49 protein-coding genes are annotated in these 55,702 nt (G+C 66.7%); 26 read left to right on the top strand and 23 right to left on the bottom strand.

Annotated elements, in window-relative coordinates; translation table 11 throughout:
* The coding region (locus E3O25_RS03345) for a DUF222 domain-containing protein (RefSeq protein ID WP_134360456.1) at nt 1-1,552 on the top strand (1,552 nt) is incomplete at its 5' end.
* A 52-nt stretch (nt 1,553-1,604) separates the two neighbouring features.
* Here the strand turns inward: E3O25_RS03345 and E3O25_RS03350 are convergent.
* Entirely contained in the window at nt 1,605-2,882 is a 1,278-nt protein-coding gene (locus E3O25_RS03350; RefSeq protein WP_092112100.1) for a uracil-xanthine permease family protein, read from the bottom strand.
* A gap of 105 nt (nt 2,883-2,987) precedes the next feature.
* Between E3O25_RS03350 and E3O25_RS03355 the strand changes: the two genes are divergently transcribed.
* Both E3O25_RS03355 and E3O25_RS03360 read left to right on the top strand, forming a co-directional pair.
* Nucleotides 2,988-4,553 carry a carboxylesterase/lipase family protein gene (locus E3O25_RS03355; protein WP_092112102.1) on the top strand — a complete coding sequence of 522 codons (1,566 nt, stop codon included), beginning with the start codon at nt 2,988-2,990 and terminating at the stop codon, nt 4,551-4,553.
* Nucleotides 4,554-4,671: 118 nt separating this feature from the next.
* Complete coding sequence (locus E3O25_RS03360; protein WP_255576059.1) at nt 4,672-6,099, top strand: NCS2 family permease; 1,428 nt, start codon at nt 4,672-4,674, stop codon at nt 6,097-6,099.
* 73 nt (nt 6,100-6,172) lie between these two features.
* Here the strand turns inward: E3O25_RS03360 and E3O25_RS03365 are convergent, their stop codons facing one another.
* Genes E3O25_RS03365 through E3O25_RS03385 form a run of 5 tightly spaced genes read right to left on the bottom strand, consistent with a single transcriptional unit; the run spans nt 6,173 to nt 11,270 of the window.
* The gene (locus tag E3O25_RS03365) at nt 6,173-6,937 is read right to left on the bottom strand and encodes a FadR/GntR family transcriptional regulator (protein WP_092112108.1); all 765 of its coding nucleotides are present in this window, start codon (nt 6,935-6,937) and stop codon (nt 6,173-6,175) included.
* Complete coding sequence (locus E3O25_RS03370) at nt 6,921-7,688, bottom strand: 3-oxoacyl-ACP reductase (RefSeq protein ID WP_304988805.1); 768 nt, start codon at nt 7,686-7,688, stop codon at nt 6,921-6,923. Before E3O25_RS03370 ends, E3O25_RS03365 begins: the two co-directional genes overlap by 17 nt.
* A gap of 42 nt (nt 7,689-7,730) precedes the next feature.
* Nucleotides 7,731-9,092 (bottom strand): aldehyde dehydrogenase, encoded by a 1,362-nt coding sequence (locus E3O25_RS03375; protein ID WP_134360458.1) that lies wholly within the window; start codon nt 9,090-9,092, stop codon nt 7,731-7,733.
* Nucleotides 9,089-9,916, bottom strand: coding sequence for a gamma-glutamyl-gamma-aminobutyrate hydrolase family protein (locus E3O25_RS03380; protein WP_198410942.1), 828 nt, complete (start codon nt 9,914-9,916; stop codon nt 9,089-9,091). The genes E3O25_RS03375 and E3O25_RS03380 overlap by 4 nt, the downstream gene beginning before the upstream one ends.
* Complete coding sequence (locus tag E3O25_RS03385) at nt 9,903-11,270, bottom strand: glutamine synthetase family protein (protein ID WP_174721704.1); 1,368 nt, start codon at nt 11,268-11,270, stop codon at nt 9,903-9,905. Before E3O25_RS03385 ends, E3O25_RS03380 begins: the two co-directional genes overlap by 14 nt.
* 265 nt (nt 11,271-11,535) lie before the next feature.
* Between E3O25_RS03385 and E3O25_RS03390 the strand changes: the two genes are divergently transcribed.
* Nucleotides 11,536-13,080 (top strand): amino acid permease, encoded by a 1,545-nt coding sequence (locus E3O25_RS03390; RefSeq protein WP_092112114.1) that lies wholly within the window; start codon nt 11,536-11,538, stop codon nt 13,078-13,080.
* A 19-nt stretch (nt 13,081-13,099) separates the two neighbouring features.
* On the opposite strand, the gene E3O25_RS03395 is transcribed toward E3O25_RS03390, so the two are convergent.
* Both E3O25_RS03395 and E3O25_RS03400 read right to left on the bottom strand, forming a co-directional pair.
* The gene (locus tag E3O25_RS03395) at nt 13,100-13,975 is read right to left on the bottom strand and encodes a fumarylacetoacetate hydrolase family protein (protein WP_092112116.1); all 876 of its coding nucleotides are present in this window, start codon (nt 13,973-13,975) and stop codon (nt 13,100-13,102) included.
* A 9-nt stretch (nt 13,976-13,984) separates the two neighbouring features.
* Nucleotides 13,985-15,568 carry a DNA-3-methyladenine glycosylase 2 gene (locus tag E3O25_RS03400; RefSeq protein WP_255576056.1) on the bottom strand — a complete coding sequence of 528 codons (1,584 nt, stop codon included), beginning with the start codon at nt 15,566-15,568 and terminating at the stop codon, nt 13,985-13,987.
* A gap of 74 nt (nt 15,569-15,642) precedes the next feature.
* Here E3O25_RS03400 and E3O25_RS03405 point away from each other — a divergent pair, with 74 nt between their 5' ends.
* The 3 genes from E3O25_RS03405 to E3O25_RS03415 all read left to right on the top strand — a co-directional run bounded on the left by E3O25_RS03405 (nt 15,643) and on the right by E3O25_RS03415 (nt 18,914).
* The gene (locus E3O25_RS03405; protein WP_134360459.1) at nt 15,643-17,034 is read left to right on the top strand and encodes an FAD-binding oxidoreductase; all 1,392 of its coding nucleotides are present in this window, start codon (nt 15,643-15,645) and stop codon (nt 17,032-17,034) included.
* Nucleotides 17,035-17,085: 51 nt separating this feature from the next.
* On the top strand, nt 17,086-18,330 hold the full coding sequence (locus E3O25_RS03410; RefSeq protein WP_134360460.1) for a PrsW family intramembrane metalloprotease: 1,245 nt from the start codon (nt 17,086-17,088) through the stop codon (nt 18,328-18,330).
* Between the two features lie 212 nt (nt 18,331-18,542).
* Nucleotides 18,543-18,914 carry an FKBP-type peptidyl-prolyl cis-trans isomerase gene (locus tag E3O25_RS03415; RefSeq protein ID WP_092112122.1) on the top strand — a complete coding sequence of 124 codons (372 nt, stop codon included), beginning with the start codon at nt 18,543-18,545 and terminating at the stop codon, nt 18,912-18,914.
* Nucleotides 18,915-19,004: 90 nt separating this feature from the next.
* On the opposite strand, the gene E3O25_RS03420 is transcribed toward E3O25_RS03415, so the two are convergent.
* Nucleotides 19,005-19,250 (bottom strand): DUF167 domain-containing protein, encoded by a 246-nt coding sequence (locus E3O25_RS03420; RefSeq protein ID WP_092112125.1) that lies wholly within the window; start codon nt 19,248-19,250, stop codon nt 19,005-19,007.
* 66 nt (nt 19,251-19,316) lie between these two features.
* Nucleotides 19,317-19,760, bottom strand: coding sequence for a pyridoxamine 5'-phosphate oxidase family protein (locus E3O25_RS03425; RefSeq protein WP_092112126.1), 444 nt, complete (start codon nt 19,758-19,760; stop codon nt 19,317-19,319).
* A 303-nt stretch (nt 19,761-20,063) separates the two neighbouring features.
* On the opposite strand from E3O25_RS03425, the gene E3O25_RS03430 reads away from it, so the two are divergent.
* Nucleotides 20,064-20,258: a hypothetical protein gene (locus tag E3O25_RS03430; protein WP_134360461.1), complete on the top strand. Its 195-nt coding sequence runs from the start codon at nt 20,064-20,066 to the stop codon at nt 20,256-20,258.
* Between the two features lie 70 nt (nt 20,259-20,328).
* Here the strand turns inward: E3O25_RS03430 and E3O25_RS03435 are convergent, their stop codons facing one another.
* Together E3O25_RS03435 and E3O25_RS03440 are read right to left on the bottom strand one after the other, a co-directional pair.
* Nucleotides 20,329-20,595, bottom strand: coding sequence for a protealysin inhibitor emfourin (locus tag E3O25_RS03435; protein ID WP_134360462.1), 267 nt, complete (start codon nt 20,593-20,595; stop codon nt 20,329-20,331).
* Nucleotides 20,596-20,604: 9 nt separating this feature from the next.
* Nucleotides 20,605-21,699, bottom strand: coding sequence for a M4 family metallopeptidase (locus E3O25_RS03440; protein WP_092112132.1), 1,095 nt, complete (start codon nt 21,697-21,699; stop codon nt 20,605-20,607).
* 71 nt (nt 21,700-21,770) lie between these two features.
* Here E3O25_RS03440 and E3O25_RS03445 point away from each other — a divergent pair, with 71 nt between their 5' ends.
* The 3 genes from E3O25_RS03445 (at nt 21,771) to E3O25_RS03455 (ending at nt 26,848) form a co-directional block, all read left to right on the top strand.
* Nucleotides 21,771-22,670: an LLM class flavin-dependent oxidoreductase gene (locus E3O25_RS03445; protein ID WP_134360463.1), complete on the top strand. Its 900-nt coding sequence runs from the start codon at nt 21,771-21,773 to the stop codon at nt 22,668-22,670.
* 50 nt (nt 22,671-22,720) lie between these two features.
* The gene (locus tag E3O25_RS03450) at nt 22,721-23,836 is read left to right on the top strand and encodes an AI-2E family transporter (RefSeq protein WP_134360464.1); all 1,116 of its coding nucleotides are present in this window, start codon (nt 22,721-22,723) and stop codon (nt 23,834-23,836) included.
* A 75-nt stretch (nt 23,837-23,911) separates the two neighbouring features.
* Nucleotides 23,912-26,848, top strand: coding sequence for an aminotransferase (locus tag E3O25_RS03455; RefSeq protein WP_134360465.1), 2,937 nt, complete (start codon nt 23,912-23,914; stop codon nt 26,846-26,848).
* Between the two features lie 32 nt (nt 26,849-26,880).
* On the opposite strand, the gene E3O25_RS03460 is transcribed toward E3O25_RS03455, so the two are convergent.
* The gene (locus tag E3O25_RS03460; RefSeq protein WP_092112141.1) at nt 26,881-27,213 is read right to left on the bottom strand and encodes a hypothetical protein; all 333 of its coding nucleotides are present in this window, start codon (nt 27,211-27,213) and stop codon (nt 26,881-26,883) included.
* 207 nt (nt 27,214-27,420) lie between these two features.
* On the opposite strand from E3O25_RS03460, the gene rpsO reads away from it, so the two are divergent.
* Together rpsO and E3O25_RS03470 are read left to right on the top strand one after the other, a co-directional pair.
* Nucleotides 27,421-27,690, top strand: coding sequence for a 30S ribosomal protein S15 (gene rpsO / locus E3O25_RS03465; RefSeq protein ID WP_092112143.1), 270 nt, complete (start codon nt 27,421-27,423; stop codon nt 27,688-27,690).
* 169 nt (nt 27,691-27,859) lie between these two features.
* On the top strand, nt 27,860-29,398 hold the full coding sequence (locus E3O25_RS03470) for an amino acid permease (RefSeq protein ID WP_092112145.1): 1,539 nt from the start codon (nt 27,860-27,862) through the stop codon (nt 29,396-29,398).
* Here the strand turns inward: E3O25_RS03470 and E3O25_RS03475 are convergent.
* On the bottom strand, nt 29,395-30,186 hold the full coding sequence (locus E3O25_RS03475) for an SGNH/GDSL hydrolase family protein (RefSeq protein ID WP_092112147.1): 792 nt from the start codon (nt 30,184-30,186) through the stop codon (nt 29,395-29,397). The genes E3O25_RS03470 and E3O25_RS03475 overlap by 4 nt on opposite strands.
* Before the next feature lie 425 nt (nt 30,187-30,611).
* On the opposite strand from E3O25_RS03475, the gene E3O25_RS03480 reads away from it, so the two are divergent.
* From E3O25_RS03480 to E3O25_RS03490, 3 genes are all read left to right on the top strand, one after another.
* Entirely contained in the window at nt 30,612-32,906 is a 2,295-nt protein-coding gene (locus tag E3O25_RS03480) for a polyribonucleotide nucleotidyltransferase (protein WP_092112149.1), read from the top strand.
* Nucleotides 32,907-33,069: 163 nt separating this feature from the next.
* Entirely contained in the window at nt 33,070-33,918 is an 849-nt protein-coding gene (locus E3O25_RS03485; RefSeq protein WP_166787777.1) for an SGNH/GDSL hydrolase family protein, read from the top strand.
* A gap of 74 nt (nt 33,919-33,992) precedes the next feature.
* A complete protein-coding gene (locus tag E3O25_RS03490; RefSeq protein WP_198410943.1) occupies nt 33,993-34,328 on the top strand; it encodes a metalloregulator ArsR/SmtB family transcription factor in 336 nt (111 codons plus the stop codon).
* A gap of 24 nt (nt 34,329-34,352) precedes the next feature.
* On the opposite strand, the gene E3O25_RS03495 is transcribed toward E3O25_RS03490, so the two are convergent.
* The 7 genes from E3O25_RS03495 to E3O25_RS03525 form a co-directional block, all read right to left on the bottom strand.
* Nucleotides 34,353-35,882 (bottom strand): NADH-quinone oxidoreductase subunit C, encoded by a 1,530-nt coding sequence (locus E3O25_RS03495; protein WP_092112153.1) that lies wholly within the window; start codon nt 35,880-35,882, stop codon nt 34,353-34,355.
* Nucleotides 35,882-37,330, bottom strand: a complete 1,449-nt coding sequence (locus tag E3O25_RS03500) for a proton-conducting transporter membrane subunit (RefSeq protein ID WP_092112155.1) — start codon at nt 37,328-37,330, stop codon at nt 35,882-35,884. Before E3O25_RS03500 ends, E3O25_RS03495 begins: the two co-directional genes overlap by 1 nt.
* Nucleotides 37,330-37,989, bottom strand: a complete 660-nt coding sequence (locus E3O25_RS03505) for a hypothetical protein (protein ID WP_092112157.1) — start codon at nt 37,987-37,989, stop codon at nt 37,330-37,332. The genes E3O25_RS03500 and E3O25_RS03505 overlap by 1 nt, the downstream gene beginning before the upstream one ends.
* Nucleotides 37,990-38,001: 12 nt before the next feature.
* A complete protein-coding gene (locus tag E3O25_RS03510; protein WP_092112159.1) occupies nt 38,002-38,955 on the bottom strand; it encodes a respiratory chain complex I subunit 1 family protein in 954 nt (317 codons plus the stop codon).
* Nucleotides 38,952-40,967, bottom strand: coding sequence for a proton-conducting transporter membrane subunit (locus E3O25_RS03515; RefSeq protein WP_092112161.1), 2,016 nt, complete (start codon nt 40,965-40,967; stop codon nt 38,952-38,954). The genes E3O25_RS03510 and E3O25_RS03515 overlap by 4 nt, the downstream gene beginning before the upstream one ends.
* Complete coding sequence (locus E3O25_RS03520) at nt 40,964-41,449, bottom strand: NADH-quinone oxidoreductase subunit B family protein (RefSeq protein WP_092112163.1); 486 nt, start codon at nt 41,447-41,449, stop codon at nt 40,964-40,966. The genes E3O25_RS03515 and E3O25_RS03520 overlap by 4 nt, the downstream gene beginning before the upstream one ends.
* Nucleotides 41,450-41,631: 182 nt before the next feature.
* Nucleotides 41,632-42,096 carry an Lrp/AsnC family transcriptional regulator gene (locus E3O25_RS03525; RefSeq protein WP_092112165.1) on the bottom strand — a complete coding sequence of 155 codons (465 nt, stop codon included), beginning with the start codon at nt 42,094-42,096 and terminating at the stop codon, nt 41,632-41,634.
* Nucleotides 42,097-42,227: 131 nt separating this feature from the next.
* Between E3O25_RS03525 and pdhA the strand changes: the two genes are divergently transcribed.
* From pdhA to E3O25_RS03545, 4 genes are all read left to right on the top strand, one after another.
* Nucleotides 42,228-43,328: a pyruvate dehydrogenase (acetyl-transferring) E1 component subunit alpha gene (pdhA, locus tag E3O25_RS03530; protein WP_134360466.1), complete on the top strand. Its 1,101-nt coding sequence runs from the start codon at nt 42,228-42,230 to the stop codon at nt 43,326-43,328.
* Entirely contained in the window at nt 43,328-44,386 is a 1,059-nt protein-coding gene (locus E3O25_RS03535) for an alpha-ketoacid dehydrogenase subunit beta (RefSeq protein ID WP_370448715.1), read from the top strand. The genes pdhA and E3O25_RS03535 overlap by 1 nt, the downstream gene beginning before the upstream one ends.
* Nucleotides 44,383-45,903, top strand: a complete 1,521-nt coding sequence (locus E3O25_RS03540; protein ID WP_134360467.1) for a dihydrolipoamide acetyltransferase family protein — start codon at nt 44,383-44,385, stop codon at nt 45,901-45,903. Before E3O25_RS03535 ends, E3O25_RS03540 begins: the two co-directional genes overlap by 4 nt.
* Nucleotides 45,904-46,303: 400 nt before the next feature.
* Nucleotides 46,304-46,966 (top strand): VOC family protein, encoded by a 663-nt coding sequence (locus E3O25_RS03545; RefSeq protein ID WP_134360468.1) that lies wholly within the window; start codon nt 46,304-46,306, stop codon nt 46,964-46,966.
* A 4-nt stretch (nt 46,967-46,970) separates the two neighbouring features.
* Here the strand turns inward: E3O25_RS03545 and E3O25_RS03550 are convergent, their stop codons facing one another.
* Complete coding sequence (locus tag E3O25_RS03550) at nt 46,971-47,870, bottom strand: LysR family transcriptional regulator ArgP (RefSeq protein ID WP_092112173.1); 900 nt, start codon at nt 47,868-47,870, stop codon at nt 46,971-46,973.
* A gap of 69 nt (nt 47,871-47,939) precedes the next feature.
* Here E3O25_RS03550 and E3O25_RS03555 point away from each other — a divergent pair, with 69 nt between their 5' ends.
* The gene (locus E3O25_RS03555) at nt 47,940-48,563 is read left to right on the top strand and encodes a LysE/ArgO family amino acid transporter (RefSeq protein ID WP_134360469.1); all 624 of its coding nucleotides are present in this window, start codon (nt 47,940-47,942) and stop codon (nt 48,561-48,563) included.
* Between the two features lies 1 nt (nt 48,564).
* On the opposite strand, the gene E3O25_RS03560 is transcribed toward E3O25_RS03555, so the two are convergent.
* Nucleotides 48,565-49,167 (bottom strand): TetR/AcrR family transcriptional regulator, encoded by a 603-nt coding sequence (locus E3O25_RS03560; RefSeq protein ID WP_092112176.1) that lies wholly within the window; start codon nt 49,165-49,167, stop codon nt 48,565-48,567.
* A gap of 79 nt (nt 49,168-49,246) precedes the next feature.
* On the opposite strand from E3O25_RS03560, the gene E3O25_RS03565 reads away from it, so the two are divergent.
* From E3O25_RS03565 to E3O25_RS03585, 5 genes are all read left to right on the top strand, one after another.
* On the top strand, nt 49,247-50,854 hold the full coding sequence (locus E3O25_RS03565) for a carboxyl transferase domain-containing protein (protein ID WP_134360470.1): 1,608 nt from the start codon (nt 49,247-49,249) through the stop codon (nt 50,852-50,854).
* A gap of 4 nt (nt 50,855-50,858) precedes the next feature.
* A complete protein-coding gene (locus tag E3O25_RS03570; protein WP_092112180.1) occupies nt 50,859-52,889 on the top strand; it encodes a biotin carboxylase N-terminal domain-containing protein in 2,031 nt (676 codons plus the stop codon).
* Nucleotides 52,886-54,052 carry an acyl-CoA dehydrogenase family protein gene (locus tag E3O25_RS03575; protein WP_092112182.1) on the top strand — a complete coding sequence of 389 codons (1,167 nt, stop codon included), beginning with the start codon at nt 52,886-52,888 and terminating at the stop codon, nt 54,050-54,052. Before E3O25_RS03570 ends, E3O25_RS03575 begins: the two co-directional genes overlap by 4 nt.
* 29 nt (nt 54,053-54,081) lie before the next feature.
* Nucleotides 54,082-54,588: a MaoC family dehydratase gene (locus E3O25_RS03580; protein ID WP_092112183.1), complete on the top strand. Its 507-nt coding sequence runs from the start codon at nt 54,082-54,084 to the stop codon at nt 54,586-54,588.
* Between the two features lie 197 nt (nt 54,589-54,785).
* On the top strand, nt 54,786-55,568 hold the full coding sequence (locus E3O25_RS03585) for a CoA ester lyase (RefSeq protein WP_092112194.1): 783 nt from the start codon (nt 54,786-54,788) through the stop codon (nt 55,566-55,568).
* Nucleotides 55,569-55,702: the final 134 nt, after the last annotated feature.

A 55,702-nucleotide genomic window follows, 5' to 3' on the forward strand; every position in this document is an offset into this window, starting at 1 on the left:
GGGGATGAATACCGAGCAGGCCTACAAACGAGCCCGCCGGCTGCGCGACGAACTCGACGCGGCGGGCATTCGCGCGCGGGAGAAGCAGGCTCGTGACGATACCACCTGGTCGCTGTGGCGGCGGGCCGATGGCATGGTGACGCTGCATGCGCTGCTGCCGCCGGAGCAGGGCGAGCTGTGGATGGCGACGTATGACGCGTTGACGAGCCCGCGCCGCGGTGGGGTGCGGTTCGTCGACCCGGAGCGGGCGAAGTGGGCGCAGAGCGTGAAGGACGACCCGCGCACCGTGGATCAGATCGCCGCGGACTCCTTCACGCAGTTGCTCAAGCTCGGCGCCGACGCTGATCCGAACACGCTGTTCGGTGGTCGTCGCCCGGTCGTGCAGGTCATCGTCACCGAACACGACCGCCCCACCACCATCCCTGCCCCGGCCGCGCCAGTCGCCACAGCGGATGCCCGCACCCCCTCACCGAGCAGCGCGACACCGACACCGACACCGACGAAACCTGCCGAGCGCACCGCGACCGGAACAGNGAAACCTGCCGAGCGCACCGCGACCGGAACAGCCGCAATCACTGGAATCACCGGAATCACCGACACCAACACCACCAGCGGAACGACGGGAACGACCGGAACGACGGGAACGACCGGGACCACCGGAACAGCCAGAATTGCTGGAACCACCGGGGGCATCGAGACCGCTGGGATTGGCGGGACCGCCGAGCACGCTGGCACCGCCGCGCAGGTCGGAACCGGTGGACGCGCTGCGCCCGGCACGGACTCCAGCGAGAACACGAACGGGAACGACAACTCCGGCGAGACGCCGAGCGACACGGTCGCAGTGCGAGCGCCAGTCCAAGCGCCGAATGACTCAGCGGATACTGGCCTTGGCGAACCCACCACGGTGCCCAACTCCCCACCTGCCACCACGCCATTCGGTTATCTTGAGGGCAACCCGGCCCCCGTCTCAGCCGAGACCATCGCCCGGCACCTCTGCGACTCCGGCTATCTCGGCATCCTGTTTGACCAGGCCGGGCAACCCCTCAACATGGGACGAGACCAACGCCTGTTCAACCGGGAACAACGCCGAGCCCTCGCCGTGCGCGACGGCGGCTGCCGCTGGCCCGACTGCGACCGACCACCCTCCTGGACCGAAGCGCACCACCTCGAAAACTGGTCTGAGCAGGGACTTTCCAACATCGACCAGGCGATTCTGCTCTGCGCCCTGCACCACCTGCTGCTCCACAACCGGGGCTGGAAAATCCTGCTCCGAGACGACGAATACTGGCTGCAACCCGCCGCCGAGATCGACCCCGAGCAGGCGCTCATCGCCCTACCGAGCAAGAACCCGCTCATGCTGCCAGCCTCACCCGATCTGTCGGCCACCGCCCGGCGCGTGCCCGGCGGCTCAGCAAGCGACAGTGCTTGGGGTAGCGTTCTGCCTGCACGATCGCAGCACGGTCTTCACGCGCTCGACCAGCGACACGCCCTCGACCAGAGACAGGGGAACGACCCGCGACCGGGCCACCCACTCGACGATTACCGCCACTAGGCGGAACAGTCCCGCTGTTCGCGCAGTTTCGGTCATTCGCTTGGTGAGCGGGTCAGGCGGTTCGGCGGACCCGCGCCAGCCAGGTCATCAGGTGGTAGATCACGATGGCGGCTACGGTTCCGAGCGCGATGCCGTTGAAGCTGAGCGCTCCGGCATTAAGCGTGAAGTCGGCGATGCCGATGATCAGCGCGGTCGCTGCCGTGAACTGGTTCACCGGCTTGGAGAAGTCGACCTTGTTGTCGAGCCAGATCTTCACGCCGATGACACCGATCAGCCCGTAGAGCGCCGTGGTGACTCCGCCGAGCACACCGTCGGGGATCGTGAAGATGATCGCACCGATCTTGGGGGAGAGACCGAGCAGGATCGCGACGATTCCCGCAACCCAGTATGCGGCCGTTGAGTAGATGCGGGTCGCCGCCATGACGCCGATGTTTTCACCGTAGGTCGTGGTACCGCTGCCGCCGCCGAAGCCGGCGAGCATGGTGGCCAGGCCGTCGGCAAGCAAAGCCCGCCCGGTCAGCCGGTTCACCTTCGCATCCGTCATCTGGGCGACCCCCTTGATGTGGCCGACGTTCTCGGCGATGAGCACGAGCACAACCGGGAGAAAAGCGGGCAGCACGCCGAAGACGGCGGCCGGGTTCTCAAACGGGTTAGCCGGCGCGGTGAAGGGCGGCAAGCCGATCCAGGCGGCTTCGGCGACCCGACTGAAATCAACTTCGCCGAAAAAGACCGCCGCGATGTAGCCGACGACCACGCCGAGAAAGATCGACAGCCGGCCGAGGATGCCGCGAAACAGCACGGTGCACAAAATCACGGCGAGGAGGGTGATGAGCGCGGTGAGCGGTGCCTTCTCGAAGTTGGCCTTGGCGACCGGAGCGAGGTTGAAGCCGATCAGTGCGACGATGGCGCCCGACACGATCGGCGGCATCAGCCGGTCGATCCAGCCGGTGCCGGTGAGTTGCACGATGACGCCGACCAGGGCGAGCAGTACCCCGACGGCGAGGATTCCGAACAGAGCGCTGCTCATTCCGGCCGAGGCCGTTGCCGCGGTGATCGGTGCGATGAAGGCGAACGACGAGCCGAGATAGCTGGGCAGTTTATTGCCGGTGATCAGCAGAAAGAGCAGTGTTCCGATGCCCGAGAACAGCAGCGTCGTGCTCGGCGGAAAATCGGTGAGCAGCGGTACCAGAAAAGTCGCACCGAACATGGCGACGACGTGCTGCGAGCCGATTCCGATGGTCAACGGCCAGTTCAAACGTTCGCCAGGACCGACGACCTCCTGCGCCCCGACCGTTTTTCCGTCGCCGTGCAGGGTCCAGGGCAGTGCCATTGTGGTTCTCGTTTCTTCAGGTGCGTGATCTGACTCGAGCGTAGTCGCCGAGCAGCGCCGCTCGCACGGCATCGCTCTGACAGCGCCGCGGAATAGACTCGCTGCATGAGTCAACTCGCTGATCCCACCACCGAGGCAGGTCTTGAGGTGCGAGTATCCACCGGTCTGCTGCGCGGGGTGCGCGAGCGCGGAGTGCTCGCCTGGCGCGGAATCCCCTACGCGGCAGCTCCGGTCGGTGACCGGCGCTTTCGTGCCCCGCAGCCGGCACCGTCCTGGCGCGGGGTACGCGATGCGAGCGAGTGGGGCCTCGTCGCCCCGCAGAGTCACAAGGGGCAGTTTCGTGGCGCTCATCCACGCATCCCACAGGGGGAGGACTGCCTCAATCTCAACGTGATCGCTCCCGACGAGCGGATGCGTCAGGGTGCGGGGCTGCAAAGCGCCCTGCGCCCCGTGATGGTGTTCATCCACGGCGGCGCATACAGCGTCGGTTCCAGCCGCGAGGTGCCGCGCCAGGGCGAGGGACTCGTTCGGCGCGGCGGCATCGTCTACGTCAGCCTCAACTACCGGCTCGGGGCTCTCGGGTACCTGGACTTTTCCCGGTATGCCACGCCGGAGCATCCGTTCGAGAGCAATCTGGGGCTGCGCGACCAGGTCGCCGCACTGCAATGGGTGCAGGGCAACATTCGCGCCTTCGGCGGAGACCCGGATGCCGTCACCCTGTTCGGTGAGTCAGCCGGCGGTAACGCGGTCACCACCCTGATGACCGTACCGAGTGCCGCCGGGCTGTTCCACGGGGCGATTGCGCAGAGCGCGCCGCCCAACGCGGTGTATCCGAGTGACCTCACCGCGCGGTGGGCTGGCGAGTTCGTGGACAGTCTGGTGGACAGCCCCGGACCGCACAGCAACGCGGATGCCGCCCGCCTGCTGCTCGCGACCGACCCGGCCAGGCTCGCCGAGGCGACGACGGCGCTCACCGTGCGCACACCAGACCAAGACCCGGGAACGATTCCCCTCTGCCCGGTCATCGACGGCGACTTTCTGCCTGAACGCCCGCTCGACGCCTTCCGGGATGGTCGGGCCGCCCGCATCCCGCTGATCATCGGCACCAACGCGCGGGAGGGCTCGCTGTTCAGCGGCCGCATCGACATTCTCGCCACGACGCCCCCGCGCATCCGCGCGATTTTCAAGAACACCAAGAAGAAGGCGAAAAAGGCGCTCAAAGCGCAGTATCCGGGAATTCCGGCGCTGCGGGCCGCGCTCGATTTCGGCGGTGACTACTCGTTCTGGTACCCGAGCGTGAAGGTCGGCGAACGCCATTCCCGCTATGCCCCGGTGTACTTCTACCGCTTCGACGCGGCGCCGCGCCTGCTGCGGCTGATGGGACTCGACGCCACCCACGGCCTCGAACTGTTTCCGTTGTTCGACCGGCTCGACGGCTGGTTCGGTCGTGGCATGACCGCGCTGGGCGGTCGTCGCGCCTTCCAGAACATCGGCGCCCGAATGCAGGACTGGTGGCTCGGCTTCGTAGCCGGCGGCGTGCCATCGGCTACGTGGCCGCGCTACGACGAAACCACCCGTGAGACGCTCATCATCGACCAAACGGACCACGTCGAAGCCGACCCGAATCGGGAACGACGTCTGGCCTGGGGACGGTTCGTGCCGCACGTGTGAGGGGTCGGTGCCGTCGTAGACTGGAACCTTGCGTTAAACGCCACGGCACCGGGAGCACACCATCAGCAGCACCGAAACACCCACTCACGCGGCCTCGCCGCAGCCGGCAGCACGTGGCCTGAAGGCCCGCGTCGACTCGTATTTCGAGATCACCAGCCGGGGCTCCACCTGGTCCCGAGAATTTCGCGGCGGCGTCGTCACCTTCGTCACGATGGCCTATATCGTCATTCTGAACCCGCTGATTCTCGGCGGCTTCAGCGCCGACCAGGCCGCCGTCGACGTGGAAGGCGGCTGGCTGCCCAATGAGCAGGTCGCCGCCGTCACCGCACTGACGGCCGGCGTCATGACGATTCTGTTCGGCGTCATCGCCCGCCTGCCCTACGGCTTCGCAGCCGGGCTCGGCATCAACTCGTTCCTCGCCGTGAGCGTCGTCGGCCAGGTGACCTGGGCTGAGGCGATGGGCCTCGTCGTCATCAACGGCCTCATCATCGTGCTCCTCGCTTCGACCGGCCTGCGCGCACTCATCTTCAACGCCATCCCGCGGCAGCTGAAAATCGCCATTACCGTCGGTATCGGCCTGTTTATCGCGTTCATCGGCCTTGTCGACTCCGGCTTCGTGCGCGCCAGCGGCGCGAACTCACCGCCGGTTCAGCTCGGTGACGCCGGCTCGATCGCTACCCTGCCGACCGCGGTCTTTGTCGTCGGGCTCATCATTATCGGCGTGCTCCTGGCTCGTAAGGTCAAGGCTGCGCTGCTGATCGGCATCGTGGCGACCACCGCCATCGCCGTGATCCTCGAGGCCATCTTCAAGGTCGGGCCCTCGTTCGGCACCAACCCGGCCGGCTGGAACCTGAACGCCCCGGTGCTGCCGACAAGCGTTGTCGCGCTGCCCGACCTCGGCCTGATCGGCCAGGTCTCCTTCGGTGCGTTCGAACGAATCGGCATGCTCGCCGCGGTGATGCTCGTCTTCACCCTGGTCTTCACCAACTTCTTCGACGCCATGGGCACCATGACCGGACTGGCCAGTGAGGCCGGCCTGGCCGATCAGGACGGCAAGTTCCCGCGGCTGAAATCGGCACTGATCGTGGAGGGCATCGGCGCCGTCGCCGGCGGGGCCACGAGCGCCTCCTCGAACACCGCGTTCATCGAATCGGGCGCCGGAATCGGTGAGGGCGCCCGCACCGGCGCGGCCAACGTGATCACCGGCATCCTCTTTCTGGCCGCCATGTTCTTTACCCCGCTGACCCAGATCGTGCCTCTCGAAGTGGCTGCCGCCGCGCTCGTGATCGTCGGAGCACTCATGGTGTCGCAGATTCGCCACCTCGACTTCACCGAATTCTCCAGCACCCTGCCCATCTTCTTGACCATCATCGTGATGCCGCTGACCTACTCGATCGCCAACGGCATCGGCGCCGGGTTCATCAGCTGGGTGCTCGTGCGCAGCCTGTCGGGCAAGGGCCGCGAGATCAGCCCGCTGCTCTGGGTTGTCGCGGCCGGGTTCGTGCTCTTCTTCGTGCGCGGCCCGGTCGAGGCGCTGCTCGGCTGAAGCCCTGATCGGTGACTAGCGCGGCGAACGGATGTCGGGGCTCACGCCCGTGAGATTGGCCCGCTCAGCCCGCCTATTCGAGAAAACCGCGCAGCAGCAGGGCGGTCCCGCTCAGGTGCTCCCGCATGGCGTCGGTTGCGGCATCCGGTCGACCGGTGAGAATTGCGATGACGATCTGTTCATGCTGCTTGTTGGAATGGGCGATGTTGGGCGCCAGCAGGGGAATGGCATCGAGCAATTCGTTGAGCCGCATGCGCACGTCGGCGAGGAGCGGCACGAGCGACGGCGAACCGGCCAACTCGCCGATATAGAGGTGCAGGCGGGAATCGACGCGGCGGTACTCATCGGCGTCGGCGGCCGCGGCCGCCTCCAGGCTCGACCAGAGCAGCTCACGTTCCGGCGGGGACAGCACGCGGCCGGCGGCGGCGCGGGCGCCGCCGACCTCGAGAATGTCCCGCAGGGTGAGCACGTCATCGATCTGGGCTGCGGTGATCGACGGGTGCGAGGCGCCGGTTGGGTTTTTCTCCGCCAGCAGCGGCGGCGCGGGCAGCACGTTGCTGACGAAGGTGCCGCCGTAGCGCCCACGCCGGGAAATCAGGTAGCCGGCCCCGGCAAGGGACGCTATCGCCTCGCGCAGCGTGTCGCGACTGACGCCCAATTGCGCAGCCAGTTCTCGTTCGGCCGGCAGCCGCTCGCCCGGCGCGATCAGACCCAGCCGCACCGTTTGCAGCAGTCGTTGCACCGTCTCTTCGAACGTGTTGGTGCCAGAAACAGGGCCCAGGAGCAGGTCACTGCTCAGGCCTGCCGTCGGCGGTCCGGCACTACTCTGGCGTGACATAGGCCGAGCTGATGCCACCATCCACCAGAAAGGTGGTGCCGGTCATGAAGGACGAGTCGTCACTGGCCAGAAAAGCAACGGCCGCCGCGAGCTCTTCGGGTTCGGCGAAACGACCGATCGGAATGTGAACCAGCCGCCGAGCTGCACGCTCGGGGTCCTTCGAGAACAGTTCCTGCAGCAGGAGCGTGTTGACCGGCCCCGGGCAGAGTGCGTTCACCCGAATGCCCTGGCGGGCGAACTGCACGCCCAGTTCCCGGCTCATCGCGAGGACTCCGCCCTTTGACGCGGTGTAGGAGATCTGGCTGGTCGCTGACCCCAGCACGGCGACGAAACTGGCGGTGTTGATGATCGATCCGCTGCCCTGACGCACCATATGGCGCAGGGCCGCGCGGCAGCACAGGTACACCGATTTGAGGTTGACGTCCTGCACTTTTTGCCAGGCGGGAAGTTCGGTCGTCTCAATGGAGTCGTCGTCGGGCGGAGAAATTCCCGCGTTGTTGAAGGCCACGTCGACCGATCCATAAGCCTCGAATGCGGTGTCGAAGAGATGATCCACCTGGTCCTGATCGGTGACATCGACCTTGACGAAGAGACCGCCGACCAGATCTGCGGCCGCCTGGCCGGCCGTGTCGTCGAGGTCACCGATGACGACGATGGCGCCCTCGGCGCTGAACCGCCTGGCGGTGGCCAGGCCGATACCACTGGCCCCGCCGGTGATGACGGCGACCTTGCCTGCCAGGCGCTGGGTCAGGTCGATGGGCGTGATACTCACAGGTTCTCCTTCAGTGTGGAACTAGTCAACCGCGATGAAAACGTTCTTGGTTTCAGTGAAGTGCAGGGGGGCATCCGGTCCCAATTCCCGCCCGAGTCCGGACTGCTTGAACCCGCCGAACGGGGTCGAGTAGCGCACCGACGAGTGCGAATTGACCGACAGGTTGCCCGACTCCACGCCGCGGGCAACGCGAATGGCCCGGCCGACGTCCCTGGTCCAGATCGAACCGGACAACCCGTAGTCGGTGTCATTGGCGAGCTTCACGGCATCGGTCTCATCGTCGAAAGGCAGCACGGTCACGATCGGGCCGAAGATCTCCTCGGTCACGCAGCGATCAAGACGGCTGGAGGGCGTGAGTACGGTCGGGGCGATCCAAAACCCCGGGCCGGTCGGAGCGCTCCCGCGGAAGGCGACCGGTGCATCCGCGGGCAGATACGCCGACACGGCAGCGTGATGCTGTCGTGAGACCAAGGGGCCCATCTCGGTGGCCGGGTCGGTCGGATCGCCGACCCGTACCGCGGCGACAGCCGGTTCGAGCAGCTCCATGAACCGATCGAACACGCTGGCCTGCACCAGGATACGACTTCGCGCGCAGCAATCCTGGCCCGCGTTCTCGAACACGCCCGACGGCGCTGCAGCGGCAGCGCGTTCCAGGTCGGCGTCGGCGAAGACGAGATTGGCGCTCTTGCCGCCCAGTTCCAGGGTCACCCGCTTGACTTGGTCGGCACAGCCGGCCATGATCTGCTTGCCGACGGCGGTCGAGCCGGTGAACACGACCTTGCGTACGTCGGGGTGCGTCACAAACCGGTTTCCCACGACTGAGCCACGCCCAGGCAGCACCTGGAAAAGTCCTTCCGGCAGACCCGCGTCGAGGGCGAGTTCTGCTAAACGGATGCTTGACAGCGGTGTCCATTCCGCCGGTTTCAAAACCACGGCGTTTCCGGCTGCGAGGGCCGGCGCGAATCCCCAGGCACCGATCGTCATCGGAAAGTTCCACGGAGTGATGACACCGACCACGCCGAGCGGCTCGTGGAAGGTGAGGTCGATACCGCCCGCGACGGGGATCTGCTGCCCGAACATGCGCTCGGGAGCTGCCGAGTAATAGTCGAGCACGTCACGCACGTGCCCCGCTTCCCAACGCGCCTGCGTGATCGGATGCCCCGAGTTGCGGACCTCGATTGCGGCCAGGTTTTCCCGGTCAGCGTCGACAACTTCTGCGAATCGCCGTAAGACGCGGGCCTTGTCAGCGGGCACCACGCTGGCCCACACCGTCTGGGCCAGCACGGCACGGGCGATCGCCTCGTCGGTTTCGTCCAGGCCCCGGTGCTCGACGGTTTCACCGATCGATTCATCGGCCGGGTTGACGACGGTGTAGCTGCTCATGCTGTTTCCTTTTCTGCCCCTGCCGGATACCGTGCCGGATGCGGTTCTGGCTTGGCCCGGTGCTGCCTGGCCGCTCGAAAGTCGCGCGCGGCGCTGATCAGTCCGGCGAAGAGGCGAAGGTCGTCGGGCGTTTGTTCCGGATGCCACTGAACGGCCATCCCGAACGGCACCGTCGTCAGCTCCACAGCCTGCACGATGCCGGCATCCGTTGCGGCTGTCACCCGCAGACCGGCGGCGACGCGGTCTATGGCCTGGTGGTGGTACACCGGCACCGCCGGCAGGAGCGTTTGGTTGCCCAGCAGTTCGCTGAGCCTCGACTCTGGTTCGACGGCAACGTCGACGACATTGAACACACCGTTGCCGGCTTGATAGGTGGTGTCGCCGACCAGGTCGGGCAGATGCTGGTGGAGACTCCCACCGAGGGCGACGTTGAGCATCTGCGCCCCCCGACAGATGCCGAGAAACGGCAGTTCGCGGGCGATAGCCTGGTGCAGCAGCACCTCTTCCCAGGCGTCTCGATCGGGTCGGGGCTCGTCGGTCTGGGGATGGGCGGCCTGCCCGTAGCGAGCCGGGTCGACGTCTTTACCGCCGGTGACGACCAGGGCGTCGAGCCCGTCGAGCACCCGGTTGGCGATGGCGGCGTTCACGGGCTGGGGCGGCAGCAGCACGGCGATGCCGCCGGCGTTGGTGATCGCGTCGAAATAGACGCGCGGCAGAATCGCGGCCGGCACATCCCAGACCCCGGTCTGGGCTTGTTCGAGATAGGTGGTCAGGCCGATCACCGGTCTGGCGTCAGAGTCACTGAAAGTCTCAGAGTCGCTCAAAGCCGCGCACCCGCTCCCAGTCGGTCACGGCGGCGTTGTAGGCGTCAACCTCGATGCGAGCGTTGTTCAGGTAATGCTCGACGACCTCGGTGCCGAACGCCTCGCGGGCGGCGACGGAACCGGCGAACAGTTCGGCCGATTCGCGCAGAGACGACGGAACTCGCGGCACGTTGCTGGTGTACGCGTTTCCCTGGTAGGCGGGTTCCAGCTCGAGTTCGTGCTCGATGCCGTACAGGCCAGCCGCGATCAAGGCTGCGACAGCCAGATATTGATTGACGTCGCCGCCGGGAACCCGGTTCTCCACCCGCAGAGCCGCGCCGTGCCCGACGACGCGCAGGGCACACGTTCGATTGTCGAGCCCCCAGGCCAGCGCTGTCGGCGCGAAACTACCCGGCACGTAACGCTTGTACAAGTTGATGTTGGGGGCGGAGAACAGGGTCAGTTCCCGCATGAGCGCAACCTGTCCGGCCAGGAACTGTCGGAAGAGCGTTGACATGCCGTGTTCAGCCTGGGCGTCGTGAAAGACCGGTTCACCTCCCGGGCCCTGCAGGCTGATGTGGATATGGCAGCTGTTGCCCTCGCGCTCGTTGAACTTGGCCATGAACGTGAGGCTCTTACCGTGCGCGTCGGCGATCTCCTTGGCGCCACTTTTGTAGACGGAATGGTTGTCACAGGTGGCCAGGGCGGTCGCATAGCGGAACCCGATCTCCTGCTGCCCGAGATTGCACTCGCCCTTCACTCCTTCGCAGTACATGCCGGCGCCGTCCATGGCAAGGCGAATATCGCGCAGCAGCGGTTCCATTCGAGTGGATGCCAACAGCGAATAATCGATGTTGTAGTCGCTCGCCGGCGTGAGGCCGTGATACCCCTTCTTCCAGGCCTCGCGGTAGCCGTCGTCGAAGACGATGAACTCGAGCTCGGTTGCACAGAACGGCTTGAGACCATGTTCGGCCAGTCGGTCCAGTTGCCGGCGCAGAATCTGACGCGGAGAGGCGAGCACTGGCTTCTCGTCGAGCCAGTGCAGGTCGGCGGTGACGAGCGCTGTTCCGGGCAGCCACGGGGCCAACCGCAGCGTGTCGAGGTCCGGGATCATCGCCATATCGCCGTAGCCGTGCGACCAGCTCGACGTGGCATAGCCATCGACGGTGTTCATCTCGACGTCGACGGCGAGAAGGTAGTTGCAGCATTCCGCGCCATGAGCGGCAGCATCCTCCAGGAACAGCCGCGCGGAGAGTCGTTTACCAACGAGTCGGCCCTGCATGTCGGTGAACGCGACGATCACCGTGTCGATCTCGCGGTTGGAAACCAGAATGGTCAGGTCGTCGAGGGTGAGGTTTCCGGATCGAGTATTCACTGGGCTTCTCCTCGGTGCCGTTGAGTCGGTGCGGATGAGTCGGTGCGGGTGAGGCGTCAAACGGGTCAATCGTGCAATTTGCAACCATTAGACCACACTTCATCAGCGCGGGAGCGGTGCTCGGGCTTTGATTCACGAACCTGATTTTCTTCAAAGGTATATACAGCGAACCATTCCCCGCCTAGCATCGTGGCAACCTCACTGAACGATTGCGCCCCGCCTTCGGCTAAGTCCTCGGGTGCGCGACGAGCGCAAAGGAATTGAGATGTCCAAAGACACCTTGAAAGTTTCGGGCGTGAAGTACACCACGGCGCAGGCCGGCTACTTCGAGAAGCGCCGCCTCACCCGCAGCGCGGGCATCTGGGGCCTGTGGGGCCTGGCCGTGGCTGCGGTGATCTCCGGTGACTTTTCGGGCTGGAACTTTGGTATCGACTTCGCCGGTTTTGGCGGAATGCTGGTCGCCTTCCTGCTGCTCATCGTCATGTACTACGGGATGATCTTCAGCATCGGCGAGATGGCGTCTGCGATGCCGCACACCGGCGGGGCCTACTCGTTCGCCCGCGCCGCCATGGGCCCCTGGGGCGGGTTCGTCACCGGGCTGGCCGAGACCATCGAGTACGTCGCGACCACCGCCGTCATCGTGTATTTCTCAGCTTCCTACGCCGACGGGATCACGCAGGAACTGCTCGGTGTCTCCCTGCCGCCGTGGGTGTGGTGGCTCATCCTGTACGTCGCTTTCATCGCACTCAATGCTGCCGGAGCGGCCATCTCCTTCAAATTCGCCATCGTCGTCGCGATCATCTCCATTGCCATCCTGCTGGTGTTCTCGGTGATGGCCGCGTTCTCCGGTTTGTTCAGCTGGGACAGCCTCTTCAATATCACGCCGGATGCCGGTCAGAGCGCCTTCCTGCCACACGGAATCGTTCCGATCCTGTTCGCGCTGCCGTATGCCATGTGGTTTTTCCTGGGCATCGAGGAACTCCCGCTGGCCGCCGAGGAATCGCACAATCCGGTGCGGGATATCCCGCGGGCCGGCCTCATCGCTCGCACCACGCTGATCGTAACGGGCCTGCTTGTGCTGTTTCTCAACACCGGAGTGGTGGGTGCGTCCGAGATTGCCGGATCGAGCGAGCCTCTGCTCGATGGGTTCCGAGCGATTGTGGGCGACGGCGCCGCAGCGGTGCTGGCCCTGTTCGCGCTGATCGGGCTCCTGGCCTCGTTGCAGGGGATCATGTTCGCCTACGGACGGAACATGTATTCGCTGTCGCGGGCCGGCTACTACCCGAAGTTTCTGTCACTCACCGGAAAACGTCAGACCCCGGCCATCGCCCTGCTCGTGGGTGCGGTCATCGGTTTCGTCGCCCTCGTGCTGGTCGATTCGCTCGGCGGGGCCGGGGGCGTCGCGGGAGCCATCGTGCTCAACATCGCGGTCTGGGGTGCTGTGATCGCCTACGTGCTGCAGATGGTGTCGTTTGTGCTGCTGCGCAGAAAGTTCCCGAACGCGAGCCGCCCGTACCGCAGCCCCTGGGGCGTTCCGGGTGCCGTCATCGCCGGCATCCTCTCACTGGCGATCTTCTTCGGGTTCTTCATCAACGAACCGGCACGCCCGGCGATTGCGGCCATCGCCGTGGTCTACCTGGTGATGCTCTTGGCCTTCGCCTTCTGGGGGCGCAAGCGACTCGTTCTTTCACCCGAGGAGGAATACGCGGTCTCGGGCGGGTTGCACCGCGACCCGCAAGCGGATGGCTACGGCGGCACGGTCGAGGATGAACTGCTCGCCCGCGACGGCAAGGACGACCCGCGCCTCTGACCAGGACCTCGGGGCGCGGCTAGATCTCGCGACAGTGCGTCGTGAGCATGCCGATCTTGTCGATCGAGATGGTCACGGTGGAGCCGTCGCGCAGAAAGATCGGCGGTTTGCGGCTGTAACCGGCACCGCCAGGGCTGCCGGTGGAGATGAGGGTTCCCGGCATCAGCGTCGAGGTTTTGGACAGGTAGGCGATGATCTCCGCGACGGTGCGCACCATGTCGCCGCTCGAGGCGTCCTGCAGAATGCGACCGTCGACGTGCGTGGTCAGCCATAGGTTCTGCGGGTCGCCGATCTCATCGGCGGTGACGACGAGCGGACCGGTGGGCGTGAAACCGTCGAAGGACTTGCAACGGGACCACTGGGCCTCGGAGAACTGCAGGTCGCGCGCGGTGATGTCGTTCACGACGGTGTACCCGAAGACATAGTCCAGCGCGTTGGCAACCGACACGTTGTGCGCTGGGCGACCGATGATCACACCGAGTTCGGCTTCGTAGTCGACCTGGGTGGTGAGGTCACGCGGCCAGGTGATGGTCGAGCCGTGCCCGGTGAGCGAGTTCGGCCAGAGCGAGAAAACGGTCGCCGCCGTCTCGAGGCGCAGGCTCAGCTCGGACGAGTGCGCGGCGTAGTTGGCGCCAATCGCGATGATCTGCGGCGGGCGCAGCACCGCGGAGGAATGCCGCAGCTCGTCGATCGGCGTTAGTGCTGCACCGTTCGAGACGGCATCGAGGCTGAGCGCGCGAATACGTTCGTACCCGGCCTCGCCCTGTTCGAGCAGGTCCTGCAGGTCGCGGGGGGCATCATCGATGACCTCGTCGAGGAACAGCGCCGCATCATCGAAGATCACGGCCAATCGGGGAACGGAGGAGCCGTCAACTCGTAGATGCGCAAATTTCACTCTTCTAGGCTAACCGGCGCGGCCTGCGGGTTTCGCTGTGGGGTGCTCCAACCCTCGGTCGGTCTGCTTGGAGGAGTCCCATGCAGCAGCCACAGGAGCGCCGGCCGCGCGCCACAGGTGCATTCCGGCGTAACTGCGCCAGGGCGCCCAGCCAGCCCCGCGGGCGGCGAGGGTGCGCGGTTCCACCGCCAGGCCAAGCCGGCCAGCGCCCTGCCGCAGTGCCAGGTCGCTGGTCAGCAGAATATCGGGGCTGCCGAGCACCCGCATGGCCACGTAGCCGGCCGTCCACGGTCCGATACCGGGCAGGGCCATCAGGCTCCCCTCCAATTCTGCGCGGGTCTGTCCGGGGGACAACGCCAGATCACCCGCTGCCAGTGCCTGCGCGACCCGCAGAATGGTCTCGATGCGGGCGCGGGGCCCTCGTAACACCGCCAGGCCGCCCGCAGCGATCTGGGCCGGGGTGGGGAACAGTAGCTGCAGCTCGGGGCCGGGAAGTCGGTCGCCGAGGGCGTCGGCCAGCCTGGTCAGCGCGGTGCGGGCCGCAGCGACAGAGATCTGCTGCCCGATCAGCGCCCGGAACAGGGATTCCTCGGCGTCTATGCTGCCCGGTACGCGGATTCCGGGAGTCTGCGCGACCGAGAAGGCCAACGCCGGGTCAGTGGCCAGGTGGCGGTCGATCGCCTGGGCATCGGCGTCGAGGTCGAACAACCGGCGGATCCGACTCACCAGGGGGGCCAGGTCGGTGAGGTGCGCCAAGCGGATGCTGCAAGTCAGCGCGGGGGCAGCATCCGTTCCCGACAGGGTCACCTCCACCACGCCCGTACCGTGCGGCAGTCGAACCGTGCGGGCGTAGCTCGTGTCGGTGGCCGTTTCGACGCCGGGCAGGGCGCGCGTTCCGAGAAAGCGCAGCACGCCGGCGCCGTCGAACGGTGTTCGAGCCGGCAGTTGCAGCGTGATTCTGGTTTCGGCGATGCCGGAGGAGGTTGTCTCCGGCGCGGAACGGCGGCTGGAACGCACCTGGGACGGGGTGCGTTCGTAGACAGCGACGACGGTGTCGTTGAATTGGCGAACACTGCCGAAGCCGGCGGCGAAGGCCACGTCGGTGATCGGCAGGTCGGTGCCCAGCAGCAGCAGGCGGGCCGTCTGAGCCCGGTGCGCCCTGGCGAGGGCGAGCGGACCCGCGCCGAGTTCGGCGACGAGCACCCGGGTCAGGTGCCTTGGCGTGTAGCCGAGGCGGGCGGCGAGCCCCGGCACACCGTCACGCTCGACGACGCCGTCCGAGATGAGTCGCATCGACCGGGCGGCGAGGTCGTCGCGCATGTTCCAGGCCGGTGAACCGGGCACAGCATCGGGCAGGCAGCGTTTACAGGCCCGCAAGCCGGCCTCGTGGGCGGCCGCCGCAGTGAGGTAGAACGTCACGTTGCCGGGTTTGGGCGTCGTCGCCGGGCAGCTCGGCCGGCAGTAAACGCCGGTGGTGTGCACGCCGGTGATGAACTGGCCGTCGAACCGGGTGTCCCGGGAGCACATGATGCGATACCGTTCGGCGAAATCCGGGTCGGCGAGCCTGATTGCGGGGGAGGAGGAAATGGTCACCCTCCGAGCCTGCCACGCGCAGGTGGCAGCCGGTAGCGGAAATCAGACACGGCACGGCTCGATAGGCTGGGACGATGAACGCACTGCTGCGCCTCCAGTTTGAGCTCGGCGATATCGTCAGCGTCGACCCCCTCGACCTCGCGGCAAACCGCACCGACAAGTCCGGCTGGGTCGCCGACGGCATGCCGCTCGCCATCGTACGTGCCACGACGGTTGACCAGGTTCAGGCCGCGCTGCGTATCGCCACCGAATTTCGGGTCACCGTGGTCACCCGTGGCGCCGGAACCGGCCTCTCCGGCGGAGCCTGCGGCACCGACGGATCCATCGTGCTGAGCGTGGCCGGGCTGACCCGTATCCTCGAAATCAACCCGGACGACGAACTCGCCGTCGTCGAAGCCGGCGTCCTCAACCAGGACCTCAACGACGCCCTCGCGCGGCAGAACCTCTGGTTCGCCCCCGACCCGGCCAGCAAAGCCATCTCCACCGTCGGCGGCAACATCGCCACGAACGCCGGGGGGCTGCTCTGCGCGAAGTACGGGGTCACCCGGGAGGCTGTTCTCGGCCTGACCGTCGTGCTCGCCGACGGCAGCCTGCTGCGCACCGGGCATCGAACCGTGAAGGGCGTCACCGGTTACGACCTGACCGCCCTACTCACCGGCTCAGAGGGAACGCTCGGCGTCATCGTCGAGGCGACCGTGCGGGTGCGGGCACTCACCGAGGGCACGATCGCCACGATCGGCGCCGTTTTCAACACCGTCAGGGCTGCGGCCGCGGCCAGCGCGGCTATCACGGCCGCACGCATCCGCCCCGCCGTCATGGAACTGATCGACCCGGTCGCTCTGGGGCACGTGGCAACCTACCTCGGCCCGGAGGGATCGGCCGGGTTACCGCTCGGCCGCGGCGCCTTCCTGCTCGTGCAGACCGACGGGCCGGCGGCGCTCGCCGAGGCCGACGCCGCGCTCATCGTGCTGCGCGAAGCCGGCGGCGAAGCCACCCTCTCAACGGATGCTGCCTCCGGTGACCGCCTGCTGGCCATCCGCCGCGCCATGCACCCTGCCCTCGAACAGTTGGGCCAGGTGCTCATCGAAGACGTGTCCGTGCCCCGCTCGCGCATGGCCGAGATGTTCGACGCGATCGCCGCGATCAGCGCCCGCACCGGCATTTCCATTCCCACGGTCGCCCACGCCGGCGACGGCAACCTGCACCCGAACTTCGTGATCACGCGCCGACCGGGCGCGGCGGCGGATGCGGAGGTGCCCGACGAGATCTGGGCTGCCGCCGACGAGATGTTTCAGGCGGCCCTCAAACTCGGCGGCACACTCACCGGCGAACACGGCGTTGGGGTGCTCAAGCGTCGCTGGCTGCGCGACGAGATCGGTGACACCAGCCTCGCCCTGCAACGCCGGCTCAAGGCGGTCTTCGACCCGCTGGGCCTGCTGAACCCCGGCACCATGTTCGACGACTGATCCGTTCGAGCCGTTCGACGACCGAGCCGCCCGCCCCGGTAATCTCAAGTCATGAGTCTCCACCAGCCGCCCGGTCGCCAGCCGACCGCGCACCACGTTCAGGTGAGTCCCAGCCCGGTGCAAGCGGTCTGGCGCGAGCCGCTTCCCCCGCGTAACCGGGGGCGAATCGTCATGTTCGGCGGCGGTCTCGTGCTCGCCGGGCTGGCCCTGCTCGCCGTGTTCGCCTACCTCACGACGTTCCTCAGTAGCGGCGCGCTGCTGTTCGGGATGCTCCTGGCGCTGGTGCCACTCACGCTCGTGCTGTTCGCGGTGCGCTGGATCGACCGCTGGGACCCGGAGCCGCGGCCAGCCCTGCTGTTTGCGCTGCTCTGGGGCGCCGGCATCTCCATCGTCAGCGCGCTGGTCTTCGACCTCGGCGTGCAGATCACGATCGCGGCCAGCGCGGGCGCGCTCGCCGGGAGTGATTTCGCATCCGCTGTCATTCAGGCCCCGATTGTGGAGGAAGTGGCCAAGGGCTTCGGAATACTGGTGCTGTTCTGGGCGGTGCGCCGCCACTTCGAGGGCCCCGTCGACGGTGTCGTCTACGCCGGGGCGATCGCCGCCGGCTTTGCCTTCTCGGAGAATATCCAGTACTTCGGGCTGGCCCTGACCGAGGGCACCGCGCAGACCGTCGGCATCACCTTTCTACTACGCGGGGTATTCTCACCGTTCGCGCACGTCACGTTCACCATCTGCATCGGGCTCGCCCTGGGTCTGGCCACACGACGCGGCGCCACCAAGAGCGGCGCGGTCGGCTACTTTCTGTTCGGACTGGTTCCCGCGATCGGGCTGCACGCACTCTGGAACGGTGCCACCTTCGTGCTCGCCGGCGACGCTTCCGTGCTCGGCTACTACGTGGTGGTGCAGGTGCCGCTGTTCATTGCCGCCATTCTCGTCGTGGTGTTTCTGCGCCGGCAGGAAGCCCGGATCACCCTGCGCCGGCTGCACGAATATTCCCAGGCCGGCTGGTTCACCCCGGCCGAGGTGTCGATGCTCGGCACCGGTGCCGGTCGACGTCAGGCGCTCGCCTGGGGTACAGGCCAGGACCGGCTGAAGAAGCTCGCCATGCGCCGGTTCATAGCGGATGCGACGCGCCTCGCCTTCGTGCGCGACCGCCTCGTGCGCGGCCAGAGCGCCCCGGCACTGCAAGCCCAGGAAGCGCACCTGCTCAACCTGCTCATGCAGCATCGCGCCGAGGTACTCGCACAGACGCTGCCCGGGTTGGCTGCAACGGCGTTCCAGAAGCGCCGGGACTGACCGTTCCGGCAGCGCACGGTTTCGACCATGCGCCGTTCCGGCAGCGCACAACAGAAACTCGCCGCCTCGGTGGTGTGGCAGTGCCGACGACTCTCCCGATGCGACGAGTTGGTGTATATCAAGAGTGCACCCCGCGGCGGCCCGGCGCAAGTATAAATTTTCGAGGGTCCACCCGGCGTGCAATCCGGCGCAGAATCCGGTTGGATGGGGGGATGACTGATTTGAATTCCAAGCCCGAAATTGACTTCCCAGAGGGCGCCGCGCCCGACCAACTCGAGATCGTTGATGTCGTCGTCGGTGACGGCGCCGAGGCGACCGCCGGCGCCACCGTCGACGTGCACTACCTCGGCGTTGAGTTCGCGTCCGGCGACGAGTTCGACTCGTCCTGGAACCGCGGCCAGTCGATCAACTTTCCGCTGCGTTCGCTCATCGCAGGCTGGCAGGAAGGGATCCCCGGCATGAAGGTCGGTGGGCGTCGCAAGCTCGTCGTGCCGCCGCACCTCGCGTACGGACCGGCCGGTTCCGGCCACCGGCTCTCCGGCCAGACCTTGATCTTCGTCATCGACCTGCTCGGCGTCAGCTAGGCCGCATAACCGGGAATCACCCTGGACGGGACGCGGCGGCTTCAGCCGGGTCCCGTTCGGTCTGTGTGCGGTGCCGGCCGGTGCCGCCGACTAGGACCGGTCGATGCGCAGGTGTTTGATTTTCGACGTGTGACCCCGGATGATGCTCACATCACGCTTGGCCACCATGAAATGCTTGGCCAGCAGGGCCACCAAGGCGTCGTTGGCTGCACCCTCGACCGCCCGCTGCTGCAGGAACACCGTCACCGAAGGGTGATCCGGCGTACCATCCGGGTCGTCGACCACGAGCGGACCCTTACGGCTGCCGGGCTTCACGTGCACCGTGAGGTTGAGCATGGCGGGCACGGCGCTCCTGTTGGCCCCGGGTTGTGGTGGGGCGCCCTCCAACGGTAGCGCCCTGGTTCAGGTCAGGGTCGCCGTCGGTTCCGGCCCGAGCGTGAACCGCCGCCCCGTGACGGACTCCGGCACGATTTCAACGAAGACCGGCTTGACCGTGGGAATCAGCGGGCGTAACGGCAACGCCGCAGCATCATCGATCTCACGCTGGGTCTGGAGTGCCCGGGCCGTTCCGTGCACAACGACACTCCAGGCGTCGTCGCGACCCACACCATCCGTTTCGAAAGCGACCCGGTTGTTCACAGTGAGTTCGATCAGTTTGGTGCCCGACGCGGTGCGGAACAGCAGGCGCCGATCGGCGGCCACGAAGTTGACCGGAAAAATGTCGGGGATGCCGCCGACGGCCACGGCGACGCGACCCAGACTGGCCGAGAGCAACGCATTCCAGCACTCATCCTCACTGAGAATCTGCACGGGGACGGAGGCCGCGTTCACGTCGTCGAAAGTCATGGTCCATCGTCACATGCCGGGCCGGTCAGAGCGAGCGTGGCGGCACGATTTTCGTACGCTCACGGCAAACAGGGGCGCATATCTGTTGCCCCCACAATGCGGCACGCTGGCCCTGTCAGCTGGAAATTTGCCCATCGGGGCAGGTATCTGGCGGAGCCGGCGTTTGGCCCGATCTGGTTTTGCCGTGTGCCGCAATCTGTTTTCAAAAAAAGTTCCACAGTGAGTGCTCTACCCGAAGTACCGGCGACAACGCCGAGCAGCAGTCCTCCCACTTCCCGGCGGTTCGCCGTATCGGCACCTCGAGTGTTCTACCCGGCACTCGGCATCATTCTGGCCCTCGTCATGATCGGTGTGTGCGTGGCCATCTACAAGGCCTTCCGCATCGAACACGAGGTTCTCGTCGTTGCTGAACGCCGCCAGCGTCGCGAGGAGATGGCTCGCCGCATCGGCAAGACCGTCACCGTGAGCAGGTCGACGGACATATCGAAGCGGCGCTGACCGACGATCCGGCACGGCGGCCGCGCTGGGGCCGTCGGCCGAAGGCCTGATCCTCAGCGGGATCGGGGCGCTACATTCCGTTGGCGGCCTTGACCCGGTTGACCAGATCACGCCAGGGACCGTTCACCTGTGGTTCGGCCAGGACGACTTCGTGCGGGGCGCACCGAATGCGGTATGCGAACCGATCGGGGGTGGCCTCACTGTCGGTGACATCGTCCCAGGGCAGCGAGTTGAGAAAAACGGCCCACGTCGCCGGGTCGGGTTGCTCTTCGACTCGGACTTCCCAGGTCAGGCGGATTCCCGCCATCCCGCCACTGCGCGAGACAATCACTTTCATACCGCGATGTTACTCCGGCCCGGCCAGCACCCCGACCGTCGCCCAGGCTCGCAGAACCGCGTCGTGGGCGGCACCACCGATGCCATACAAGGTCGCGGCCGTTTGGGCCGTGGCCGCAGCGAAGGCCGCGAAATCACTTGCGCGGCCGACCCCCGTGCCGGTGAGCGTGTCATACCAAATGCGGCCGGGGGTCTCCCAGGCGTTACCGCCGAGGGCCTCGGCGACCAGATAGAACGCTCGGTTCGGAATGCCCGAATTGAGGTGCACTCCGCCGTTGTCGTCTTCGGTCTCGACGTACCCGGCCATGCTGCTCGGCTGTGGATCTTTGCCGAGAACATCGTCGTTGTACGCGGTACCCGGCGCCTTCATCGAACGGAGGGCAACACCCTCGACCTGGTCGGTGAACAGACCCTCGCCGATCAGCCAACTGGCCTCGTTCGTCGACTGGGTCTTGGTGTGCTGCTCGACCAGCGCACCGAACACGTCGGAGATGGACTCGTTGAGCGCCCCCGACTGGCCCTGGTACTGAAGGTTGGCGGTGAACTGGGTGACACCGTGGGTGAGCTCATGCCCGATCACACTGGGCGAAATGGTGAATCGATTGAAGACCTGGCCGTCGCCGTCGCCGAACACCATGCGCTCGCCGTCCCAGAAGGCGTTGTCGTACTGCTTGCCGTAGTGCACCGTCGCGTCCATCGGCAGACCGGCACCGTCGATGCTGTCCCGCCCGAACTGCGTCCAGAACAGGTTCTGGGTGGCGCCCAGGCTGGTGTACGCCTCGTTCACCGCCGGGTCGCTGCCGGCCGGCTGACCCTCGGCGCGTACCCGGCGACCGGGTAGGCGTTCCTGGCCGTCGGCATCCGAAATGGTGCGATCAGACTGGCCGGGTGTGCGAGCCGGCAGGGTGCGAGCCCCGGAATAGGGAAACGGATGCGCCCCGCCCCGCAACTGCCGAATCTGTGAGTCGCGCAGCAGTGACTGCCGTGCCGCGGCTGCGGCCTGCGCGAATCGGGGATCGTCGAGTTTTGCCAGCCGCACCAGCAGGTATGGCGGAACGATCGTGCAGTACTGATGGGGACCGGGGCCCAGCTGCGGAGTGTTCATGTGCAGAGTCTGGCACCGGCCGCCGACATTGCAACAGCGAGTCTTCACGGCGCGCAAAATAGACTCGACCCATGCGCTTTGGAATCGTCATTCTCCCGCAGGACCCGTGGCGGGTTGCCCGCAGAAAATGGCTGGGCGCCGAGCGATACGGCTTCGACCACGCCTTCACCTACGACCACCTGTCGTGGCGCTCGCTCGCCGACGAACCCTGGAACGCGACCGTGCCCACCCTCACCGCGGCGGCGGCCGTGACCGAGCGCATCAGCCTCGGCACCTTTGTCTCATCACCGAACTTTCGGCACCCGGTGCCTTTCGCCAAGGAAATCGCCACGGTCGATGATGTGTCGAATGGGCGGTTTTTGCTCGGCATCGGGTCGGGCGGCACCGGTTTCGACGCGACGGTGCTGGGCCAGCCGGAGTACACGCCCCGGCAGCGGCACGAGCGGTTCGCCGAATTCGTCACCGACCTCGACTTGCTGCTGCGTGGTGAAGATTCGGAGATGACCGCGGGGATCAGCTTCACCGGTGACTGGTACACCGCCCGGAACGCACGCATGGTGAAACCCGCCGCCGTTGATTCCACGCGCTCCCGGGTTCCGTTCTTGATCGCCGCCAACGGGTCCAGGGGCCTCGGGCTGGTCAGCCGCTTCGGGCAGGGCTGGGTGACGACGGGCCAGGACGGCGCGCAGGGGGAGCTCTGGTGGTCCAGTGTGCGCGGTCTCAGCGAACGCCTCGAGGACGCCGCCCTCGCGGCCGGGCGCGACCCCGCCACGATCGACCGCTACCTCTCGCTCGATAGCGGCGGAACGTATTCCCTGCAGAGCATAAACGCGTTCGACGATGCCGTCGGCAGGGCCGCCGAGCTCGGTTTCACCGATGTGATCAGTCATTGGCCGCGGGAGCACGGCAGTTACGCCGGAGACGAAGCCGTCCTCGACACGGTCGCGGACGCACTGCACCGATTCGAGTAAAGAGACCGGTCGATCGGTGTTTCCGCCCGGCGGATGTCTAGGCTGGGTTCATGCGCGCACACGATGACCCCACGACCCTGGTTCCTCGCACCCCGCTGACCGACCGGCTCGGCTGGCTCGGATTGCGCAGCGGACAGATTCTGCTCGTCATCATCCTTGCCTCTGCGGTGATCTTCGGCCTGGTTCAGCTCAAGCTCGTCGTGATTCCGGTTTTGATCGCCATCATTCTCGCCGCGGCGCTCAGCCCGGTCATCAACGGCCTGCGCAAACGGGGCGTCGCCGCTATCCTGGCCACCTGGATCACCCTGCTCGGGGGTATCGGGGTCTTCGGCGGTATCATCACGCTCATCGTCTTCGCCGTGCGCGACCAGTGGGACGAGCTGTTCACCTCCGCCTCCGAGGGCATCGACCACCTGCAACAGTTTCTGATCGACGGACCGATCCAGGTCGACGAAAAGCAGATCGACGACGCCCGCGCGGCGGTCGCGGACTTTCTCACGAGCAGCCAGTTCGGAACCGGGGCGCTCGCCGGGGCATCCGTTGTCTTCGAGCTGGTCACCGGGGCCGTGCTTCTCGTGGTTATCCTGTTTTTCTTCCTCAAGGACGGCGGCCAGATCTGGAACTTCTTCCTGACGCCGTTCAAGGGCGAGCGCCTCGCCCGCGGACGCCGCATCGGCCACACCTCGCTGCGCGTGCTCGGCGGTTACGTGCGCGGCACGGCGATCGTCGCCGCCGTCGATGCGACCGCGATCGGCATCGGCCTGGCCATCCTGCAGGTGCCGCTGGCCCTGCCACTGGCCGTCATCGTGTTCCTCGGTGCGTTCATTCCGCTGATCGGCGCCACCGCGGCCGGGGTGCTCGCCGCTTTGGTCGCCCTCGTGGCGAGCGGGCCGGGGGTCGCGCTCATCGTGATCATCATCGTCATCGCCGTCAACCAGCTCGAGGGCAATTTTCTGCAGCCGGTCGTCATGGCGCAGTCGCTCAAGCTGCACCCGCTCGTCATCCTGGTCGGGTTGACCGCCGGAACCATCGTCGGCGGCATCGTCGGCGCCGTGCTCTCGGTGCCGATCGCGGCCGTCGCGTGGGCGATAGCGAAAGCCTGGAACACCCCGGACGCCCCGCGCCCGCGCGCGATCCCGCCCAAGCGGCGGGTGCGCAAGCGCTGAACCCGCGGCATCCGTTCCACCGTGTTGGTTTGAGTACCCTGCTCGCTGTACCGCCGCCCGCGTGACTGGAGAACCATGAACGAGCCAAGCCCCTTTCACCTGCCGAGGCCACGGCTGACGCTCGAGCAGGCGACCGACCTGGCCCGAGACCGGTTCGGCATCACCGGCACCGTCACCGAACTCGGCAGCCACCAGGACCGTAACTTTCGCATTGAAACGGATGCCGGCGCCGTCGTTCTCAAGGTCGCCAACCCGGCCGTGGCCACGGTTGAGCTCGAGGCCCAGAACGCGGCGCTGCAGCACCTCGTCGGCCTGAACCTTGACCTGCCTGCACCCGTCGCCGGCATCGAGGGCAGCCGGATCGTGCACGCCACGATCGACGGGCAGAACCTCGACCTGCGGCTGCTGACCTACGTCGACGGACATCCGCTGACCGAATCGGCGCGACTGTCGGTCGGGCAGATCCGTTCGCTCGGTGACGTCGCCGCTCGCCTCGTTCATGGCCTGGCCGACTTCGAACACCCGGGAACGGACCGATTTCTGCAATGGGACCTGCGGCGCGGCGGCGCGGTCATCGACGCGCTCCTGCCCGCCATCGACGACGAGGCCCGCCGCGTGCGGCTGCGCACGGTCACCGACACCGCCCGGCAGCGCATCGCCCTGGTCGCGGACGACCTGCGCGTGCAGACGATCCACGGCGACCTGACCGACGACAACGTCGTGAGTCGGGACGGCGCTGCCGGCACCATCACCGGGGTCATCGACTTCGGCGATGTGGCCCGGGGCTGGCTCGTTGCCGAACTCGCCGCGACCTGCGCCTGCGTGCTCTACCGCAGCCCGCAGCATCCGCTGGCCATCCTCGACACGATCGAGGCCTTCGCCGCACGGGTAGCGCTCACCGAGGCCGAACTCGGCGCCCTCTGGCCGTTGATCCTGGTGCGCACCGCGGTGCTCGTCGTCAGCGGCGAAGCGCAGGTGCAGCTCGACGGCGACAACGACTATGCCGACGCGAACCGGGCCCGCGAGTGGCTCGCCTTCGAGACGGCGGCCGCCCAGAACAGTGCCGAACTCGAAGCATTGATCCGCTTCACGGTGGCCGACCAGGCGGTGGCCGAGCAGCGCCAGCCGATCGGGGCAACCGAGCATCCGCTGCTCGGACCGCTCGACCCGGAAGCCCGCATCGACCTTTCGGTGACGAGTGCTGCGTTCGACGCCGGCAGCTGGCTCGAACCGGGGATCGACGAGCGAGTGGCGACGGATGCCGCTGCCCGCCTCGGCCTTGCCGTCACCGGCTACGGCGAGTTTCGACTGTCCCAGACCAAAATCGACACGGCCGACGAGTCGATCACCCTGCACCTCGGCGTCGGGGTGTACCTGCCGGAGGGGAGCCCGGTCACGGCTCCGATCGACGGGACCGTCGTCGTGGTCGATTCCACCACGGTTCGGTTAGACGGCGCCGACTACGATCTGTGGCTGACCGGGGTTGCCGCGACCGCCCTCGACGGGGAGGTCATCCGGGCGGGCGCCGCACTGGGCAGCGTTACCGCCCACTCCCGACGCGCACGACACGAAACGGCCATCGCCGGTGTGATGGTGCAGACCAGCCGGCTGCGCGGCATCCGTCCCCCGCGCTTCGTCGCGCCGTCGACGGCTGCCCTCTGGCAGCGGGTCTGCCCCGATCCGTCCGCGCTGCTCGGGCTAACGCCCCTGCGCTCGCTCGCCGACCCGGCCGTCCTGCTGCAGCGCCGCGACGCGTCGTTCGCCAGGGTGCAGGAACACTATTACGCGGCGCCGCCGCAGATCGAACGCGGCTGGAAGCACCATCTCATCGACACCCACGGGCAGAGCTACGTCGACATGGTCAACAATGTCACGACGGTCGGCCACGGACACCCGCGCATCACCGAGGCTGCGCGCAGCCAGTGGTCGCTGCTCAACACCAACTCCCGCTTTCACTACGAAGAACTCGTGCGCTTCACCGAACGCCTCGCCGAGCTGGCCCCCGACCCCCTCGACACGGTCTTTCTGGTCAACAGCGGCACCGAGGCCGTTGACCTGGCCCTGCGCCTGGCCCTCAGCTACACCGGTCACGACACGGTCCTGTCGGTGCGGGAGGCCTACCACGGCTGGTCTATGGCAGCGGATGCCGTCTCCTCGTCGGTCGCCGACAACCCTCGGGCGCTGGAAACCCGCCCGGACTGGGTGCACCTGGTCGAGGCGCCGAACGCCGTGCGCGGCAAGTATCGGGGCATGCAGTCGGCGCCGCAGTACCTGAACGACCTCGACGGTGACCTGCAGGCCCTCTCCGCCGAGGGGCGCACGGTCGCCGCCTTCATTGCCGAACCGGTGTTCGGCAATGCCGGTGGGGTGCTGCTGCCCGACGGCTACCTGAGCGGCGTTTACGAGCGGATGCGCGCCCGCGGTGCGCTCTGCATCGCCGACGAGGTACAGGTGAGCTACGCGCGCCTCGGCCGACACTTCTGGGGCACCGAACAGCAGAACGTGGTGCCGGACATCATCACCATCGCCAAGGCGATGGGTAACGGGCATCCGCTCGGAGCGGTCATCACCCGCCGCGACGTGGCCGAGCGCTTCGCCGATGACGGGCCGTTCTTCTCCTCAGCCGGCGGCAGCCCGCTCAGCTGCCGGATCGGCCTCACCGTGCTCGACATCATGCGTGATGAGGGCCTGCAACAGAACGCCGAGGTTGTCGGCCGGCACCTCAAGCGGGGCCTGGAACGGCTCGGGGAACGATTCGATTCTGTCGGCGCCGTCTACGGCATGGGGCTCTACCTCGGCGTCGAACTGGTCAGCGATCGGGCCAAGTTCACACCCGCCACTGCCCTTGCCGCCCGGCTGTGCGACGAACTGCTGCTGCGCGGCTGTATCGTGCAGCCCACCGGAGACTTCAAGAATGTGCTCAAGATCAAGCCTCCGCTCTGTCTCAGCATTGCCAGCGCCGACCATTTTCTGCGCGCACTTGACGGAGCGCTGAGCGAGTTGTGCGCCTGAGTCGGACGAGGCACCCAGATGATACCCGCGGGCTACCGCCGCGACTTGACCAGCGCGGGGGCCGACGGCTCCGGTTCGGCGACGAAGACCAGGCCGCCTGCACTGTTGGCCGAGAGCATGAGCGCTTCGATCCAATCCCGATTGACCGACGGTGTTCGGCTGCCGAAGTATCGGTAGTACAGCGTGCTCGTGGGGTCGAGCCAGATCGCGCTGCGACCGCTGCCCTCGTCGGGCGAATCGGTCCACGTAAAGATGAAACTCTCGCGTCGGCGCAGCTTGGTGCTAATCACGATCTGCAGGTGCATGAGGGCTCGATCGTCGAAGGTGATCACGATGCCCGGATTGCCGTAAAGCAACGTTCCCATAGGTGCCCCTCCTCGATGATTCCACCACTGTAGCGGTACGCGGACGAGGGGACGGACCGGCCGGGTTGTCGCGTGTTTGCGCCCGGTGACCGCACCGGTCGCCCACTCTGCTAAAGTATGTAGGTTGCCGTTCAACGGCCGCGGATAAAGAGAGCTCAGGCATTCAGCCAAGGGCACCGCGCAGTGAGAGAAAGGGGATCCCACTTTATGGCACTCGAACCAGATGCTAAGAAGGCGATCATCGAAAAGTACGCTACCCACCCAGGCGACACCGGGTCCCCGGAAGTTCAGATTGCAATGCTCACGCAGCGCATTCTTGACCTCACGGAGCACCTGAAAGAGCACAAGCACGACCACCACTCACGTCGTGGCCTGCTTCTTATGGTTGGTCAGCGTCGCCGTCTGCTCGGTTACCTGTCGGACATCGACATTACTCGATACCGCACACTGATCGGCAGCCTCGGCCTGCGTCGCTAATTTTCTGCAATTGATGTGCAGGAAGCTGCGCAGCGATGACAACGCGAACTTCTTCAGAACGGGCCGTCACCTTTTAGGTGGCGGCCCGTTCTGTACACCCCCTTCGAACTGGGGGTACAGCGGACGCTAGAATATGGGGTTGGCAACAAAAGAACGGACACCGCACAATATGAGCCTCTGGCGCACCAAGAGTATTGAAGATTCGATAGCAGACTCGCTCGAGAAGGGCCACAGCCTCAAACGAACCCTCGGCACGTGGGACCTCATGATCATGGGTGTTGCCGTGGCCGTCGGCGCGGGAATCTTCTCCGTCGGCGCCAAGGCCGCCGGCAGCTACGCCGGACCGTCGGTCACGCTGGCCTTTCTGCTGGCAGCCTTCACCTGTGCTCTCGCGATCATGTGTTACGCCGAGTTCGCCTCGGCGGTTCCCGTCGCCGGATCCGCGTACACGTTCACCTACGCCACTCTCGGTGAGCTGCTCGCCTGGATCATCGGCTGGGACCTCATCCTGGAGATGCTCACCGCGGCCGCCGTGATCGCGAAATACTGGGGCATCTACCTCAGTACCGTCTTCGATCTGGCCGGCTGGAACGTTCCCGCCACGATCACCGTGCTCGGCCTCGAGGTGAGCTGGGGTGCCTTCGTCATCGTCGCCATCTTCACCGCCCTGCTCGTGCTCGGCACCCAGCTCTCCGCCCGTGTTGCGAGCGTCTTCACGATCATCAAGGTCGCCATCGTCGTTTTCGTCATCGTCGTCGGCGCGTTCTTCATCAATCCGAAAAACTACACCCCGTTCATCCCTGCCGAAGTCCCAACGACCGGCGGGGATGATGACGTCTGGATGCAGTCGTTATTCTCCTTCATGACCGGTGCGGCCCCGGCCCAGTACGGCCTGTTCGGGCTGCTCGCCGGTGCCTCCCTGGTCTTCTTCGCCTTCATCGGGTTCGATGTCGTCGCCACGAGCGCCGAAGAAGTCAAGAACCCGCAAAAGACCCTGCCCCGGGGCATCTTCGCCGGTCTCGCGATCGTCACCGTGCTCTACCTCGGCGTGAGCCTGGTTTTGACCGGCATGGTGCCGTACACGGTGCTGGCCGACGACCCCGACGCCTCCCTGGCAACCGCCTTCGTGGCCGTCGGCGCCGGCTGGGCTGCGCAGGTCATCTCGATCGGAATTCTGGTCGGACTCACGACGGTGATTATGGTGCTGCTACTCGGCCTGTCGCGGGTGCTGTTCGCGATGAGCCGCGACGGCCTGCTGCCGCGCTGGCTCAGCGTTACGAGTGACAAGCGCCGCACTCCCGCGCGCATTCAGATCATCTCCGGTGCCGCCGTTGCGCTGATCGCCGGCCTCACCGACGTCGGCGTGCTCGAGGAGATGATTAATATCGGCACGCTGTCGGCCTTCGTGCTGGTGAGTATCGCCGTTGTCGTGCTGCGCAAGAAACGCCCGGATCTGCCGCGCGCTTTCAAAGTACCGTTCTCACCGGTGCTGCCGATTCTGTCGGCCGTGCTCTGTACCTGGCTGATGCTGAACCTCACCACCCTCACCTGGGTGCGGTTCGCGGTCTGGCTGGTCCTAGGATTCATCGTGTACTTCGCCTACGGTCGTCGCCATTCCGTGCTCGGCATCAAGCAGCGTGCTGATGCCAAGGCAACCCTCGACGCCCCCACGCAAGCCACGCCCGTCGAGGCCAAGCCCGTCGACTAGTTTCCGGTGACGGTGGACTCGCCGTTATCCTGAGCTTCGTGCCCGATCGACACCGACGCGACCCCGCTCGAACCGAGGCGGTCGCGGGCAAGATCCAGGCGTTCGGCCATTTCCGCGGCGAGGAATTCTCCCCATAAGCGGTAGTCCGTCGAATTTTGGTATCGGCCGAAGACCAGGAAGGCGTTCTCGGTCAGCGGGAGGTAGACCGACCGCGGCACGGCTCGGCAGACCCTCTCCGTGCGCACGGTCAAGTGTCGGGCGTGGGCGTTGGCAACGGAACCGAGCAGGCTGTCAAAGGCAGGAATCGTTCGAATCGGCTGGATATCCATCACGTACACGTATGTACCATCGAGAGTTTCTCGCTCGAGAGCCCGGAGCAGTAGGCCCATGTTCTGCTCCCAGGATTTCTCCGAGGTGAGATTCACCGCGTCATTCACACCGACAAAGATGACAACCGCGTGGACTTGGCTCAGGTCGTGCCCAATGAGCAGATCCGGAAGCTTCTCTAAAATTCCAAAAGGATCGGCCGCCAGGGTTACGTCGGCACCGCGGCCGGTTCGGGCTGAAAGCGCGCGGGCCAGGGACCCCGGCAGCGCAAGATCATGGCTGCTGACCCCCCAGCCCGAAGCGGGGCCACCGCCCACAATGAGCACACGATCACTGTCGCCCCCTGGTGAGTGCGCCTGCGGGAGATCGGTCGGGCGCGGGATGCTGGCGCTGTCCTGCCGGATGAACCCCATCCACGCGCGCATGATCCCGACAATCAGCAGCCTGTTGAGTCCCTGCACCGTCGCAACCTCCTTTCAGTTACCTCTCACTCTGCCCGAGGCTTGGGCCCGGTTCGCTGACTTCGTGGCACCAGTTCGGGGCTCATTCACCGAGACCGGCTGGCGAGGCGGCATCCGCTCAACACCGTCCGGAATCGGCAAAAACTTTCGGTCTGATAAGCTGACGGCGGTCCTTCCTTGGAAGCGGCCGAGCAACCGGAGCGCAGCTGGCATGATGCTGGTCCTCGGTGGTGGTTTCCCAGACGCGCAGCTTCTGGTGAATTTCTACTGGTGGCCAGCACAGCGACAGTGTGAACGGAAAGAAACGTTGACACGAGGCCTGATCCTGCCTGTTCGAGCTCCTCGTCCCACTCGTGCGCCACATGGGCACGCGAGCCTTCGTCGCCAGAATGGCGAGAAGCAAACTTAAAGGAGAAAACCCCCACATGGAGGGTCCAGAAATCACGTTCGCCGAGACCGTTATCGACAACGGCAAGTACGGCAAGCGCACCATCCGTTTTGAAACCGGGCGTCTCGCCCAGCAGGCGCAGGGTTCTGCTGCCGCCTACATTGACGAAGAGACGATGCTGCTGTCCGCCACGAGCGTCAGCAAGCAGCCGAAGGACAACTTCGACTTCTTCCCGCTCACCATCGACGTCGAAGAGCGCATGTACGCTGCCGGCCGCATCCCGGGCAGCTTCTTCCGCCGCGAAGGTCGTCCCTCGACCGACGCGATCCTCACCTGCCGTCTGATCGACCGGCCGCTGCGTCCGTCGTTCGTCGACGGACTCCGCAACGAGATCCAGGTTGTCATCACCGTACTGGCCATCGAGCCCGACGAACTGTACGACGTGCTCGCGATCAACGCGGCCTCCATGTCGACCCAGCTCGCCGGCCTGCCGTTCTCCGGACCGATCGGCGGCGTTCGCGTCGCCCTCATCCCCGACGAGAACGGGGGCGGCCAGTGGGTTGCCTTCCCGAAGCACTCACAGCTCGACGACGCCGTCTTCAGCATGGTCGTCGCCGGCCGGGTTGTCACCGACGCCAACGGCGCGCAGGACGTCGCGATCATGATGATCGAGGCCGAAGCCACCGACGCCGCCTGGAACCTGATCAAGGGTGGCGCCATCGCGCCGAACGAAGCCGTCGTCGCTCAGGGCATCGAAGCGTCCAAGCCCTTCATCAAGCAGCTCGTCTTCGCACAGCAGCAGGTAGCGGATGCCGCCGCCAAGCCGACCGCCGACTTCGCCCTGTTCCCGCCCTACCAGCCGGCGACCTACGACGCCGTCGCGGCGCTGTCCTACGACCAGCTGGGGACGGTCTACACGATCGCCGACAAGGTCGAACGTCAGAACGCCGACGACGCACTCAAGGCATCCGTCAAGACCGCCATCGCGGCCAAGGTTGACGCCGGTGAGCTCGACGCGAGCGCCAACACCCAGGTCAACGCGGCCTACAAATCAGTCACCAAGCTCGTCGTGCGCTCCCGCGTGCTCAACGAGGGCATCCGCATCGACGGCCGTGGGCTGGCCGACATTCGTCCCCTCGACGCCGAGGTTGCGGTCATCCCGCGCGTGCACGGCTCGGCCATCTTCCAGCGCGGCGAAACCCAGATCCTGGGCGTCACCACACTGAACATGCTCAAGCTCGAGCAGTCGATCGACTCGCTGAACCCCGTCACCAAAAAGCGCTACATGCACAACTACAACTTCCCGCCCTACTCGACCGGTGAAACCGGTCGCGTTGGAACGCCGAAGCGCCGCGAGATCGGCCACGGAGCGCTCGCTGAGCGCGCCCTGGTTCCCGTGCTGCCGACGCGTGAGGAGTTCCCGTACGCCATCCGTCAGGTGTCAGAAGCGCTCAGCTCCAACGGATCCACCTCGATGGGTTCCGTCTGCGCCTCCACCCTGTCGCTGCTGAACGCCGGAGTGCCGCTGCGCGCGCCGGTCGCCGGCATCGCCATGGGCCTGATCAGCGACACCGTTGACGGCCAGACCCGCTACGCGGCCCTGACCGACATCCTCGGCGCCGAAGACGCCCTCGGCGACATGGACTTCAAGGTGGCAGGCACGAGCGAATTCATCACCGCAATCCAGCTCGACACCAAGCTCGACGGCATTCCCGCCTCGGTTTTGGCTGGTGCGCTGACGCAGGCGAAAGACGCTCGCACCACGATCCTCTCCGTGCTGAACGCGGCGATCGACGCTCCCGACGAGATGGCGCCCACAGCGCCCCGCGTCATCAGCGTGCAGATTCCCGTTGACAAGATCGGCGAGCTGATCGGCCCGAAGGGCAAGACCATCAACTCGATCCAGGACACCACCGGTGCCGACATCTCGATCGAGGAAGACGGCACCGTGTACATCGGCGCCGTCGACGGACCGTCGGCCGAGGCCGCTCGCGCCCAGGTTAACGCCATCGCGAACCCGACCAACCCGGAGGTGGGCGAACAGTTCCTCGGAACCGTCGTCAAGATCGCCGCGTTCGGTGCCTTCGTCTCGTTGCTTCCGGGCAAGGATGGTCTGCTGCACATCTCCGAGGTGCGTAAACTTGCAGGTGGCAAGCGCGTTGAGAACGTCGAAGACGTACTCGGCGTCGGCCAGAAGGTTCTCGTGGAAATCACGAAGATCGATGACCGTGGCAAGCTGTCGCTCGCCCCGGTGCTCGACGAGGCTGCTGACACCGAGGGCCGCGCTGCGGCTTCCGACAGCGCCGACGCGTCGACCGAGGTCTCGAACTAAACGAACACCGTGCCCCAATAGATCTCCCGATCACCTCTCGCCAGGTCGGTCGGGCAGACGGAAGGCCCGCACTGCTTGCAGTGCGGGCCTTTTCGCGCGCCGGGCAGGGCAGAACTGCTCGTGCGCCTTGTCGACCTCGCGCACCGGGTTTACCGTTGCGCGCATGACTAATCACCGGAACGTTGTGTCTTTCCTGTCGCGCCTCGGCGCCGTTTCCCTGCTCACCGTCGGCCTGGTGGGCGGCATCGCGGCCGCCCCCGCTCTCGCGCAGTCCACCGCGACACCCACCGTCGCATCCGCTCTCGGCTATGTCGCCCTCGGCGATTCCTTCACTGCCGGTCAGGGGGCACCGCCCTACGTCTCCGACGGCACCGCCTGCCTCCGCAGCAAGCGGGCCAGCTACCCGGCCTTCGCGGCGCTCGTGAGCCCGTATCGCCTCACGTCCAACCGGGCCTGCTCCGGTGCCAGCACAGCGGATGTCCCGGCTCAACTTCTCGGAGTCAGCCCGGCCACCGCCCTGGTCACCCTCACCGTCGGCGGCATCGATGCCGGCTCCAACATCGTCCTGGCGGCTTGCGCCCCCAGTCCGGCCAGCCTGGTCTGTCTGGGCGCCATCGACAACAGCATGGCCCAGCTGGCCCTTCTCCCGCCCAAGCTCGTGGGCGCCTACACCGCTGTGGCCTCAGCGCTGCCGCAGGCGAGGATTGCCGTATTGAGCTACCCGCGCCAGTTCAAGCCCGGCTTCACTCCGCTCGGCGACGTGCTCAACACGGCGACCGACGCCCTGAACACGGCGATCGCCGGATCCGTCGCGGCCATGGCGACCCCGCGCATCCGCTTCATCGATGCCTCGCAGGAATTCGCCGGACACGGCATCGGCTCCCGGGTGCCGTACTTTGCGTTGGATCCGCTGAACCCGCTCGCACCGGCAAACTTTCACCCTAACGCGCTTGGGAACAGCCTCGGGTACACCCGTGCGCTCGCCAACGACGGTGTGTTGCGTCGGCCGTAGCCCGCACGGAGTCAGAAACCGGCAGCCGCCGCGATCTAAATGAAGGAATCATCAAGTAGCGATATACTTAAGCTGTGCTGTCTTCCGGTTTGCCCGCTGCCCAATTGAAGTCCGACCTGTTCAAGTCGCTCGGGCATCCTTTGCGGGTGCAGGTTCTGGAACAGCTCGTAGCCGGAGAACGTTCGGTCGGTTCGCTCGCCGAAGCGCTCGGCTGCGAGCTCTCCAACCTGTCGCAGCAGCTCGGGGTGCTTCGACGCGCCGGCGTGGTCATGACCCGCCGCGAGGGAAACTCCATCTTCTACGCACTGCGCGACCCGAGCACGATCGAGCTGCTTGCCGCGGCCAAACGCATGGTGCTCGCCAACCTCGCCGATTCGCACGCCCTACTCCGCCACCTGGAACAGGAATAGTTCCTAAGTCGGGGCGCAGGGGCGTTACAGGTCGTTGCCGGCGTAAGAGAGGTTGAAGCTCTTGTTGGCCAGCGGAAAGTCGGGAACGATCGTCTCCGACAGGGCGTCGGGCAGGGCGGGCCAGTTCAGGAACGACGGGTCGACGACCTTCACCCGGGCGAGCGTTCCGTCGGCGGCGAGCTCGACCCGATGGGTCGCGGTTCCGCGCCAGGCTTCGACCAAGGCGAGTCCGGTGCCGGCCTGTGCCGGGTTCACGCGGAACGCGCTTCCGGTGTGTCCCTGCAACCGGTGGAGCAGGTCGACCGCGATCGCGGTGGACACCTCGACCTCGCGCGCGCGAACGGTGTACCGCGCGAGCACATCGCCTCCTTCCTCGGTCACGACGTGGAAGACTTCGCCGAGATTGACGAACGGATGCTCGTTGCGGGCGTCCGTGTCGATGCCGGAGGCGCGGGCGACGTAGCCGAGCGTTCCGATCATGGTCGCGTGCGCGTTGGACAGCCGGGCGGTGCCGGTGAAACGGCCGCGGACGATGGCGTGCCCGAGCGTGATTCCGACCAGTTCGGCCATGGCAGCGCTGATGCGCACGAGGTCGGCCGCATCGGGAAGGGAAATCACCCGGGTGCCGCCCACGCTGAGAGCACCGCGCAGCAGTCGGTGACCGGTGATCGTTTTGTTGATGCGCAGCAGCTGCTCGCGCAACCCCAGGGCGTGGGCGTCGATGATGCCGAACCCTACGTCGTTGGCGAGGGAACCGAGGTCGGTCACGTGGTTGTACAGGCGTTCCAACTCGAGCAGCAGCGCGCGCAGCAGCCGATCGGGCTCGGAAACTTCGATGCCGGCGGCCTGTTCGACGGCCATGACGAAGGCCAGGGAGTGCCCGACGGCGGTGTCGCCGCTGATTTGTTCGGCCAGGAGCACTCCCTCCGCCGCGGTCTTACCCTCGAACACCTTCTCGACTCCGCGGTGCAGGTACCACTGGCGCGCTTCCATCCGCACGATGGTCTCCCCGACGACGGAGAACCGAAAGTGGCCGGGCTCGATGATGCCGGCGTGAATGGGACCGACGGCGATCTCGTAGACGCCGGGGCCTTCCACAGGCACGAACGGGAACGACTCGGTGTCGGGCTCGAACTCGGGCACGACGGCGTTGGCGCGCAGCATGGGGTACCAGCCGCGCGGCCAGTGGCCGTGGCGTACGAGGCGGTGCGGCTGCGGATGATTGCGGGGGACGACCCCGTACAGGTCGCGGATGCCGCGCTCGAAGTTGCCGGCCGGCAGGGACCTCTCGGCGAGGCTCGGAATCCAGGCATCATCTCGCGGCACGGTGACGCAGAGGTCAGCCCGCAACACCGCGGTGGTGCCCACGAAGGAGTAGACGATGCGAAAGTCATTTTCGTCTTCGTGGCAGGCGACCAGCGCCAGGCGGCTGCCGGCGTCGAGCAAGGCGCCGGCGGCCTGCGGTAGTTGGGCACGGTCGAGGTGACGCAGTTCGGCGTCGCCGGACGCCAGATTATCGGCATCCACGTCTTCGGGCGTTCGCTCGTCAGTCATCAGTTGGTTCCTCCCAGAACGGCCGTGGCCTGCAGCAGCAGGGTGCCGATCGGTTCGGCCACGAACGCGACCGTCGCTGTCGTGGCCAGGGCCAGGATGATGGGCAGGCGCGGGCCGTGCGACGAGTAGTCGGGTGTGAACGCGGTGCCGGCTGGGGGAGCCCCGATGGTCATCTGCACGGTGAGACGGGTGAACGCGGCAAAGATGACGAGCAGCAGCACGAGGGCCGCTCCGACCACGCCGCCGAGACCCACCGACCAGCCGGCCATGATGATGCCGACTTCGGAGAAGAAGATGCTGAACGGGGGAAACCCGACGATGGCGGCCATGGCGATCAGCCAGGGCACCGCGAGGCCGGGGCGTCGCACCAGCAGGGCGCGCACGTCCGTGATTACCGGGGTGCCCTCGACCTTGAGAATGCGTCCCGAGATTACGAACAGGGTTGCCTTGATCAGGCCGTGGCCGAGAATGTACAACAGCACGGAGGGGAGCGCGGCCGGGCCGATGGCCACGCCGATCGCCATGAGGCCCATGTGTTCGATGCTGGAGTAGGCGAGCATCCGCTTGTAGTCGCGTTGGCGAATGAGCAGGGAGGCGGCCACGAGCAGGGAGAGCAGGCCGCCGATGCTGAGCATAGTGCGCAGAAATTCCGGGCCGATCACGAGATTGGTGATCGACTGGATGCGCAGGATGGCGTAGAGCGCGACGGAGAGCAGCACGCCCGACATCAGGCCGGAGACCGGCGCGGGGGCCTGACTGTGGGCATCCGGCAGCCAGCTGTGCATCGGGGCCAGGCCCGACTTGGTGGCGAATCCGAGCACGGCGAGTGCACCGCCGGCGGTGATGAGCGCGGGATCGAGGCCTCGCGCGGACTGGCTCAGCATCATCCAGGACAGGGTGGGGGTGTCGGTGCCGACCGAGGCGGCGTAGATGAGCACGATGCCGAGCAGTGCGATGGCGACTCCGACCGAGCCGAGGATGACGTATTTCCAGGCTGCCTCGAGGGACCGGCGGGTGCGGTGGTGTCCGACCAGGAACGCGGTGGCGATGGTCGTGGCTTCAACGGCGGCCCACATCAGGCCGATGCTGTCGGCGAGTACGGCGAGGGACATCGCGGCCAGGAACAGGGCGATGAGCGCCTCATAACCGGCGGCGTCCCTGGTGCGGCTCGATGCGGCGCTGCTGAGACCGCCCCAGGTGGAGATGAGGCCGACCGCTCCGACGACGCTGAGCATGTAGGCGGAGAGGGCGTCGGCGCGCAGCATGCCGCCGCCGCTGTCGGGAACGGAACCGCTCAGCACCGCGCCGACCAGTACCAATCCAGAGCCGAGCACCGCGGTCGACGCGGCGACGCCGACGAAACGGCGGAGCGCCGAGCCGCGAAGCAGGAGGCTGAGCCCGGCCAGGACGAGCGGGCCGACCAGGGGAATCCACAGTACAAATGACATCAGTCGTGCAACTCTCTGAGCTGATCGACGGCGGTGCCGCCGAACTTGGTGCGCATGCGGCCGGCGAACACGTGCAGGATGAGCACGACCAGCAGCACGTCGAGGGAGACCGCGAATTCGAGCAGAATCGGAACACCGCCGCTGGTCAGGAATGCGATGGTGGCGATGCCGTTGTCGAGCAGCAGAAAACCGATGAGCTGGGAGCGGGCGCGGCGGCGGCTGATCAGCAGCAGAAAGCCGATGAGGACCATGGCCAGGCCGATCGGGGCGGCATGGCCGGTCGTCGTATCACCGAGGCCGAAGACGCGGCTGACCACGACGTAGCTGAGAATGGTCAGCAGGGTGACGGCGAGCAGGGCGGCGGTCGGGTTGAGCCGGGGTGATTCCTGAATCTGTTTGATCGACGCTTTGGATTGGTGGGCGAGCACCCACGGCAGGCCGACGCCCTTGACCGAGAGAATCAGCAGCGACACGAGCACCAGTTCGGGCTCACCCTCGGCGATGCCGATCACGGCGACGAGTGCGGCGAGGGCGATGCCCTGCAGGGCCAGCAGCCGAATGGACGCGAGCAGGGAATGACGCCAGACCATGAGCGCGCTCGTGAGCAGCAGGGCGCCGGTGCACAGGCCGATCAGCTGGGGATAGAAGGTTTCAAACACGACGGATGCTCCTCAGGCGACCAGGTAGGAGGCGGTGACGGCCAGGAAGGCGAGGGCGAAGGAACCAGCGAGCAGCTCGGGCACCTGGAACAGGCGCACCTTGGCCAAAAAGATCTCGCCGACGCTCAGCAGCACACCGAGCACGAGCACCTTCACGGCGATGCTGACAACGCCGACGGCCAGGGCGAGGGCGCTGAACTCGGTGACGACGCCCCACGGCACGACCAGGTTGCTGACCAGGCCGAGCAGGGCAGCGAGCTTCAGCCAGGAGCCGACTTCGAGCCAGGCCAGATCGCGGCCGCTCGCTTCCAGGGTCATTGCCTCGTGCAGCATGGTCAGTTCGAGGTGGGTGCCCGGGTTGTCGATCGGTAGGCGGGCGGTTTCGGCCATGATCGCGATCGACAGGGCCACGAGGGCGAGCACGCTGACCGGCGAGATGATGACCGCGGGGGAGAACAGCCTGGTTTCGACAATGGCCGAGATGGTGCTCGTTTGGGCGGGAATCGAGAGGGCGTAGACCGCGAGCAGCAGGGTCGGTTCGACGAGTGCGGCGACGGTCATGTGCCGGCTGGACCCCATGCCGCCGAACGCTGTTCCACCGTCGAGTCCGACCAACGCCAGTGCGACGACGCCGATCAACATGACGGAGACGATGACGAACAGGTCGCTCGGAATGGACGGGAACGGGATGGTGCCCACGAGGGGCAGCAGTACGCAGAGCAGCAGGCTCGAGACCATCAGAGCCACCGGTCCGGCCGTGAGCATCCAGCTGCTGCCTTCGGCACGCACCGGGTTCTTCGCCAGCAGCTTGCGCACGTCACGCCAGGGCTGCCAGATTCCGGCACCGGCACGGCCCTCGATGGTGGCCCGTACCTGGCGGATCACGCCCATGAGCAGTGGGGCGAGAAAGACGAACAGCACAACCTGCACGAAGGCGATGATGATGGCGCTCAGCGTGGCGTTCATAGCGAGACCACAATCAGGACGATCAGAAGGGCGACGAAGGAGTAGGAAAGATACCGGTGGATGCTGCCGTTGGCGACCTGCCGCACGACGATTCCATAGCGTTGGAACAGGTTGAGCACCGGACGGTACAGCCGGGTTTCGAAGACGTCAGAGACACGTTGTTCCACCTGTACCCGTTCCACCAGGTAGCGCGACTCTGCCACGTGGGTGACCTGCACGTCGCGCGACGGCCTGAGCACGTCGTCGAAGACCCGCACGAGCGGTTCGGCGTAGGAGGTGGCGGTGTACTGCATGCGCGGGCGCGCCCGGGAGCCGCCGCCGCCCCAGGGCAGGTCGACGGTGCGGTGCGGATGCCGACGGGCCGAAACGATGATCGACACGATCACCGGGATGGCGACGAGAGCGGAGAGCACGACGAGCATGATCGGGTCGAGCACCGCGCCGATGCCCGGCAGGGACACCCCGCCGAGGCCGACCGACTGTACGGCGGCTGTCGGGTTCGGGCTGACCGTGTGCGCCACGAGCGCGGCTACCGGGCCGGGGAGCAGCCCGAGGGCCAGCACGGAGAGTGCGCCGAGGGCGAGAGCGAGCTGCATGAGCGGCGGCACCTCATGGGCATCCGCTGCTGCAGTGCTGCGCGGGCGGGCGAGAAAGGCGATGCCGTACGCCTTGACGAAGGTGAGCAGCGCGAGGCCGGCGGTGAGGGCGATCACGGCGACGGCGAGGGGCATGGCAACGGATGCCGCGACCGAGACGACCGCTCCGTCAAGGCGGCCGCCGTGGATGAGCGACTGGAGCAGCATCCACTCGGCGACGAAGCCGCTCGTGATCGGGATGGCGGCCGCGCCGAGGCTGGCCACGCCGAACGCGGCGGCGGTCACCGGCATGCGGGCGCCGAGCCCGCCGAGCCGGTCGAGGTTACGCTCCCCGGTGGCGTGGATGATGGCGCCGGCACCGAGGAACAGGGTTGATTTGAACGCGGCGTGGCTGACGGCGAGCAGCAGGGCGGCGACGAGCGCGGCATCCGCTGCCGCTGTGGCGTCGTAGCCGCGCAGCAGCATACTCGCGCCGAGTCCGAGAAAGACCAGGCCCATGTTTTCGGTGGTCGAGTACGCGAGCAGCACCTTGAGATCGCTCGAGACGGAGGCCTGCAGAATGCCGTAGAGAGCGGAGGCGCCGCCGATGAGCATGATCGCGATGCCCCACCAGGCCGGGCCGTCGGGCAGCAGGCGCACGCACACCAGCAGGCCGCCGTAAACGCCGACCTTGACCATGGCGCCGCTCATCGCGGCCGACACGTGGCTCGGCGCCTCGGGCAGCACCCGGGGCACCCAGACGTGCAGCGGCACGAGTTCGGCCTTACCGCCGAAACCGAGCAGGAACAGCACGAAGGCCACATTGGCTGGCCAGGAACCCGATTCGATCTGCAGGTTGGCGAAGCTCGTACCGCCCGACGCTGCGGCGAGCACGGCGAATCCGGCCAAAATGAAGAAGAAGCTCAGCTGCGACATGGCGGAGTACCAGATTCCGGCCGAGGCAACGCTGGCGCGGCTGGCGTGGTCGGCCAGCAGCAGCACGGTGGAGCCGAGCGTCATGATCTCCCAGGCCAACAGGAACGACACCGAGTCGGTCGCGGCCGGAACGAGCTGCATCCCCACGAGGAACACCGGCATGGCCACCCAGGCCGTGCGACTCGCATCGGGCCCGCGGGTGGAACTCATCGAGTACAGCGACACGAGAATGCCGACCCCGGAGACCACGAGCATGAACAGGCCGCCGAGGCGATCGGGGGCCAGCAGCAGCGGGTCCATCGGCAGAGCGATCGGAATGAGCAGACCGCCGGTGGCGCCGAGCAGGGCGGCGAGGCCGGTGACGAAACCGGTCACGGCGATGAGGGTGCAGAGGATGCCGCCCGCCCGCGACCGCAGGGACGGTGCCGCCATAAGGGCGCTCACCACGGCCAGCGCGCCGAGGCCGAGTTGCAGGAGCAGGCCGGCTCCGATGCCGGTCATCGGCCGGTCATCCGGCGCAGCGCCCGCACAATGTCGGCCGGTTCCGGCGGACTGCCCGGAACCTCGATGTCGACGTGCACGAAGTCAGACACCGGCCCCATGATGCCGTAACCGTCGCGAAAGGGGCCGCCGTGCAGGGCGCAGTCACCGACCGCGATCACGAACCGGGGGGTAGGGGTGGCTTCGATCGTGCGGCGTAGCGGCTCGGCCATGTTGCGGGTCACACTGCCAACGATGAGCAGCACGTCAGCGTGCCGGGGTGACGGCACCAGCCGCGCGCCATAGCGTTCCACGTCGTAGACCGGTCCGAACGCGGCCGAGACTTCGAGGGCACAGTCGTTGCAGCCGCCGGCGTTGATGAAACGTACCTGCACGCTGCCGCCGAAGACCTCGGCTCCGTCAAACATCGGTGGTGCGGATGGTGCCGGTTCGGCGATGCGTGCGCCGTGACGAATGAGGGTGGCCAATCGCAGGAAACTCATACGAGTCCCCGGTGTGCATGCATGTTCACGAAGCTGGTGCCTTCTGTGGGGAGCGCGAAAGTCGAAGGTGTCGGGCAGGCGACGGATTTTGCGGTGCGTCTGGTTGAGTGCAAGACTACCAGCGCAAATAACTTCATTACTTCTTTATATAACTATATGAAGACTTTAGCAAATAGATGGTGTTAGCCACGGCGGTCGAGCAACGGGGTGAGACGGTAGGGGATGACCTCGCCCATCGCGAGCGAGGTCTCGGTGCGTTCCACCCCGTCGCAGGCGAGGATCGTGCCGTCGATGCGGAACAGGTCGGCGGCATCCGTGCACACCACCCGCACGAGCAGATCGGCCTGCCCGCTCATGCCGTGCGCCTGCACGATCTCGGGGATCAAAGCGAGGTCGATCACGATCTGGGCGAGCCGCTTCTGCTGCACGTGCACCTCAATGAAGGCGGTCAGCGGGTAGCCGAGCGCGGCCGGATTGATGCGGCGATCGAAGCCGAGAAAGGCGCCCGAATCTTCCAACCGCTTCATGCGGGCCTGCACGGTATTGCGAGACAGGCCCAGCGTATCGGCGAGCGCGACGAAGGTGCTGCGCGGGTCGGCGGAGAGCGCCTGAAGGAGCTGTGTATCGGTCTTGTCGAGGCTGTACATAGTGCAAAACATTAACACGGTCTGACGCGCCTGAATAGGGCACTCTGCTCACTATTTTTGGCAGTGGTTGTGCTGCCTGTCGGGTCGACATAGGCTCACGTCAACTTTAGCAATGACGCTCGGAGCGACCCATGATTGATTCCTCCCCCCGGCCGGTGCAACTCCTCTCGCCCGATGGCGAGCGGATGCCCGCCGGCGACTTCGACCCGTGGGTCGAAGATCTCGACGGCCCCGCCCTGCTCGCCCTCTACCGTGACCTCGTTGTGGTGCGCCGCATCGACACCGAGGCGACCGCCCTGCAACGTCAGGGCGAACTCGGCCTGTGGCCGCCGCTGCTCGGCCAGGAAGCCGCCCAGGTCGGTTCGGCCCGTGCGCTGCGCAGCGACGACTTCGTCTTTCCGAGCTACCGCGAGAACGCGGTCGCCTACTGCCGCGGAGTCAACCTCACCGACATCGTCACAGTCTGGCGCGGCAACGCTCAATCCGGATGGGACCCGTACACCGTGAACGTGGCCACCCCGGCGATCATCATCGGCGCGCAGACCCTGCACGCCACCGGCTGGGCACTCGGCGCCCAGCGCGACGACGTCGACTCGGTCGCCATCACCTATTTCGGCGACGGCGCCACGAGCGAGGGCGATGTCAATGAAGCCATGGTCTTCGCCGCGAGCTTCCAGGCCCCGGTGGTCTTCTTCTGCCAGAACAACCACTGGGCCATCTCCGAACCGGTCGGCGTGCAGGCCCACCGCAACATCGCCGATCGCGCTCCGGGCTTTGGCATTCCAAGCCTCCGCATCGACGGTAACGACGTGATAGCGGTGCTGGCGGCCACCCGCATCGCCCTCGACCGGGCCCGCACCGGCGGTGGCCCCACCTTCATCGAAGCCGTCACCTACCGCATGGGGCCGCACACCACAGCGGATGACCCCACCCGCTACCGCGATCCCGCCGAACTCGCCGAGTGGAAGACGCGGGACCCGCTACTGCGCCTGCATCGCCTGTTGACGGCGCTCGGTGAGATCACCCCCGAGGTCGAGGCGGCCACCCAGGCCCTCGCCGATGCCGCGGCGGTCGAACTGCGCGCCGGCTGCATCGGCATGCCCGACCCCGAACCGCTGAGCGTGTTCGACCATGTCTATGCCACCCCCAATGCCACCCTCGAGCGCCAGCGCACCGACTACGCCGGCTACCTCACGAGCTTCGATAGCTCCGAACAGAACCCAAAGGCGTGATGACCATGACCACCCTGATGACTCCCGCCGCGGTCTCGACCCTTCCCGGCCTCACCGCCCCGGCCCCCACCCCGCTGACGCAGACCACGACCCTCACCCTGGGCAAGGCGATCAACGAAGGCCTGCGCCAGGCCATGCTCGACGACCCCAAGGTCGTGCTGCTCGGCGAAGACATCGGTGCCCTCGGCGGTGTCTTTCGGGTGACCAGCGACCTGCTCGCCCAGTTCGGCGCTCGCCGGGTTATCGACACGCCGCTCGCGGAATCCGCCATCATCGGCACCGCCGTCGGTCTCGCCTACCGCGGATACCGCCCGGTCTGCGAGATCCAGTTCGACGGCTTCATCTTTCCCGCCTTCGACCAAATCGTCAGTCAGGTCGCCAAGTTCCACTACCGCACCCAGGGCGCCGTGCGCATGCCGATCACCATCCGGGTGCCGTTCGGCGGCGGCATCGGAGCGGCCGAGCACCACTCGGAATCACCGGAAGCATACTTTACCCACACCTCCGGCCTGCGCGTGATCGCTGTCTCCAACGCCCAGGATGCCTACAGCCTTATTCGGCAGGCCATAGCGAGCGACGACCCGGTGCTGTACTTCGAGCCAAAGCGTCGATACCACGTCAAGGGGGAGGTGGTGCCGGAGATCGGCGCTCCGATGGAGCAGGCCGTCGTCGTTTGCCCGGGAAGGGATGTCACGCTCCTCACCTATGGCGCGCTCGTGTCCACCGCGCGGGAGGCGGCGCTCGCCGCCTTCGACGAAGGCGTGTCGATCGAGGTCATCGACCTGCGGTCACTGTCACCGGTGGACTACGCGGTTGTGGAGGCATCCGTTCGGAAAACCGGGCGGCTGGTCGTGACGCACGAGGCGGCCCAGTCGGGCGGACTGGGCGGCGAGATCATCGCGACCGTTACCGAACGCTGCTTCAGCTACCTGGAATCCGCGCCGGTGCGGGTGACCGGCTTCGATGTGCCCTATCCGCCGGCCAAGCTCGAAAGCCACCACCTGCCCGACCTCGACCGCATTCTTGACGGCGTCGACCGGGTCATGGGGCGACGATGATCAAGGTGTTCAAGCTGCCCGACCTCGGTGAGGGGCTCACCGAGAGCGAGATCGTGGCCTGGCTGGTGGCGCCCGGCGACGAGGTCACCCTCAACCAACACATTGCCGACGTGGAAACGGCCAAGGCCGTCGTTGAACTGCCGAGCCCGTTCGCCGGAGTGGTGCGCGTGCTGCACCAGCCGGCCGGGGTGGTCGTGCACGTCGGCGACCCGATCGTCTCCTTCGATATCGGCGGCGAGCCTGACCCGTTATCGACAGCGGATGTTGCCGCGCCTGCCGCCGCCGCTACCGAGCAGCGCGAGGCGAATCTGGTCGGCTACGGCCCGGCTGTGGAACGCGGCGGTCATCCCCAGCGCCGAGCGCGTGCGGGCAGTGGCCCGGCGGCCGTGGCCGGCCGGCCGGCGTCCGATCAGGCTATTGGCGAGAAAGCTGCTCCCGCTGACCATGTACCATCCGCCGCACCGCCTGCAGCCGCGCTGGCCGCGGCAGACCGGGTGATGCCCGACGCGGCATCCGTCGATCAGCCCGCCGCTGCATCCACTGCGCTTGGTGTTGCATTAGTGGGGGAGCGCCCGCGCTCGACGCCGCCGGTGCGCGCCCTGGCCCGCGACCTCGGCATCGATCTCACCACGGTCACCGGAACCGGGCGCGACGGCCTGATTACCCGGGACGACGTACGCGCCCACCTCACCCGTTCCGTGCCGGTGCCGGTGCCGGTGCCGGTGCCAGTGCCACAGACGATGCCGCAAGTCCCCTCGGGTGCGCTGCCCGGCTCCCCAGCCGGAATTCAGGCCGCAACGCCGGCCGGAGCGTTCGAGCGCGAAACGCGCACGCCGATCAGGAGCCTGCGCAAACTCACCGCTGCGGCCATGGTGCACAGCGCCTTCACAGCGCCGCACGTGACCGAGTTCCTCACCATCGACGTCACGCCCACCCTCGAACTGCTCGATTCCCTGCGCGCTGACGGCCGGTTTGCCGACGCCGGCATCGGCATCCTCGCGGTGGTGGCTAAAGCGCTCTGCCTCGCCGTCGGCCGCACCCCCGCGGTCAACGCCCGCTGGGATGAGCCGGCCGGCGAAATCGTGCAGTTTCATCACGTGAACCTCGGCATTGCAGCGGCCACCCCGCGCGGCCTGCTCGTGCCGAACATCGTCGACGCTGACCGCCTCGATCTGCGCGGTCTCGCCGCCGCGCTCGCCGCACTCACCACGGCTGCCAGGGCCGGAACGACCACCCCGGCGGCGCTGGCCGGCGGAACGATCACTATCACCAATATCGGCGTGTTCGGCATCGACGCCGGCACGCCCATCCTCAACCCGGGGGAGGCGGCGATCCTCGCGCTGGGCGCCATCCGCTCCCAGCCGTGGGAGTATCGCGGGCAGGTCGCGCTGCGCAAGGTGCTCACCCTCAGCCTGTCATTCGACCACCGTCTGGTCGACGGCGAGCAGGGTTCCCGCTTTCTCGCCGACATCGCCACCATCCTGGCCGACCCGGCCCGCGTGCTGACCATGGTCTAACCTCGCCGGTGCCGTGACGGCAACCCCCACACAGCCTTCTCTGCCTCGGATCATGTCTTGGTGGCGTGTGCCTGGTGGCTAATTCAGGAAATCCTCTCCGTGACAGGTGTCTTCGGGCTGTTTTCAGCTCTCCTCGCGGCGGTTTTCCTGAATCGGCCACGCAACGGGCCGGCAATTCTGCCGGTGACCTGACAGCAATTCAGGCCGCGGATCGCGTCCTGGTGACGTGTGCTTGGTGGCTAATTCAGGAGATCCTCTCCGAGACCGGTGTCTTTCGGGCTGTTTCGGCCCTCCTCTCGGCGGTTTTCCTGAATTAGCCACGCAACCGGTCGGCAACTCGTTGGAGTTATGCACGACGCGGGCGGTTGACCGGGGTACGACGGCGGAGGACAGTGGAGGCATGAACGCTCACGGTGCACTGCTCGCCCCTTATTCGACAAAGAAGCAGCTGGCGGGCACCGCTTTCGTGCACCTCGACGGATGCCTGCACGCCACGTTTCGCACCACAGACTTCGCGTCAGCTCTCGAACTGGTCAACCGGGTCGGCGCGGTCGCCGAAGAGCTGAATCACCACCCCGACGTGCGCCTGGGCTACGGGACGGTGTCGCTCGTGCTCACCTCGCACGACGCCGGGGGAGTGACCCTTCGCGATCTCGAGCTCGCGGCCCGAGTGCAGCAGATCGCCGACACCCTCGGCGCCACCGCGCGTTCCGCCCAGCCGGCTCGCTACGACATCGCGATCGACTGCACCGACGCGGATGCCGTGCGCCCGTTCTGGCGGGTCGGCCTCGGCTACATCGAGGTCGCCGGCGAGGATGGCATCGAATTGGTCGACCCGCGCGGACTGGCCCCGAAAGTATGGTTCCAACACATGGAGATCGCCCGCACCGCCCGCAACCGGATTCATCTCGATGTGTACGTGCCGAGCGACGATGCCGAAGACCGGGTCGCAGCCGTGCTCCTGTGCGGTGGTGTGTTGCTCACCGACGAGCACGCGCCCGACTGGTGGGTGCTCGCCGACGTTGAGGGCAACGAGCTCTGCGTCTGCACCGCCGCGTTCTGAGCCGTTAGAACGGGCGCAGCGTCGCCCGGGCTTCGGCCCGCACCGCTGCCGAGACGGCATCGAGCAGCGGCGAGGTGAGATTCCAGCGTTGCCAGAACAGCCCCACATCCACCGCCGACTCGGGGGCGAGATCGATCAATCGCCCGTCGGCGATCTCGGCGGCGCATTGCTGTTCCGGCAGCATGCCCCAGCCGAAGCCCAGCAAGATGGCCCGCACGAAGTCGTTCGACGTAGGAATGTAATGCACCGGCCCGCTGCTGCCCCTACCCATGCGTTCGCGCAGAAACGCCTCCTGCAGGTCATCATTGCGTTCAAAGGCCACGACTGGCGCGACGGTCAGGCCAGTCAGGCCGGCGCCCGCCGGCAGCCAGCGGGTGATGAACCCGGGCGTGGCGACCGCGTGATACCGCATCTGGCCGAGCGGCTCGGTGACGCAACCCTGCATGGCCTCGCGCGTGGACGTGACCGCGGCCATGACCGTTCCTGCACGCAACAGATTCGTTGTGTGTTCCTGGTCTTCCCGATGCAGGTCAAAGGCCACGCCGAGGCTCTCCCCGAGCCCGGCGAGGGCATCGAGAAACCAAGTGGCGAGGCTGTCCGCGTTCACGGCGAGAGACACGAGGAATGCGTCTCCGTCGGAGCGACCCTGCTGCAACTCGCGCACGGTATCGGCTTCGAGCAGCTCCACCTGGCGCGCATACCGTAGCAGCACGTTGCCGGCGTCGGTGAGGCGCACCGGCGTCGTGCGTTGCACCAACACCCGCCCGCAGGTTTGTTCTATCGCTTTTACGCGCTGGGAAATCGCGGACGGCGTCACGTGCAGTCGGGCGGCGGCTGCGTCGAACGAGCCCTCGTTGACGAGCGCCAGCAGGGTGGCGAGCTGTTCGAGGGTGAATCGCTGCATTAGGTCAGCTTATCCAACTTAAGAAACAATAGCTGTACTGAACAGGCTCGAGCACCTAGCGTTGCACGGGTGACCTCCACTCTTCTGCCGGCCCTGCTGGGCCTCGCCACCGGGCTCTCCCTCATCATGGCGATCGGGTCGCAGAATGCGTTCGTGCTGCGCCTCGGCATCGAGGGGCGCAACCGGGTCATCGTGCCGGTGGTCGTGATCTGCGCCCTGTCGGACGCCGTGCTCATTCTGGCCGGAGTGCTCGGCCTCGGGGTGGTCGTGGCCGCTGTGCCGGTGGCGATCATCGTGATACGCGTTCTAGGCTCCGCCTTTCTGATCATCTACGGCCTCGTCGCGGCCCGCCGGGCACTTCGCCCCGGCGTGCTCGTCGTGTCGGGCGTCGGGGTCACGACCGGAATTCGGGTCGCCGTCGCGAGTGCGCTCGCCCTCACCTGGCTGAATCCGCACGTCTACCTGGACACCGTGTTGTTCCTCGGCGCTGTCGCCAACCAGCAGGGCGCGGTAGAACGCTGGTGGTGGGCAGGAGGCGCCATCGCGGCCAGCTTCGTCTGGTTCTGTGCGCTCGGCTTCGGTGCCCGACTGCTGCGCCCGATGTTCGCCAAGCCGGCAGCGTGGCGAGTGCTCGATGCGGTGATCGCCGTGGTGATGATCGCCCTCGGCGTGCGCCTGGCTCTCGGGTCCTAGGTCAGACCTGAACGGGCAGGCCGAGGGCGGCGAGGGCCATCTCCTCGAGCAGGGCCTGCACGGCCGGCTGAGCCGCGGCGCGCGCGCTGTGCGGGGTCGAATTCAGGAGCCCGAAGGTGGCGTGCGCTCGAATGCGCAGCTGTCCCTCGTCGATCGCGGGATGAATGCGCTGCAGGACCCCCACCCAGAGTTCCACGTATTCGCGCTGCAGTGCCCGAACCCGGTGTCGGTCCGGCTCTGCCAGGCTATCGAGATCGCGGTCCTGCACACGGATCACGTCGGGGTTCGCCAGGGCGAAGTTCACGTGAAAGCGCACGAGCCCCTGCACGGCGGCCACGGCATCCGTTGTCGCCGTGACGACCGACCGGCCCCCGATGATCAGATCCTCGCTCACGTCGATCAGCAGCGCGGCGAGCACGGCTGGCTTGCCGCTGAAATGGCGGTAGACCGCCGGTCCGCTCACCCCTACGGCCGCGCCGAGGTCCTCGATCGAGACACCGTTGAAGCCTGAGCGGGCAAACAGGGTGGCCGCCGCCGTAAGCAGGGCGGTGCGACGGTCGGCCTTCGCCTGGCTGCGCGGAGTGGTTCTCAAGATACTGGACATTTGAGTTAACACTAGCTATCCTAATTTGAGTTACCAATCATTAACTGTGATTGGCGCCAGTCAAAGGAGACAGTCGGCGATGCACGCACTCAGCAGTGAGCTCGACCCGAATGCTCCCGTCTTTCGCGCCAATGACAGCGCGCAGCGCGCCCTCGTCGCCGATCTTCGCTCCCGCCTCGCCTCGGCGGCGCTCGGCGGCCCCGAGACCTCAAGGCAGCGGCACGTGGCCCGCGGAAAACTCCTGCCGCGGGACCGCGTCGACCGGCTGCTCGATGACGGCAGCCCTTTTCTCGAAATCGCGCCGCTCGCCGCCACGGGCCTGTACCACGATGACAGCCCCGGTGCGGGAATCATCGCCGGAATCGGTCTCGTGCACAATCGGCCCGTGCTCGTCATCTGCAATGACGCCACGGTCAAAGGCGGCACCTACTATCCGCTCACCGTCAAGAAGCATCTGCGCGCCCAGGAAATCGCCCTCGAGAACCGGCTGCCCTGCGTCTACCTGGTCGACTCCGGCGGTGCCTTCCTGCCCCGGCAAGACGAGGTCTTTCCCGACCGTGACCACTTCGGCCGCATCTTCTACAACCAGGCACGGATGTCCGCAGCCCGCATTCCGCAGCTCGCCGCCGTGCTTGGTTCCTGCACCGCCGGCGGCGCTTACGTTCCGGCGATGAGCGACGAGACCGTGATCGTGCGGGGCCAGGGCACGATCTTTCTCGGAGGGCCGCCGCTGGTGAAGGCCGCGATCGGGGAGATTGTCTCGGCCGAGGAGCTCGGCGGCGGCGAGCTGCACTCCCGCATCTCCGGTGTCACCGACCACCTTGCCGAGAACGACGAACACGCCCTGCAGATTGTGCGCGACATCGTCGCGACCCTGCCCGCGCCCGGGCCGTCGGCCTGGCCGGTGCTGCCCGTGCGTGAACCGGCTGCGCCCATCGACGAGCTCTATGGCGCCGTGCCGGTCGACGTGCAGCAGCCCTACGATGTGCACGAGGTCATCGCCCGGCTCGTTGATGCGAGCGAATTCCACGAGTTCAAGCGGGAGTTCGGCGCCACCCTGGTCACCGGATTCGCCCGCCTGCACGGCCATCCGGTGGGCATCGTCGCCAACAACGGCATTCTGTTCTCCGAGTCGGCGCAGAAAGGCGCCCACTTCATTGAGCTGTGCGACCAGCGCGGCATCCCGTTGATCTTTCTGCAGAACATCTCGGGCTTCATGGTCGGCAAGGATGCCGAGGCCGGCGGCATCGCCCGGCACGGCGCCAAAATGGTCACCGCCGTCGCCACCACCCGCGTTCCCAAACTCACCGTTGTCATCGGCGGTTCATTCGGCGCCGGCAACTATTCCATGTGCGGCCGCGCCTACTCGCCGCGCTTCCTCTGGATGTGGCCGGGCAGCCGCATCTCGGTGATGGGCGGCCCGCAGGCATCAGCGGTGCTCGCGACCGTGAAACGCGAGCAGATCGAAGCGCGCGGTGACGAATGGTCGGCCGAGGCCGAAGCCGCGTTCAGGCAGCCGATCACCGACCAGTATGAGCAGCAGGGCAGCCCGTATTATTCCACCGCCCGGCTCTGGGACGATGGCGTCATCGATCCGGCCGATACCCGCACCGTGCTCGGCCTCGCCCTCGAGATTTGCGCCGCGGTGCCCCTGCCTGTCCCCGCCCTCGGCCTGTTTCGGATGTGAACCGATGACCACTCTCTTCGATATTGTGCTGGTCGCCAATCGCGGCGAGATCGCCTGCCGCATCCTGCGCACGCTGCGGGAGCGGGGCATCCGCTCCGTTGCGGTCTACAGCGACGCCGATCGCGGCGCCCGCCATGTTCAGCAAGCGGATGCCGCGGTGCGCATTGGACCCGCCGCCCCGGCCGAGAGCTACCTCAGCATCGACGCTATTCTGGCTGCTGCCGCGCAGACCGGCGCCCAGGCCATTCACCCGGGCTACGGGTTCCTCAGCGAAAATCAGGCCTTCGCGCGGGCCTGCGCCGACGCCGGCATCGTCTTCATCGGACCGAGCGTTAACGCGCTGGCCGTGATGGGCGACAAGATCCGTTCCAAGAACCACGTCGCCGGCTTCGGAGTGCCGATCATCCCCGGAATCGCACGGCCGGGGCTCAGCGACGAGCAGCTCACCCTGGCCGCCGCCGAGGTGGGGTACCCGTTGCTGATCAAACCCTCCGCCGGCGGCGGCGGCAAAGGCATGGAGATCGTCGAGAGCGCCGACCAACTTGCCGACGCCCTGCGCACCGCCCGTCGGGTTGCCGCGAACGCGTTCGGCGACGACACCCTCTTTCTGGAACGGCTCGTCTCCGCCCCCCGGCACATCGAGGTTCAGGTGCTCGCCGACAACTACGGCGCCGTCATCCACCTCGGCGAACGTGAGTGCTCGCTGCAGCGACGCCACCAGAAAGTCATCGAGGAAGCACCGTCACCGCTGCTCGACGCGGCCACCAGGGCACGCATCGGCGAGGCCGCCTGCGCGGCCGCCCGCAGCGTCGACTATCGCGGGGCCGGTACCGTCGAATTCCTGGTCGCCGCCGACGCTCCCGATGAGTTCTTTTTCATGGAGATGAACACCCGCCTGCAGGTCGAACACCCGGTCACCGAACTCGTCACCGGCGTCGACCTCGTTGACTGGCAGCTGCGCATCGCCGCGGGGGAGCCGCTCGGGCTCGCCCAGAGCGATATATGCCTGAATGGGCATGCAATCGAGGCCCGCGTCTATGCGGAGAACCCCACCCGCGACTTTCTGCCGATGACCGGCACGGTGCTGACCCTCCGCGAGGCCGTCGGCGACGGAATTCGCGTCGACAGCGCCCTACTGCCCGGCCTGCAGATCGGTGGTGCCTACGACCCGATGCTCGCCAAGGTCGTGGCCTGGGGTCCCGACCGGGCCACCGCCATCGCCCGCCTCGAGCGTGCCCTCGCCGACACCCTCGTGCTCGGGGTGCAGACCAACCTGGAATATCTCCGGCTGCTGCTGCACGAACCGATGGTTCGCGCCGGTCAGCTCGACACCGGGCTGATCGAACGCACCCTGCCGCATCTCGCCTTTCGGCAAGCCGACGACCACGTTCTGGCGGCAGCGGCCCTGCTGCTGCACGCCGACGCGAACGAAGCGGCCAGCTCGAGCTGGCAGCGGCCGAGCGGCTGGCGTCTGGGTGAGCACCGCCCCGCTCGGTACGAGCTCAAAGTGGGCCGCGCGATGGTGAGCGTGGCCGTTCTCGGGGAGCCGGGTGCAGCATCCGTTCGGGTCGGCGACGCTGCGTTGGCCGTCGGCAGATTTGCGCCGATCGACGCCGGGCGTGTGCGCGTGGAGTTCGCGGGAGAAACTCGCGTCTACGACCTGGCCCGCACCACCGGCCGGCTCTACCTCGGTCACGATGGCGTCGCCTTCGACCTCGGGCTGCCGAGCCGCGCCGAACACCTGGCCGAGCAGCTCGCCGGGCGGGACCGGGTGGCCGGCGCCCTGCAGCCCGAGGTGCGCTCCCCGATGCCGGGCACCGTTGTCGCGGTGCCGGTCACGAGCGGAGATCGCGTGATCGCCGGGCAGACCCTCGCCACCATCGAGGCGATGAAGATGGAGCACAAACTCGTGGCGCCCCACGCGGGAACCGTCACGATCAGCGTCGCCCCCGGCGAGCTCGTGTGCCTCGACCAGATCGTCGCAACTGTCACCCCCGATGCCACAACCACCCCAGACCAGGGAGATCCACAATGAGCTACGAACTCAGCCCCGCCCAGCAGGGCCTCAGCGACCAGGTGCGCGACTTCGCCGACACCGTCGTCGCGCCGGCCGCCTACGAGTACGACACCCTGCGCAGCCTGCCCTACGGCATCATCGACCAGATGGGCGAAATGGGGCTGTTCGGCCTGCCCTTCCCAAAAGAATACGGCGGCCAGGGCAGTGACTATTTCTCGCTCTGCCTCGCCGTCGAACAGCTCGGACGCGTCGACCAGAGCATCGCCGTCACCCTCGAGGCGGGCGTGGGCCTGGGCATCATGCCGGTGTACCGTCGCGGCACGGAACAGCAGAAGCAGGAGTGGGTGCCGCTGCTCGCGAGCGGCAAAGCCCTCTCCGCATTTGGCCTCACCGAAGCGGATGCCGGCTCCGACGCCGCCGGCACCAAGACCACCGCAGAACTCGTGGACGGCCACTGGGTGATCAACGGCAGCAAGCAGTTCATCACCAATTCCGGCACCGAGATCACCCGGCTGGTCACGGTCACCGCCGTCACCGGTCAGTCCACCCGCGGCGACGGTTCGATCAAAAAGGAACTCACCGCCATTCTGGTGCCGACGCCGGCACCCGGTTTCACGGTACTGCCCGCCTACGACAAGGTCGGCTGGCACACCTCCGACACGCATCCGCTGCTCTTCGACAACGTGCGCGTACCCGAAGCGAACCTGCTCGGTGAGCGTGGCCGCGGTTTCGCCAACTTCGTGCAGACCCTCGACGAGGGCCGCATCGCCTTCGCCGCACTGTGCGCCGGGGCGGCGCAGGGCTGCCTGGACGAGTCGGTGCGCTACGCGAAGAGCCGCAACGTGTTCGGTCGAGCCATCGGTTCCAACCAGCACATCGCCTTCAAGCTGGCCCGCATGCAGGCGCGCGCACACAGCGCCCGCCTCGCCTACTACGACGCGGCGCTGAAAATGATCAACGGCAAACCCTTCAAGATGGAGGCGTCGATCGCCAAGATGATCGGCAGCGAAGCGGCCATGGACAACGCCCGCGACGCCACCCAGATCTTCGGCGGTTACGGCTTTCTGAATGAAAACCCGGTCGCCCGGCACTATCGTGATTCCAAAGTGCTCGAACTGGGCGAGGGGACGACCGAAGTGCAACTCATGGTCATCGCCCGGTCGCTAGGGTTCGCTGCCTGACGCGGCACGACGAGACCGAGGAGAAGCGCATGCCCGAGGGCCCAGCCGCGTCGGCAGAGGAGCGAACCGTCATCGAACAACGCGGCCTCTACTTCGAAGAATTCGACCTCACAGCTCTCTATCAGCACCGGCCGGGCCGCACGGTGACCGAGGCCGACAACGTGCTGTTCACGACGATGACCATGAACACACAGGCCCTGCACCTCGATGCGGCGTGGTCGGCCACCCAGCCGTTCGGGGAACGCCTGGTCAACTCCATGTTCACCCTCTCGACCATGGTGGGCAGCTCCGTTGCGCAGCTGACCCAGGGCACGATCGTGGCGAATCTGGGGTTTTTGGCCGTGACCTTTCCGCATCCGCTGCATCACGGCGACACCCTCTACTCGGAGACCATCGTCACCGACAAGCGGCTGTCGACGAGTCGGCCGGGGCAGGGCATCATCACCCTGGAACATTCCGGCCGCAACCAGCACGGTGTCGTTGTCGGCACGGCCGTACGCACGGTGCTGGTCTGGTGCCAAGGGGCAGCGCAGTGAGCGGCCCGTTCGACGGCGGCCCGTTCGACGGCGGCCCGTTCGACGGCGGCCCGTTCGACGGCGACCCGTTCGAGCAGGGCTCCTTCGATTCGGGCCCGTTCGACGAGTTCGGTGAGCCGGCGGGCCCAGACCCGTTCGATGGCAGTCCGGCCGGGCTCAGCCCGTTCACACCGGCACCGTTCAGCCTCGGACCCGCGCTGTTGTTCTGCCCGGCCGACCGACCCGAACGCTACGTGAAGGCGATCGAGCGGGCCGATGCGGTCATCCTCGACCTCGAGGACGCCGTTGCGCCCGCCGATCGGGCGGCGGCGCGGCGGGCGCTGATCGAGCAACCGCTTGACCCGGCCCATACCATCGTGCGTATCAATCCGGCCGACACGGCCGATTTCGCCCTCGACCTGGCCGCCCTCGAACGCACGGACTACCGCGACGTCATGCTCGCCAAGACCATCAGTGCCGGCCAGGTGGAACGGCTCGCGGCGTATCGGGTGATCGCCCTGTGTGAGACCGCCGCCGGCGTGATCTCGGCCACGGAGATCGCCGCCGAACGCAACGTCGTCGCGCTCATGTGGGGCGCCGAAGATCTCGTCGCCTCCCTCGGCGGCACCTCCAGCCGGTTCGCCGACGGCCGCTACCGCGATGTCGCGCGCCAGGCCCGGTCGCTGGTGCTGCTCGCGGCCGGGGTACACGACAAGGCCGCCATTGATACGGTGCACCTCGACATCACCGACGCCGCGGGGCTGCACGACGAGGCAGCGGATGCCGTCGCGAGCGGCTTCACCGCGACCGCCTGCATCCACCCCAGCCAGGTCGCTGTCATTCGTGCGGCCTACCAGCCGACCGCCGCCGAGGTGGACTATGCCCTCGGACTGCTCGAGGCCGCAGCAAGTGCCCGCGGCGTCTTCCAGCACGAGGGTCGCATGGTCGACGGCCCGGTGCTGCGGCACGCGGAGGCCGTGTTGCGTCGGGCCGCGCGCTGAGCTGCGCCGGGCCCACCTTTGGAAACTGGGCCCATGATCTCTTGGGTTCTACTGGTCGTTGCAACACCCAGACTCTTGGGAGTTTGTATGACCACGTTAAACCCGACCAATGAGCCCTCGACCGACGAACAGAA

Source organism: Cryobacterium sp. TMT1-3, assembly GCF_004402315.1.
Lineage (GTDB): Bacteria > Actinomycetota > Actinomycetes > Actinomycetales > Microbacteriaceae > Cryobacterium > Cryobacterium luteum.

Excerpts from the sequence above, each read along its gene's own strand:
- E3O25_RS03425 (WP_092112126.1), bottom strand. The coding sequence starts at position 19,760 with ATGACTTTCGACGACGTGAACGCGGCCTCCGTCCCCGTGCAGATTCTC.
- E3O25_RS03410 (WP_134360460.1), top strand. The coding sequence starts at position 17,086 with ATGAGTCTCCACCAGCCGCCCGGTCGCCAGCCGACCGCGCACCACGTT.
- E3O25_RS03495 (WP_092112153.1), bottom strand. The coding sequence starts at position 35,882 with ATGACTGACGAGCGAACGCCCGAAGACGTGGATGCCGATAATCTGGCG.
- E3O25_RS03580 (WP_092112183.1), top strand. The coding sequence starts at position 54,082 with ATGCCCGAGGGCCCAGCCGCGTCGGCAGAGGAGCGAACCGTCATCGAA.
- E3O25_RS03510 (WP_092112159.1), bottom strand. The coding sequence starts at position 38,955 with ATGAACGCCACGCTGAGCGCCATCATCATCGCCTTCGTGCAGGTTGTG.
- E3O25_RS03405 (WP_134360459.1), top strand. The coding sequence starts at position 15,643 with ATGAACGCACTGCTGCGCCTCCAGTTTGAGCTCGGCGATATCGTCAGC.
- pdhA (WP_134360466.1), top strand. The coding sequence starts at position 42,228 with ATGATTGATTCCTCCCCCCGGCCGGTGCAACTCCTCTCGCCCGATGGC.
- E3O25_RS03355 (WP_092112102.1), top strand. The coding sequence starts at position 2,988 with ATGAGTCAACTCGCTGATCCCACCACCGAGGCAGGTCTTGAGGTGCGA.
- E3O25_RS03575 (WP_092112182.1), top strand. The coding sequence starts at position 52,886 with ATGAGCTACGAACTCAGCCCCGCCCAGCAGGGCCTCAGCGACCAGGTG.
- E3O25_RS03550 (WP_092112173.1), bottom strand. The coding sequence starts at position 47,870 with ATGCAGCGATTCACCCTCGAACAGCTCGCCACCCTGCTGGCGCTCGTC.
- E3O25_RS03520 (WP_092112163.1), bottom strand. The coding sequence starts at position 41,449 with ATGAGTTTCCTGCGATTGGCCACCCTCATTCGTCACGGCGCACGCATC.
- E3O25_RS03470 (WP_092112145.1), top strand. The coding sequence starts at position 27,860 with ATGAGCCTCTGGCGCACCAAGAGTATTGAAGATTCGATAGCAGACTCG.
- E3O25_RS03420 (WP_092112125.1), bottom strand. The coding sequence starts at position 19,250 with ATGCTCAACCTCACGGTGCACGTGAAGCCCGGCAGCCGTAAGGGTCCG.
- E3O25_RS03540 (WP_134360467.1), top strand. The coding sequence starts at position 44,383 with ATGATCAAGGTGTTCAAGCTGCCCGACCTCGGTGAGGGGCTCACCGAG.
- E3O25_RS03450 (WP_134360464.1), top strand. The coding sequence starts at position 22,721 with ATGCGCGCACACGATGACCCCACGACCCTGGTTCCTCGCACCCCGCTG.
- E3O25_RS03480 (WP_092112149.1), top strand. The coding sequence starts at position 30,612 with ATGGAGGGTCCAGAAATCACGTTCGCCGAGACCGTTATCGACAACGGC.
- E3O25_RS03390 (WP_092112114.1), top strand. The coding sequence starts at position 11,536 with ATGTCCAAAGACACCTTGAAAGTTTCGGGCGTGAAGTACACCACGGCG.
- E3O25_RS03440 (WP_092112132.1), bottom strand. The coding sequence starts at position 21,699 with ATGAACACTCCGCAGCTGGGCCCCGGTCCCCATCAGTACTGCACGATC.
- E3O25_RS03535 (WP_370448715.1), top strand. The coding sequence starts at position 43,328 with ATGACCATGACCACCCTGATGACTCCCGCCGCGGTCTCGACCCTTCCC.
- E3O25_RS03375 (WP_134360458.1), bottom strand. The coding sequence starts at position 9,092 with ATGAGCAGCTACACCGTCGTCAACCCGGCCGATGAATCGATCGGTGAA.
- E3O25_RS03545 (WP_134360468.1), top strand. The coding sequence starts at position 46,304 with ATGAACGCTCACGGTGCACTGCTCGCCCCTTATTCGACAAAGAAGCAG.
- E3O25_RS03365 (WP_092112108.1), bottom strand. The coding sequence starts at position 6,937 with ATGTCACGCCAGAGTAGTGCCGGACCGCCGACGGCAGGCCTGAGCAGT.
- rpsO (WP_092112143.1), top strand. The coding sequence starts at position 27,421 with ATGGCACTCGAACCAGATGCTAAGAAGGCGATCATCGAAAAGTACGCT.
- E3O25_RS03435 (WP_134360462.1), bottom strand. The coding sequence starts at position 20,595 with ATGAAAGTGATTGTCTCGCGCAGTGGCGGGATGGCGGGAATCCGCCTG.
- E3O25_RS03525 (WP_092112165.1), bottom strand. The coding sequence starts at position 42,096 with ATGTACAGCCTCGACAAGACCGATACACAGCTCCTTCAGGCGCTCTCC.
- E3O25_RS03485 (WP_166787777.1), top strand. The coding sequence starts at position 33,070 with ATGACTAATCACCGGAACGTTGTGTCTTTCCTGTCGCGCCTCGGCGCC.
- E3O25_RS03560 (WP_092112176.1), bottom strand. The coding sequence starts at position 49,167 with ATGTCCAGTATCTTGAGAACCACTCCGCGCAGCCAGGCGAAGGCCGAC.
- E3O25_RS03445 (WP_134360463.1), top strand. The coding sequence starts at position 21,771 with ATGCGCTTTGGAATCGTCATTCTCCCGCAGGACCCGTGGCGGGTTGCC.
- E3O25_RS03350 (WP_092112100.1), bottom strand. The coding sequence starts at position 2,882 with ATGGCACTGCCCTGGACCCTGCACGGCGACGGAAAAACGGTCGGGGCG.
- E3O25_RS03455 (WP_134360465.1), top strand. The coding sequence starts at position 23,912 with ATGAACGAGCCAAGCCCCTTTCACCTGCCGAGGCCACGGCTGACGCTC.
- E3O25_RS03570 (WP_092112180.1), top strand. The coding sequence starts at position 50,859 with ATGACCACTCTCTTCGATATTGTGCTGGTCGCCAATCGCGGCGAGATC.
- E3O25_RS03460 (WP_092112141.1), bottom strand. The coding sequence starts at position 27,213 with ATGGGAACGTTGCTTTACGGCAATCCGGGCATCGTGATCACCTTCGAC.
- E3O25_RS03565 (WP_134360470.1), top strand. The coding sequence starts at position 49,247 with ATGCACGCACTCAGCAGTGAGCTCGACCCGAATGCTCCCGTCTTTCGC.
- E3O25_RS03515 (WP_092112161.1), bottom strand. The coding sequence starts at position 40,967 with ATGACCGGCATCGGAGCCGGCCTGCTCCTGCAACTCGGCCTCGGCGCG.
- E3O25_RS03415 (WP_092112122.1), top strand. The coding sequence starts at position 18,543 with ATGACTGATTTGAATTCCAAGCCCGAAATTGACTTCCCAGAGGGCGCC.
- E3O25_RS03500 (WP_092112155.1), bottom strand. The coding sequence starts at position 37,330 with ATGTCATTTGTACTGTGGATTCCCCTGGTCGGCCCGCTCGTCCTGGCC.